At 29.0% G+C, this 57,671-nt stretch carries 42 protein-coding genes and 4 tRNA genes (2 of these 46 running past the window's edge); 23 read left to right on the forward strand and 23 right to left on the reverse strand.

Going from position 1 to position 57,671, the window contains the following annotated elements; translation table 11 throughout:
• Positions 1-281, forward strand: partial view of a tRNA lysidine(34) synthetase TilS gene (gene tilS, locus BPEN_RS01455; protein ID WP_011282834.1) — the end only. Its footprint begins 1,252 nt before the window's first position; 281 of the gene's 1,533 nt are visible here — the last part of the coding sequence; its start codon lies off the left edge, out of view; the stop codon is at positions 279-281.
• 201 nt (positions 282-482) lie between these two features.
• Here tilS and BPEN_RS01460 read toward each other — a convergent pair whose 3' ends face one another.
• Positions 483-2,228: a proline--tRNA ligase gene (locus BPEN_RS01460; RefSeq protein WP_011282835.1), complete on the reverse strand. Its 1,746-nt coding sequence runs from the start codon at positions 2,226-2,228 to the stop codon at positions 483-485.
• Positions 2,229-2,597: 369 nt separating this feature from the next.
• Between BPEN_RS01460 and gmhB the strand changes: the two genes are divergently transcribed.
• Positions 2,598-3,182, forward strand: a complete 585-nt coding sequence (gmhB, locus tag BPEN_RS01465) for a D-glycero-beta-D-manno-heptose 1,7-bisphosphate 7-phosphatase (protein ID WP_011282836.1) — start codon at positions 2,598-2,600, stop codon at positions 3,180-3,182.
• A 134-nt stretch (positions 3,183-3,316) separates the two neighbouring features.
• On the opposite strand, the gene accC is transcribed toward gmhB, so the two are convergent.
• From accC to aroQ, 3 genes are read right to left on the reverse strand one after another with little or no spacing between them, the layout of a single operon-like run.
• A complete protein-coding gene (gene accC, locus BPEN_RS01470) occupies positions 3,317-4,672 on the reverse strand; it encodes an acetyl-CoA carboxylase biotin carboxylase subunit (RefSeq protein WP_011282837.1) in 1,356 nt (451 codons plus the stop codon).
• 10 nt (positions 4,673-4,682) lie between these two features.
• A complete protein-coding gene (accB, locus tag BPEN_RS01475; RefSeq protein ID WP_011282838.1) occupies positions 4,683-5,135 on the reverse strand; it encodes an acetyl-CoA carboxylase biotin carboxyl carrier protein in 453 nt (150 codons plus the stop codon).
• 21 nt (positions 5,136-5,156) lie between these two features.
• A complete protein-coding gene (gene aroQ / locus BPEN_RS01480) occupies positions 5,157-5,615 on the reverse strand; it encodes a type II 3-dehydroquinate dehydratase (RefSeq protein WP_011282839.1) in 459 nt (152 codons plus the stop codon).
• A gap of 688 nt (positions 5,616-6,303) precedes the next feature.
• Here aroQ and BPEN_RS01485 point away from each other — a divergent pair.
• From BPEN_RS01485 to adk, 9 genes are all read left to right on the forward strand, one after another.
• Positions 6,304-7,347, forward strand: coding sequence for a rod shape-determining protein (locus BPEN_RS01485; protein ID WP_011282840.1), 1,044 nt, complete (start codon positions 6,304-6,306; stop codon positions 7,345-7,347).
• Positions 7,348-7,467: 120 nt separating this feature from the next.
• The gene (gene mreC, locus BPEN_RS01490) at positions 7,468-8,283 is read left to right on the forward strand and encodes a rod shape-determining protein MreC (protein WP_011282841.1); all 816 of its coding nucleotides are present in this window, start codon (positions 7,468-7,470) and stop codon (positions 8,281-8,283) included.
• 110 nt (positions 8,284-8,393) lie between these two features.
• Positions 8,394-8,873 (forward strand): rod shape-determining protein MreD, encoded by a 480-nt coding sequence (gene mreD / locus BPEN_RS01495; protein ID WP_011282842.1) that lies wholly within the window; start codon positions 8,394-8,396, stop codon positions 8,871-8,873.
• A 409-nt stretch (positions 8,874-9,282) separates the two neighbouring features.
• Entirely contained in the window at positions 9,283-10,746 is a 1,464-nt protein-coding gene (gene tldD / locus BPEN_RS01500; RefSeq protein WP_011282843.1) for a metalloprotease TldD, read from the forward strand.
• A 443-nt stretch (positions 10,747-11,189) separates the two neighbouring features.
• On the forward strand, positions 11,190-12,530 hold the full coding sequence (pmbA, locus tag BPEN_RS01505) for a metalloprotease PmbA (RefSeq protein WP_011282844.1): 1,341 nt from the start codon (positions 11,190-11,192) through the stop codon (positions 12,528-12,530).
• 1,334 nt (positions 12,531-13,864) lie between these two features.
• A complete protein-coding gene (lon, locus tag BPEN_RS01510) occupies positions 13,865-16,228 on the forward strand; it encodes an endopeptidase La (protein ID WP_011282845.1) in 2,364 nt (787 codons plus the stop codon).
• Between the two features lie 1,659 nt (positions 16,229-17,887).
• Positions 17,888-18,442 (forward strand): adenine phosphoribosyltransferase, encoded by a 555-nt coding sequence (gene apt, locus BPEN_RS01515; protein ID WP_011282846.1) that lies wholly within the window; start codon positions 17,888-17,890, stop codon positions 18,440-18,442.
• Between the two features lie 70 nt (positions 18,443-18,512).
• Entirely contained in the window at positions 18,513-20,609 is a 2,097-nt protein-coding gene (dnaX, locus tag BPEN_RS01520; protein ID WP_011282847.1) for a DNA polymerase III subunit gamma/tau, read from the forward strand.
• A 636-nt stretch (positions 20,610-21,245) separates the two neighbouring features.
• Positions 21,246-21,896, forward strand: coding sequence for an adenylate kinase (gene adk, locus BPEN_RS01525; protein WP_041567561.1), 651 nt, complete (start codon positions 21,246-21,248; stop codon positions 21,894-21,896).
• An 883-nt stretch (positions 21,897-22,779) separates the two neighbouring features.
• On the opposite strand, the gene BPEN_RS01530 is transcribed toward adk, so the two are convergent.
• A complete protein-coding gene (locus BPEN_RS01530) occupies positions 22,780-23,532 on the reverse strand; it encodes a UDP-2,3-diacylglucosamine diphosphatase (protein ID WP_011282849.1) in 753 nt (250 codons plus the stop codon).
• A 376-nt stretch (positions 23,533-23,908) separates the two neighbouring features.
• On the opposite strand from BPEN_RS01530, the gene cysS reads away from it, so the two are divergent.
• Entirely contained in the window at positions 23,909-25,330 is a 1,422-nt protein-coding gene (cysS, locus tag BPEN_RS01535) for a cysteine--tRNA ligase (RefSeq protein ID WP_011282850.1), read from the forward strand.
• A 43-nt stretch (positions 25,331-25,373) separates the two neighbouring features.
• Here the strand turns inward: cysS and folD are convergent, their stop codons facing one another.
• Positions 25,374-26,234: a bifunctional methylenetetrahydrofolate dehydrogenase/methenyltetrahydrofolate cyclohydrolase FolD gene (gene folD / locus BPEN_RS01540; protein ID WP_011282851.1), complete on the reverse strand. Its 861-nt coding sequence runs from the start codon at positions 26,232-26,234 to the stop codon at positions 25,374-25,376.
• 177 nt (positions 26,235-26,411) lie between these two features.
• Between folD and BPEN_RS01545 the strand changes: the two genes are divergently transcribed.
• Both BPEN_RS01545 and BPEN_RS01550 read left to right on the forward strand, forming a co-directional pair.
• Positions 26,412-26,485 (forward strand) — tRNA-Arg (locus BPEN_RS01545).
• 176 nt (positions 26,486-26,661) lie between these two features.
• A complete protein-coding gene (locus tag BPEN_RS01550) occupies positions 26,662-27,603 on the forward strand; it encodes a DMT family transporter (RefSeq protein ID WP_011282852.1) in 942 nt (313 codons plus the stop codon).
• A 454-nt stretch (positions 27,604-28,057) separates the two neighbouring features.
• Here the strand turns inward: BPEN_RS01550 and rodA are convergent, their stop codons facing one another.
• The 10 genes from rodA to BPEN_RS01600 all read right to left on the reverse strand — a co-directional run bounded on the left by rodA (position 28,058) and on the right by BPEN_RS01600 (position 40,718).
• A complete protein-coding gene (gene rodA / locus BPEN_RS01555; protein ID WP_011282853.1) occupies positions 28,058-29,170 on the reverse strand; it encodes a rod shape-determining protein RodA in 1,113 nt (370 codons plus the stop codon).
• A 64-nt stretch (positions 29,171-29,234) separates the two neighbouring features.
• Positions 29,235-31,085 (reverse strand): peptidoglycan DD-transpeptidase MrdA, encoded by a 1,851-nt coding sequence (gene mrdA, locus BPEN_RS01560; protein ID WP_011282854.1) that lies wholly within the window; start codon positions 31,083-31,085, stop codon positions 29,235-29,237.
• A gap of 121 nt (positions 31,086-31,206) precedes the next feature.
• Positions 31,207-31,524, reverse strand: coding sequence for a ribosome silencing factor (gene rsfS, locus BPEN_RS01565; RefSeq protein WP_011282855.1), 318 nt, complete (start codon positions 31,522-31,524; stop codon positions 31,207-31,209).
• 609 nt (positions 31,525-32,133) lie between these two features.
• Positions 32,134-33,162: a DNA polymerase III subunit delta gene (gene holA / locus BPEN_RS01570; RefSeq protein WP_011282856.1), complete on the reverse strand. Its 1,029-nt coding sequence runs from the start codon at positions 33,160-33,162 to the stop codon at positions 32,134-32,136.
• 65 nt (positions 33,163-33,227) lie between these two features.
• Entirely contained in the window at positions 33,228-33,791 is a 564-nt protein-coding gene (lptE, locus tag BPEN_RS01575) for an LPS assembly lipoprotein LptE (RefSeq protein ID WP_011282857.1), read from the reverse strand.
• Positions 33,792-33,795: 4 nt separating this feature from the next.
• Complete coding sequence (gene leuS / locus BPEN_RS01580) at positions 33,796-36,414, reverse strand: leucine--tRNA ligase (protein ID WP_011282858.1); 2,619 nt, start codon at positions 36,412-36,414, stop codon at positions 33,796-33,798.
• Positions 36,415-36,689: 275 nt separating this feature from the next.
• On the reverse strand, positions 36,690-38,222 hold the full coding sequence (gene lnt, locus BPEN_RS01585) for an apolipoprotein N-acyltransferase (protein ID WP_011282859.1): 1,533 nt from the start codon (positions 38,220-38,222) through the stop codon (positions 36,690-36,692).
• A 2-nt stretch (positions 38,223-38,224) separates the two neighbouring features.
• Positions 38,225-39,109: a CNNM family magnesium/cobalt transport protein CorC gene (gene corC / locus BPEN_RS01590; RefSeq protein ID WP_011282860.1), complete on the reverse strand. Its 885-nt coding sequence runs from the start codon at positions 39,107-39,109 to the stop codon at positions 38,225-38,227.
• A gap of 32 nt (positions 39,110-39,141) precedes the next feature.
• Positions 39,142-39,615 (reverse strand): rRNA maturation RNase YbeY, encoded by a 474-nt coding sequence (gene ybeY / locus BPEN_RS01595; protein ID WP_011282861.1) that lies wholly within the window; start codon positions 39,613-39,615, stop codon positions 39,142-39,144.
• Between the two features lie 110 nt (positions 39,616-39,725).
• Complete coding sequence (locus BPEN_RS01600; protein ID WP_011282862.1) at positions 39,726-40,718, reverse strand: PhoH family protein; 993 nt, start codon at positions 40,716-40,718, stop codon at positions 39,726-39,728.
• A 468-nt stretch (positions 40,719-41,186) separates the two neighbouring features.
• Between BPEN_RS01600 and BPEN_RS03365 the strand changes: the two genes are divergently transcribed.
• Positions 41,187-41,348 (forward strand): FAD-dependent oxidoreductase, encoded by a 162-nt coding sequence (locus BPEN_RS03365; protein WP_236608111.1) that lies wholly within the window; start codon positions 41,187-41,189, stop codon positions 41,346-41,348.
• A gap of 34 nt (positions 41,349-41,382) precedes the next feature.
• A complete protein-coding gene (locus tag BPEN_RS01605; protein ID WP_238374074.1) occupies positions 41,383-42,357 on the forward strand; it encodes an FAD-dependent monooxygenase in 975 nt (324 codons plus the stop codon).
• 243 nt (positions 42,358-42,600) lie between these two features.
• Here BPEN_RS01605 and BPEN_RS01610 read toward each other — a convergent pair.
• The 5 genes from BPEN_RS01610 to nagB all read right to left on the reverse strand — a co-directional run bounded on the left by BPEN_RS01610 (position 42,601) and on the right by nagB (position 45,356).
• Positions 42,601-42,672: transfer RNA gene (locus BPEN_RS01610), tRNA-Gln, on the reverse strand.
• 83 nt (positions 42,673-42,755) lie between these two features.
• Positions 42,756-42,837, reverse strand: a tRNA-Leu gene (locus BPEN_RS01615).
• 27 nt (positions 42,838-42,864) lie between these two features.
• Positions 42,865-42,938 (reverse strand) — tRNA-Met (locus BPEN_RS01620).
• Positions 42,939-43,381: 443 nt separating this feature from the next.
• Positions 43,382-44,542 carry an N-acetylglucosamine-6-phosphate deacetylase gene (gene nagA / locus BPEN_RS01625; RefSeq protein WP_011282864.1) on the reverse strand — a complete coding sequence of 387 codons (1,161 nt, stop codon included), beginning with the start codon at positions 44,540-44,542 and terminating at the stop codon, positions 43,382-43,384.
• Between the two features lie 10 nt (positions 44,543-44,552).
• A complete protein-coding gene (nagB, locus tag BPEN_RS01630) occupies positions 44,553-45,356 on the reverse strand; it encodes a glucosamine-6-phosphate deaminase (RefSeq protein WP_011282865.1) in 804 nt (267 codons plus the stop codon).
• Between the two features lie 915 nt (positions 45,357-46,271).
• Between nagB and glnS the strand changes: the two genes are divergently transcribed.
• Positions 46,272-47,930, forward strand: coding sequence for a glutamine--tRNA ligase (gene glnS, locus BPEN_RS01635; RefSeq protein ID WP_011282866.1), 1,659 nt, complete (start codon positions 46,272-46,274; stop codon positions 47,928-47,930).
• A gap of 157 nt (positions 47,931-48,087) precedes the next feature.
• Here the strand turns inward: glnS and fldA are convergent, their stop codons facing one another.
• Both fldA and BPEN_RS01645 read right to left on the reverse strand, forming a co-directional pair.
• Positions 48,088-48,615: a flavodoxin FldA gene (fldA, locus tag BPEN_RS01640; protein WP_011282867.1), complete on the reverse strand. Its 528-nt coding sequence runs from the start codon at positions 48,613-48,615 to the stop codon at positions 48,088-48,090.
• Positions 48,616-48,834: 219 nt separating this feature from the next.
• Entirely contained in the window at positions 48,835-49,599 is a 765-nt protein-coding gene (locus BPEN_RS01645) for an alpha/beta fold hydrolase (protein WP_011282868.1), read from the reverse strand.
• Between the two features lie 324 nt (positions 49,600-49,923).
• Here BPEN_RS01645 and BPEN_RS01650 point away from each other — a divergent pair, with 324 nt between their 5' ends.
• From BPEN_RS01650 to BPEN_RS01675, 6 genes are all read left to right on the forward strand, one after another.
• Positions 49,924-51,582 carry a phosphoglucomutase gene (locus BPEN_RS01650; protein WP_011282869.1) on the forward strand — a complete coding sequence of 553 codons (1,659 nt, stop codon included), beginning with the start codon at positions 49,924-49,926 and terminating at the stop codon, positions 51,580-51,582.
• A gap of 1,749 nt (positions 51,583-53,331) precedes the next feature.
• Complete coding sequence (gene sdhC, locus BPEN_RS01655; protein WP_011282871.1) at positions 53,332-53,739, forward strand: succinate dehydrogenase, cytochrome b556 subunit; 408 nt, start codon at positions 53,332-53,334, stop codon at positions 53,737-53,739.
• Positions 53,715-54,062 (forward strand): succinate dehydrogenase, hydrophobic membrane anchor protein, encoded by a 348-nt coding sequence (gene sdhD, locus BPEN_RS01660; protein WP_011282872.1) that lies wholly within the window; start codon positions 53,715-53,717, stop codon positions 54,060-54,062. The genes sdhC and sdhD overlap by 25 nt, the downstream gene beginning before the upstream one ends.
• The gene (sdhA, locus tag BPEN_RS01665) at positions 54,063-55,847 is read left to right on the forward strand and encodes a succinate dehydrogenase flavoprotein subunit (protein WP_011282873.1); all 1,785 of its coding nucleotides are present in this window, start codon (positions 54,063-54,065) and stop codon (positions 55,845-55,847) included.
• A 16-nt stretch (positions 55,848-55,863) separates the two neighbouring features.
• Complete coding sequence (locus tag BPEN_RS01670; protein WP_011282874.1) at positions 55,864-56,610, forward strand: succinate dehydrogenase iron-sulfur subunit; 747 nt, start codon at positions 55,864-55,866, stop codon at positions 56,608-56,610.
• Positions 56,611-56,810: 200 nt separating this feature from the next.
• A protein-coding gene (locus tag BPEN_RS01675; protein ID WP_011282875.1) for a 2-oxoglutarate dehydrogenase E1 component crosses the window boundary here: on the forward strand, positions 56,811-57,671 show its beginning. It continues 2,001 nt past the right edge of the window; the window shows 861 of its 2,862 coding nt (coding positions 1-861); the start codon lies at positions 56,811-56,813; its stop codon lies off the right edge, out of view.

The raw sequence follows: 57,671 nt of genomic DNA on the forward strand, positions 1-57,671 counted from the left end.
CAATTATTTTTGGAAATATAGATGGGTTATTATATATTTTAGGAAGAAATCATGGTCGACATTTAAAAAAAATTTGGCAGGAATTAGGCGTACCTCCATGGCTAAGAAGTCGTATTCCTTTGCTTTTTTACAATAAAACATTAATTACTGCCATAGGAGTATTCATTACTCACAATGGCAAAATTATAAGTAAAGAGAATACGTTATGGAAAATATCTTGGTTACAAGATATTATATCTTATAAAATATTTAAAAATAGCGTTCGTTATCATTTAGAATGATTTTTCATATCTATTAACTAATTAAATAAAATAATTAGCCCTAAAACTATAAGTTTTACAAATTGGTTTATTTATTTAATAAATAATAGCTATTTGATATAACTTCAATCAACATAACTATTACATATATATATTCTTTATATATCACTGAAATTTTTTAATATCAACATTATTTTATCAATCCAAATTGATTAAAAAATCTCATGAAGAAACAATTTTTTCAATCAAATAACGTATTAACATTTCAAGTTTAATTTTTTCTATTTTATTTTTTTTACGATATTTATATTCTACCTCTTGATTAGCTAAACTACGATCACTAATAATCAGAATATGTGGTATTCCGATCAAATCTATATCAGCAAACATTGTACCTGGGTATTCTTTACGATCATCAATTAATATATCTATTCCTATAACAGATAACAGTTGTGTGTAAATTTTTTCTGCAATATTTCTTACATTAACAGAACGATACATATCAATTGGTATGATCGCTAATTTGAATGGTGCGATTACATCCGGCCATAAAATACCATTTTTATCATAATTTTGTTCAATAATCACAGCAATAATACGAGTAATTCCTATACCGTAACAACCCATTTCCATTGATAAATTATGTTTATGCTCATTATTTTTTTGTGAATAATTAGTATGCAAGTTTAAGTATTTTTGTCCTAATTGAAATATGTGTCCTATTTCAATACAGTTATGAATGGATAAGATATTTTTTTTATTAGTATACGAATTATGATGCAACACTTCATGTAAATCCGCTACTTTTGAAAATAGTATATCACGATTCCAATTAACCCCAAAAAAATATTTGCCGCTCATATTAGATCCGGCGACAAAATCGTTCATTTTTGCTACATTATAATCTATAATTAATGGTATAGACAAGTTAATAGGACCCAACAAATTGGGCTGTGCTCCGGTAATTTTTTGGATTTCTTCTGGCTCGATACAAGATAAAGGGATATGTATTTGTGGAATCATCGCAATTTTTTTTAAACTAATTTGATGATCAGCTCGAATGACTAATCCTAACAAAGAATAATCATTATTGATATGTTTATTTTTAGCGCGAACAATTATCGTTTTTACAAATTGGTGTATAGGCAAATTAAACTGATTTATTAATTCTTCTACAGATCTAATATTAGGAGCTGCTATTAATTGCATTGTTTCTACAGCCGTTTTCGGTTGTATTTTGATAGGAATCACATCATTCGATAACTGGAAGTCAATTAAATTATTATCAGGTATCATAGGAACCGCGATACTATCTTCGCCATTTTCAGAATATGCTTGAAACTCATGAGACAATGCCCCCCCGATTTTACCAGGTTCAGCTTGAACAACACAAAAATTTAGTCCAATACGATTAAAAATAGTGTGATATGTTTGGTACATGTTATTATATGTATTCTGAAGAGATTTCTGATTGATATGAAAAGAATATCCATCTTTCATAATGAATTCTCTAGCGCGTATTACTCCAGATCGAGGACGGGCTTCATCACGGTATTTAGTATGAATTTGATACACAATTAATGGAAACTGTTTATAAAGCATTGTTTCTTTACAAATAATTTCTGACACCATTTCTTCATGAGTTGGTCCTAATACAAATTCCTGATTATTGCGATTTTTAAAACGCAATAATTCTGTTCCATATCCTGTCCAACGACCACTTTTTTTCCATAATCTCGCAGGTTGAACTATCGGCATAGCTATTTCAATAGCACCAATTTTACTCATTTCTTCTCGAATAATATTTTCTATTTTCCGTAATACACGTAATCCAGTGGGTAACCAAGTATAAAGACCAGATGATACTTGACGAATTAAGCCAGCTCGTAACATTAGTTGATGGCTAATTGCTTTGCAATTCTTAGGCGCCTCTTTAAGAGTAGCTAATAAATATTGACTGGTACGCATTATTTTTGCCTGATATGAAAAAGTTTATTAGTAATTATAAAAATAATAATAATAATCGTCGTTAAAGTATATTTATAATTAAAGAATTAAATTCTTGATTTAATACCACACTATTATAAGCATACATTTAGTAATTTTTTATAAAACAATACAGTTATATATTCTAATGTGGTCTTATATATAAATATAATATTGTTCAATAAATTTTCTTATTTTATAGAAAATATCGATACTTTGATAACAATAATATTGTTTTTCATTTGACACTAAACTAATGATTATGTGCTATAATGTAATATTAATTTTTATTGTTAATACTATTTAATAAAATAAACATTTACAATTATAACAATAAATACAAGGCTCATCGTGAATAATGCTATATTTATGGACCGAGATGGCACTATTAATATTGATAAAAACTATGTGCATAATATTAATAATTTTTTTTTCATTGATAATGTCATAGATGCAATGGTAACTTTGAAAGAAATGAATTTCTTTTTAATCATAGTTACTAATCAATCTGGAATAGCACGAGGTTTATTTACTCAAAATGACTTCCTATTGCTAACAAAATGGATGATTGCTTATTTGGGGATGTATTACCATGTGTATATAGATGCAATTTATTTTTGTCCACATCATACACAAGGAATAATGAAAAAATTTCAACGAGCTTGTTTGTGTCGCAAACCTAACCCGGGAATGTTATTAGATGCAAAAAAACGTTTTAACATTAACATGATTACTTCTTATATGGTAGGAGATACTGAAGATGATATGTTGGCAGGCCAATTAGCAGGCGTTGGAACTAAAGTGTTAGTATGTAGCGGTAAAAAAATAACAAAAAAAACCAAAAAAACAGCAAACTGGGTCATAGAAAGTTTAGCATTTTTACCAAATATGATAAGAACACAACATGGTTATACAAAATATACAAATGTTTTTTAATGTTTATTTTATTAAATTAGTAGTACAAATTACATGTTATAATTTTAATACTTAAGAAGCTATATTATTCCCTTAATTAAAGATCAACAATCACTTTTATGTGAAAATATATATATGTTTTATTTTCTAATTATTTAGATATTAAGTTTGTTTTCTAAATAATGAATATTAATTCCATTACCTTTTTGAAAGGTCTCATCGGTTACAATTTTTAATTGTAATTCGATATTGGTATTTATTCCATCAATAATTAACTCTGATAACGCGTTTTTCATACGAGCAATAGCTATATCACGTGTTTCCCCAAAACAAATTAATTTTCCTATCATTGCATCATAATAAGGAGGCACCGAGTAGCCAGAATAAATATGAGATTCCCAACGCACACCTAATCCTCCGGGAGCGTGGAACCTAGTAATACATCCTGAACTAGGTATAAAGTTATGAGGATCTTCAGCATTAATGCGGCATTCTATAGCGTGTCCTTCAGATTTAATTGAATCTTGTGTAATGTTTAACGTATATCCAGAAGCAATTTTTAGCTGCTCTCTAATGAGATCTATTCCGGTAATCATTTCTGTAATAGGATGTTCCACTTGAATACGAGTATTCATTTCAATGAAAAAGAATTCATTATTCTCATATAAAAATTCAAATGTACCGACCCCACGATATCCAATTTTATAACAAATTTTTACACAACTTTCTCCTATATGTTTCCACATTGCAGAGCTAATACCTAACGCAGGACTCTCCTCTACTATCTTTTGATGTTTTCTTTGTACAGAACAATCACGTTCTGTCAAATAAATTATATTGCCTTTTCCATCAGATAACACTTGTATTTCTATATGCCTAGGATGTGCCAAGTATTGTTCTGCATAAATAGTATCATCATTAAACGTGTTTTTTGCTTCTGCTCGTATCATGCGTATAGCATCTTGTAAATCTGATTCTTTTTTAACTACACACATGCCACGCCCTCCTCCTCCATGAGCAGATTTTATGATAATTGGATAATTAATGTGTAAATTTTGACATGAAAAATTATAAATTTTATTATTTATGTTTTTATTCAGTTTATAATCCCAACCAGGAACAGTCATTATTCCTGATTCTTTCATAATAGCTATAGCAGATATTTTATTTCCCATTAAACGAATAGTTTCTGACCGCGGTCCAATAAAAACAAAACCGGAACGTTCAACTTGTTCTGCAAAGTCAGCGTTTTCTGATAAAAATCCATAACCAGGATGAATTCCTGATGATCCAGTAATTTCTGCAGCTGAAATAATAGCTGGAATATTTAAATAACTATGTATTGCAGGGGGAGGTCCTATACAAACAGTTTCATCGGCCAACAACACGTGTTTCAGATCACGATCTATGGTTGAATGCACAGCCACTGTTTGTATCCCTAATTCTTTACATGCGCGCAAAATGCGCAAAGCTATCTCTCCTCTATTTGCAATGACAATTTTTTCTAACATTCTGTTCTCGTTATTCGATGATAAGTAATGGCTCATTAAATTCGACCGGTTGACCGTTATCAATCAAAATTGCTTTGATTACACCTGATTTATCTGATTGAATTTGGTTCATCACTTTCATAGCTTCAACAATACATAAAGTATCGCCAACTTCAACCGTTTGACCTACTGATACAAATGGATTAGAATCTGAACTAGAAGCAATGTAAAAAATGCCTACCATTGGAGAACGTATAACATGCCCATTATCTATTAATTTAACATTTTCATAACGTGTTTCTGTATTTGAAATACAGACTGGTGTTTCCGATTCTTTCTTTGTAGGCAACCGGGTTGAGTCAGATGGTGTTTTAGATGTAGAACGAGTAATACGTACTATTTTATTTCCTTCAGAAATTTCTAATTTAGATATATTTGATTCTTCAATCAATGTAATTAATTTTTTTATTTTACGAATATCCATAACAAAACCTATGTGTATCTATCACTTATTAATCTTTTTGGATAAATATTTATGCGCCATATGTAAAGCACAATGATATCCGTATACTCCAAACCCACAAATAACACCAAGTGCAATATCAGACAAATACGAATGATATCGAAATTTTTCTCGAATATGTATATTAGAAAGATGAACTTCGATAAAAGCGATGTTCACGGATAAAAATGCATCTCGTAGCGCTATGCTAGTATGAGTAAAAGCTGCGGGGTTAATTATGATGAAATCCGAATTTTTGTAACTTTTATGTATACATTCAATCAATTCATGTTCTGCATTGGATTGAAAGTGATCCATATGTATACCTAAGGACTCAGAGGTTTTATACAAATTTGCAACAACATCAGATAAAGCCTCATATCCATATATATGTGGTTCACGTATGCCTAACAAATTTAAATTAGGTCCATTTATCAATAAAATACGAAATGTATTTACCATGATATTCAAATATCCTCATCAATTTAATATACAGTATACAACTGTAACTCATGCATATCGTCATATTTATTATTTAATACTTAACGAGTGTTCCTATATATTAGGAATGAGAAATTTTTTCTTATTCATAATATATTTCATAGAAAAATCATTATAATTACATAATGCATGTATTAACTATTTTATAATTAAAGACTAATGACACTAACATTACATTACTGTAATGTACATTTTAACTTTTTATTAATTATAATAACTATTATGCGCAGTATTAATGTAATAAACAATTTATTTTTTAATACCATTATTATAATATTGAGCTACAATTTTTTCAATAAAACAGGTAGTTGTAATCTTTCCATAAGTATAGAAAATATCTAAAATAATATTTTATGGTATTGTTTATATAGTATACATGTACTACATGTGTATTACACATATATAATTATGTTCGTCATGCAATACGGTTTATATTATGTATTATAATATAAACATTTTTTATGTAGTTAATATCTGAATTTTTATATTAAATAAATACAAAATATTACATAATATGTAACGTTTTCAACACAAAAACTTAAAACACGTTCAGGGATATTGCGTGATCATTTTATTTTATTGTTTTTCGAGAGGATTTAATAAAGAATGAATAATTTTAAAAAAAATTATAATACTATTTTAGATTATTATGTTTAAAAAATTCCGTGGTATATTTTCTAGCGATCTGTCTATTGATCTCGGAACTGCCAATACTTTGATTTATTTAAAAGGACAAGGTATTGTTTTAAACGAACCTTCTGTTGTAGCCATTAGACAGGACCGAGGAGGCATGCCTAAAAGCGTAGCTGCTGTAGGATATGCAGCAAAACAGATGCTAGGACGTACCCCCGGAAACATTGCGGCTATTCGTCCCATGAAAGACGGAGTAATCGCTGACTTTTTTATTACTGAAAAAATGTTGCAACATTTTATCAAACAAGTTCACAGTAATAGTTTCTTGAAACCAAGTCCTAGAGTGTTAGTGTGTGTTCCCGTAGGTGCTACACAAGTTGAACGTAGAGCTATACGTGAATCTGCGCAAGGAGCAGGCGCACGTGAGGTTTTTTTGATAGAAGAACCTATGGCAGCAGCTATCGGAGCTGGTTTACCAGTATCAGAAGCTACTGGTTCAATGGTAGTAGATATTGGAGGCGGCACTACCGAAGTCGCAGTAATTTCACTTAATGGAGTAGTGTATTCATCATCCGTTAGGATTGGGGGAGACCGTTTTGACGAAGCTATTATTAGCTATGTAAGACGTCATTATGGTTCCTTGATTGGAGAGGTAACTTCAGAAAGAATAAAACATACCATAGGTTCTGCATATTTAGATGATGAACTTCGTGAAATAAAAGTACGTGGACGAAATTTAGCAGAAGGAATACCACGGAGTTTCGTATTAAATAATAATGAAATTTTAGAAGCGTTACAGGAACCGTTAACTGGTATCGTCAGCGCAGTTATGGCGGCACTAGAGCAATGTCCACCAGAATTAGCATCTGATATCTCTGAATATGGAATGGTATTAACTGGGGGAGGAGCATTATTAAGAAATATCGATCGTTTATTAATAAAAGAAACTAGCATTCCTGTAGTAATCGCAGAGGATCCGCTGACTTGTGTTGCACGAGGTGGTGGTAAGGCGCTTGATATGATTGATGTACACGGTCGAGATTTATTTAGTGAAGAATAATTTTTTTAAAGCGCTATAGAATAATTTTTATAATTTTAAGTTGATAAAATCATATAAATTAAAATGAATTCCTTTTGTAATATATATTAATTAATATTTTTAAACTCAAGGTATCTTTCCATGTATAGCGCTGTAAGTAATAAATTTCCTTATTTAGAATTACGTTTGTTTTTGGCAATAATAATGTCTGTTGTTATTATTATTGCCGATGGAAAATTAAATATGTTTTTGAAATTAAGAAGTTACATAGATAATTCTGTTTATTTATTTTATTATTTATGTGATAAGTCGCGTAATATATACGATTATACTACAAAAGTGTTAGAAGGGTATAACGAATTAATATTGGAAAATAATACATTGCGTCAAGAGTTATTTTTAAAAAACAGTGAATTATTATTAATAGATCAGTATAAACGTGAAAATTGCAAGTTACATGCATTACTTAATTCTCCTTTTTGTTACGACAAACGAAAAATAATTGCTAGAATTCTTTTTTTTAACGCAGATTCATACGGTAATAAAGTTACAATAAATCAAGGAAAGAATAATAATATCTACATTGGTCAACCAGTTATTACCGATGCAGGAATAATAGGACAAGTCATTTCTACCAATGCACTTAGTAGTCGTGTCATGTTAATTTGTGATCCTGAACATGCTTTACCGGTACAAATAAAGCGTAATAATATGCGTTTTATTTTAATGGGTTGTGGATATGGTGCAGATTTGCGCGCAGAATATCCAGGATATCTGGATGTATGTGTTGGTGATATGTTGATAACATCTGGATTAGATGGTCGTTTTCCGGAAGGATATCCAGTAGCAATCATATCTAATATAATAGTAGATTCAGAACAAGATTCAACTATCATTCAAGCACATCCAATGGTTAAATTACAATCTTTATGTTATGTAGTATTAATTTGGGAATAGTTCTGAAATTAATATTCAAATATTTATCTATTAAATCCATCATTAATAATGATAATATATAAATATGTTGTTCAGTATAATTATATTTGCAATATAAACAACTTGACAAAATGTACAATAAATTCAACAATTATAAATTGTGGGTAGTATACAGTTCCTTTATAATTGCAATTTTTTTACAAACTATTCCCTTTTATCCTCGAATATGGAATGTGCATCCATCCTGGACAATGATATTGTTAATTCGTTGGATTACGATACTTCCAAATCAGGTAAACATCGGTACTGGATTTGCTTTAGGATTAATAATCGATATTATACTAGGCTCTACTTTAGGAATACACTCTTTATCTTTAAGCATACTTGCTTATTTAGTAAGCCGAAACATTTATTTTTTTAGGTATATGCCTATTTGGCAACAGTCTTTTATTATCATATTTTTTTCGTTCATTAATCAAAGTATTATATTTTTAGTAAAATTTTTGATAAACAAAGTTTTATGTACACCAGAAATATTTTGGAGCTGCCTATTAGATGGCGGAGTATGGCCATTTTTGGTTCTTTTAATGCATAAAATGCATCGAAACTAATCAATAATTGATGATTTATAAATACCAACAGTAATAATTAACATCGAATAATTATTTCAGTTAAATAAATATAAATCTTTGATTGCTTTAACGAATTATAAGCGCTATCTTACTAGGATCATTTAATTAAAAAATATGCATATATGTATATATGTGTATGAACGTGTGTAAAAAAAATAATAAGATTGATAAAATGTTTAATTTAGTATAAGTATATTTAAAAATCAGTATATTTTTAAACATAGTAAAGTATTTCAAAATAAAATAAAGCAAACATATATATTATATATTAACCAATATTAAATCACACTTAAATAAAAACATATAAAATTATTAAAAGTACATATTCTAAAAATTCTTGCCAAATTGGCGGGGTACATACTAATATCATATTTTAAATAGAGGTTATATGAACTTAGATTTTGTGATTGAAAGACTACTCGCACCTAATAATTTGCAATATAATGATCTTTTATATTTATTAGATATGACAGAAAAATTCCAAATAGATTACTCAGATCTATATTTTCAATCATACTGTCATGAAACATGGGCTCTTGAAGAGAGTATCATTAAATCTGGGTCCTACACAATAGATCAGGGCGCTGGTGCACGAGTAATCATAGGCGAACAAACTGGGTTTGCTTACACCGACCAATTAACTCTAGACGCATTAATGCGTAGCATGAAAGCTGCTACCAGCATTACAAACGAACGTCATTGCAATAACAATATTACTACTGTTGATTTAAAGGAACATAAAGATATTTATCCTACTGCATATTCCTATATGAATCCACTGTCTAATATATCTAAGGAAGAAAAAATTGAACTATTAATGAGGATAGATAAAATAGCACGTGCTACTGATTCTAGAGTACAAAAAGTTAATGCCAGTTTATCAGGTGTTTATGAACAAATTTTAGTAGCAGCTACAGATGGTACTTTATCCGCAGATGTTCGACCGTTAGTACGTTTATCTATATTAGTGCAATCAGAACAAGATGGGAAAAGAGAACAAGGAATAAGTGGTGGCGGCGGGAGATTTGGGTACGATTTTTTTTTAGATACTATCGCAGAAGGAGAAATTCGAGCCGATTGTTGGACCAAAGATGCTGTTCAAATGAGTTTAATTAATCTTGAAGCTGTAGCAGCTCCAGCAGGAACTATGACAGTAGTTTTGGGATCAGGTTGGCCTGGTATTTTATTGCATGAAGCGGTAGGGCATGGTCTAGAAGGAGATTTTAATAGAAGAGGTAGTTCGGTATTTTCTAACAAAATCGGAAAAATAGTAGCTTCAGAATTATGTACAATAGTAGATGATGCTACATTGAAGGGATCACGTGGATCATTAACTATTGATGATGAAGGAATACCTGGTCAATATAATATTTTGATTAAAAATGGTATCTTACAAGGATACATGCAGGATAAATTAAATGCTAAACTAATGGGATGCACCTCGACAGGAAACGGTAGAAGAGAATCATATGCTTCTTTACCTATGCCGCGTATGACTAACACCTATATGTTGCCAGGTCAATCGACTCCAGAAGAAATTATCGACAGTGTAGATTACGGAGTATATGCTACGAATTTTAGCGGAGGACAAGTAGATATTACATCGGGCAAGTTTGTTTTTTCTACATCTGAAGCTTTCCTAATAGAAAAAGGTCGCATCACTAAATCTATAAAAGGAGCTACTTTAATAGGATCAGGTATCGAAATCATGAAAAGTGTTTCCATGGTTGGCAACGATCTATCCTTAGATAAAGGAGTAGGAATATGTATAAAAAACGGACAAAACATACCTGTTAGCGTCGGTCAACCAACAATAAAATTAAATAATATCACTATTGGGGGTACTAATTAATTAAATTGTATGCATGATACATACCCATAGCATTAAATAACAACAATCAAATAATAATAATGTAATTATATTAAATATTATTAAATTATGTGTAACTTTTGACTATACAAAAATATACTACATATAGTCTATGTTACTAATAGTAATTAGTATATTTGGAATCAAGCATAGACATATAATTATACAATCATGTTTTCATCTAATTTCTCATATCTTAGGAAATATTAATTTTAATGATATTGCTTACATTCGTATTCTTGCTTAGCATTAAATGCTACATTTATAATAATTTTTTAATTAGTGAATTTTTCATTAATTAAAAACAAATTTTTATTTTTTATATCATGCTGTATAGTTATTAACATCAGTTACTGATGTTAATAACTCTGATATGGATTAGAGACATTTATATTAATTAGGAATTTTTATTACAGGAGGATAGTATGAATGATATAGATGACGTGATACAACAACGTAATTTTTTAGAAAATATAGTACATCAAACATTAAATTTAGCACATACATATTCAAATGAAGTGGCAGTTTCAGTAGTTAAAACCACAGGAATTACAGTCAGTACTCGTTACGGAAAACTTGAGAATGTGGAATTTAATAATCGTAGTATCTTAGATATAACTATATTTCGTCAACAACGAAAAGGCAGCGCTCTTTCGAATGATTTAAATAAGAAAGCAATAAATCGTACTGTAGCAGCTGCAGCAGATATAGCATCTTATACTTCTCCAGACCCATATGCTGGAATTGCCGATAAAGAACTATTAGCATTCAATTCTATGAATCTTGAATTATTTCATCCAATTAGTTTAGATACTAAATTAGGAGTGACTTTAGCATCTACAGCAGAAGAAACAGCATTAAAATATGATAAACGTATAATTTATACTGAAGGAGGTAGATTTAGCAGTTATTTTACCACTAAAGTTTTTGGGAATAGTCATGGTATGTTACAAAGTTACACCAGTAGCCGACATTCTTTATGTTGTGGTGTGATTGCTGCAAGCAATGATATTATGGAACAAAATTATGCATATACATTAAGTCGTTCATTTGATGATTTACGTTCAGCAGAATGGGTTGGACAAGAATGTGCTCAACGCGCTCTAAATCATTTAAATCCTAAAAAATTAAAAACAATGGAATCTCCAGTATTATTCTCTGCAGAAGTAGCTACAAGTTTATTCCACCATTTAGCAAGTGCTATTCATGGGGATAATGTATTTCGTAAATCTACTTTTTTATTAAATGATCTGAAGAAAAAAATTTTTCCTTCTTGGATATCAATCAAAGAACGCCCGCATGTATTAAAAGGATTAGGATCAGCTCCATTTGATAGCGAAGGAATACAAACTTTGAACCGCACTATTGTAGAAAATGGTATATTAAATAGTTGGATTTTAAACAGTTATTCTGCACGTAAAATGGGGATAAAAAACACTGGACATGCTGACGGTATCTATAATTGGTATATTAGTTATCAAAATTTAAGTTTTATGGAATTAATTAAGAATATGCAACGCGGCCTTGTTGTTACTAACATCATGGGGCAAGGAATTAATATTACTACCGGAGATTACTCACGTGGAGTAGCTGGTTTTTGGGTAGAAAACGGTGATATTCAGTATCCAGTAAATGAAATTGCTATTGCTGGCAATCTAAAAGATATGTTTTATAACATTGATGCTATTGGACACGATATTGAAACACGTAATCATATTCATTGTGGATCTGTTTTAATATCTTCTATGAAGATAGCAGGTATTTAAAATAATAATTATACATATACAGATATACATAATTAATAAAATTATTGTATCTATTGCATGATTTTTGTAGTTTTACAGCGTAAAGAATAACTCTTTAAAATTTTATTATATTTTTAGATGAAATTAATATTATTTTAAATTGAAATGAATATTATACGTTCATATAATACATAATTAATTATTATATAAATATTATCGAATTAATAAAATTATAACTTCTCTAATAATTTATGTCACCTAACTATATATAATTGTAATTAAAGCTTTAATAAATAACAAATAAAAAGTATTAAAATCGGAAATTGTTAAATAAATGAATTGATATCTAAATAATAATATCTAAACATTATCTAAAAATAAATAATGTTAATGGAACATAATTTCCATTTAAATAGTCATAAATAAAATAACATCAAAAAATTTAATTTTTAAAAAATAATTATTTTTTAATTATATAGATAATATAACTAAAGTGTTAATAAAACAATAATTTCTCCTAAGCAATTAGGAACATAATAAAAACACATCAAAACATTATAGAAAATAAAAATACTCTCGATCTATACAAATATTAATTGATTGAGATAATGTATAATTATATAATCGGAAATTTATGTATTTAAAACTATTAATAACCAAGAATTATTTATCAATATAGTCTGTTACTATTATGAAAAATAGTTTTACAAAAATAAATTTTTACCAAATTTTGATATATCATCATATTTACACACAAACTTAAACATTGTTGCATTGCTATTATTAAATAGAGTTAAAAACTTTGTAATTATCATTACTAATGACGGATAAAAATTGTCTGTTCATAATAATATATTGTTATACATGCACTTATTAGATAGAAATTTATTGTTCAAAAAACAATTAATTACTTAGCATCTAAAAATATGATTTTTAATGTTTTATCAAGTTAACATGATTAACTTGACATACATGTAAAACTGCATATATAAGAAATACTGATTACACTAATATACTTTCAATAAAATAAACGATTATATCTGAAAAATTGCAATAGTTAATAGGTTTATTGAAACATAATTATATATTTATTTTAATAAAAATTAGATTATTAAAAATACTAAGCGTGTTTTAATTACATAAAAATAATTTTTTACGTAATTAAAATCTAATAAATATTAGATGATAAAATAAATTCGGTATAAATAATTATTTATTTTTTGTTTTTCATCATGCTCGATGTTGAATATAATTGATTTATCCCCATATTTTTAGGTATTTGATTATTAAAATGGTGCAGCCGAATATTAAAAATGTTATAATATTAATAAGTTATAACCAAGAGAGATCGCTCTATGAATACTGATCAAACTGAGCGCATAGAAATACCTGTGTTACCTTTGCGTGATGTAGTGGTGTATCCACATATGGTGATTCCGTTATTCGTTGGTCGGGAAAAATCAATTAAATGTCTCGAATCTGCCATGAATGGCGACAAAAAAGTTATGTTAGTAGCTCAAAAAGAAGCATCAACCGATGAACCAAGTATTAATGACCTTTTTTCGGTTGGAACAATATCTATAATATTACAGATGCTTAAATTACCAGATGGTACAGTCAAAGTATTAGTAGAAGGAATAGAGCGTGCCCGTATCATTGAGTTAACTGATACTGGAAATCATTTTAAAGCTCAAGCAAGTGTTTTTCATTCTAATGAATTAAACGAACGTGAACAAGAAATTCTAATGCGCACTGTTATTAATCAATTTGAAGGATTTCTTAAACTTAATAAGAAAATACCTTCTGAAGTTTTAACATCCTTGAATAATATTGACAAGGCAGATCGTCTTGCTGATACCATCGCCGCGCATATGCCACTCAAATTAGATGATAAACAATCCATTTTAGAAATGTCAGATGTTACGGAAAGATTAGAATATTTAATAGCAATGATGGAATCAGAAATTGAATTATTACAAGTTGAAAAACGTATTCGTAATCGCGTAAAAAAACAAATGGAAAAAAGCCAACGTGAGTATTACTTAAATGAACAAATGAAAGCTATACAAAAAGAACTGGGAGAACTAGATGCTGTTATTGACGAAAACGAATCTCTTAGACGTAAAATAGAAGCAGCTAAAATGCCTAAAGAGGCACGAAACAAAGTAGAATCAGAGTGGCAAAAATTGAAAATGATGTCCCCTATGTCTGCTGAAGCTGCTGTAGTTCGCGGATATATTGATTGGATACTGTCAGTACCTTGGCATGCAAGAAGTAAAATGAAAAAAGATTTGCTTAAAGCTCAAGAAAGCCTGGACAAAGATCACTACGGATTAGAGCGTGTTAAAGATCGAATTTTAGAATATTTAGCAGTACAAAACAGAATCAATAAAATTAAAGGACCTATTTTATGTTTAGTAGGACCGCCCGGAGTAGGTAAAACATCACTTGGGCGATCTATTGCTAAAGCAACTGGACGTAAGTATATACGTATGGCTTTAGGTGGTATGCGCGATGAAGCCGAAATTAGAGGCCACCGTCGCACCTACATTGGATCTATGCCTGGTAAACTTATACAAAAGATGTCTAAAGTTGGAGTAAGGAATCCGTTATTCCTTTTAGATGAAATAGATAAAATGTCTTTAGATATGCGTGGAGATCCAGCGGCTGCTTTACTAGAAGTATTAGATCCCGAGCAAAATACTACTTTTAATGATCATTATTTAGAAATAGATTATGATTTATCTGATGTTATGTTTGTTGCTACTTCTAACTCAATGGATATTCCCAGTCCTTTGTTAGATCGTATGGAAGTAATACGTCTATCTGGTTATACCGAAGATGAAAAGTTAAATATAGCACGACAACATTTATTCACTAAACAAATAGAGCGCAACGCTTTAAAGATAGAAGAACTAACAATTCAAGACGATGCTTTAGTAAATATTATTAGACATTATACACGCGAAGCTGGAGTACGTAATTTAGAACGAGAAATTTCTAAATTATGTCGTAAAACAGTAAAAATGCTTTTAATGAATAAAAAAATAAGACATATAACCATTGATAAAAATAATTTAAAAGACTTTCTTGGTGTGCAACGCTATGATTGTATTCATGCAGATCAAGAAAATCGTGTAGGGCAAGTTACTGGATTAGCTTGGACTGAAGTAGGAGGAGATCTTTTAACTATTGAAACTGCTTGTGTTCCGGGAAAAGGAAAATTAACATATACTGGATCTTTAGGTGAAGTTATGCAAGAATCTATTCAAGCCGCATTAACTGTGGTAAGAGCGCGTGCGGATAAATTAGGTATTAATACTGATTTTTATGAAAAAAAAGACATTCATGTACATGTTCCAGAAGGAGCTACGCCAAAAGACGGACCAAGTGCTGGAATTGCTATGTGTACTGCTTTAGTTTCTTGCTTAACAGGAAATTCTGTTAAAGCTAGTGTAGCGATGACAGGAGAAATAACTTTAAGGGGACAAATATTACCTATTGGTGGATTGAAAGAAAAATTGTTAGCTGCGCATCGAGGAGGTATTAAAACAGTATTAATACCGTATGAAAACAAACGTGACTTAGAAGATATGCCAGCTATTGTAGTTAATAATTTGGATATTCATCCAGTCAAACAAATAGACGAAGTTTTAATATTAGCGCTACAAGATATCCCGTTTAATTCTGAAATAATACCTAAAGCACCATTAGTATGATGTATCGTGTAATTTTTAGAAACATAGAGATATATTAAAAATAAGGTGTATCATTTATTGTATTAAAATAATCACATATGAATGTATGTGAGAACTATAGTATGATATTCTGGTTAAATAGAAGTAATTTTTATTTTTTTAAACAAAAATTCGTAAAAAGTTAAATATTACTATTGATTTTAATTATTATAGATTAAATAATAAAACAGTTATTCTAATAAGATTAATATTTTTGTGTAGCACTTCCTATATTTTATATTATGGTTAGTGTGTTTTAATTATTTGAAAAATTTTCTGTATGCTATATGCATAACAGCTATGATATTTCCATTAAATTATATAGTAATCACTACTAAGCGCGCTGTATTTTTTATTCGGTGATAAGATCAACAATAATTAAACTATTTGATATAATTTTTTGAACAATAATATTAACTATTAGCATTCAATAGTAATTAATAAGAAATCTATGAAAATAATTAAAAAATCTTTTTTTACAGGTAAGGCATCTTCATTAAAGATTAAGATACAAAAATCCTGTCATCTATAGTTATAAAACTTCTAAAATCACATTATAGACATTTTAACCACCTAATTTCAAAATTAAAAACTATTTTTAAATCACATGATTACAAATACAAAATGTATTGTTAGTTAAAATCTTTATTTATATTTAAATGTTTAATTATTACTTGATAAATTCAAGATAATCGCAGATAATCTCCAGAGGGATGTTATCAAATTATTCATAATAATTTTTAAAAAATCGGTCAGATCTGGAAAGAAGCAGCCGTAATAAAAACTACGATGGGTATTTTTGTTTAGCATCCCGATAAAGTAGAGGTGACATGTTAATTTTTATGAGTCTTTCATATTAGTAAAAAAATAAAATAAAAATATTTGTTAGCATCTTTTTTTTGATCTACCAAATAGATATTTAGTCATATAAAATATCAAGCAATGAAATAGAAATGTTCAAGATATCGTTATTACAAATGTTGTGTTTATTTTTTTAAGAACATATTTATCATTATAGTTTTGTATCTTCTCAAACATATTAATGCTCAATTTTTTATGATTTTACTAAAAATAATAATTTTTAATCTTTAGAATGTACTCTGCTTCAGATACAAATAAACAATCAATCCAAAAGTATCTAAATTGGTTCGATACCAATATCACTAAAAATATATCTTTTACTAATAATTAAATATATTTAAACAAAAAATTTACAAATTTCTAATAATATTTGACAATTTATTCAAATTTAATAATTTTTTATCCTAAAATACATTTTTATATAACTATATCGCCATTTTACATATTATATTAAAAAATAAAATGTACTTATTTATTGTTAATAACTAAATAATTGAATGCATATTTCAATTATATATATTTATATTACTACTGTATTGAAAATATTCTTACAAAAAATGTTCATTTATTTAAAATAAACACTTGAAATTTTCACTAAAAATATATATAAGGCACATGTATCATATTTAAATTTTTTATTGAAAAACGATATTATAAATTATACAAATATATAATGTTCTTTTACGAATAAAATAATTTAATAAAATTTAGTGGCAAAATAAAATTTATGTATAAATGTATACAAATTCAAATAAATATTGTTTTTATTTTGGAAAAAATATGACAAATGTTACGGATCAACAATTAGAATTGATCAAAAAAAGTATCCAATTTGTACCTAATTATCCAAAAAAAGGCATTTTATTTCGAGACATCACTGAATTGTTAAAAAATCCTCAAGCATATTCAGCAAGCATTACTCTTTTGGCCTATTATTATAGAAATCATAAATTAACTAAAGTAGTAGGTATAGAAGCTAGAGGATTCTTATTCAGTGCTCCATTAGCACTAATACTGAAACTAGGTTTTATTCCAGCCCGTAAATCAGGAAGGTTACCCCGTGATACTATTAGAGAGCCATATATTTTAGAATATGATAATGGATTCTTAGAAATACACACCGATTCTATTACTCCAGGTGACCAAGTTTTAATCATAGATGATTTACTAGCAACGGGCGGAACAATTGCAGCAGCGGTAAAATTAATCAGACGGTTAGGAGGAGAAGTAAATCATGCTGGATTTATAATAGATTTAGAAAATCTAGGTGGAAAATCATTATTAAAGGAAATAGGAATAAATTCCTATAGTTTAGTGACGTTCTCTAATCATTAAAATATACCCCACTAAACCAATAAGTTTTAGTTCTTATATTTATAATAATTACTATATGAGTTATATTCTGATGAGTTATCAAGTACTCGCCCGTAAGTGGCGACCAAAAAAATTTTCTGATATTGTAGGGCAAGAACACATCATTCAAGCAATAACACATACTTTTTCATTAAATAAAATTCACCACGCTTATATATTATCTGGTACAAGAGGAGTAGGAAAAACTACTATTGCTCGATTATTCGCAAAAGGATTAAACTGTGAACAAGGAACAACATATACCATGTGTGGTCAATGTAATAATTGCAAAGATATTGAATTAGGTTGTTTTATTGATCTGATTGAAATAGACGCAGCATCACGCACTAAAGTAGAAGATACTAGGGAATTTCTAGATAATGTACAATACATGCCATCTCGAGGTCGCTTTAAAGTATATCTTATAGATGAAGTACATATGTTATCCCGTCACAGTTTCAATGCTTTATTAAAGACGTTAGAAGAACCACCTACACATGTTAAATTTATTTTGGTTACTACTGAATACCAAAAATTACCGGAGACTATCTTATCCCGGTGTTTACAGTTTTACTTGAAACCTCTAAACATTTCTCAAATTATAAATCAACTAACATATATCTTTCATAAAGAAAACATAAACATAGAAACTTCTGCTTTAGAATCGTTAGCATATGCATCAAAAGGAAGTATGCGTGATGCGCTTAGTTTGGCAGAACAAGCTATTGTCTTAGGAAATAATGAGATAACTAATAATGTTATTAATAATATGTTTGGTATATCGAATATCGAACATCCATTATGTTTAATCGAGAGCTTAATTGATGAAGATATACATAATATTATGCACCAAATTGAAAATTTGACTGTTTTAGGAGTTCATTGGGATTATGTTTTCAATGAAATTCTTACTATCTTGCAGAAAATAGCTATAGGTCAATTTCTGTCAAATTCTGTACAAAAAGAGGATAACAATGTAACACAACATATCAATCAACGTATGCGTAGATTAAGTAATCGTATTACTCCGGAAAATGTACAATTATATTATCAGATATTTCTATTAGGTCGTCGCGAATTGCCTTACGCTCCTAGTCATCGCATGGGAATAGAAATGACCATGTTACGAGCATTAGCTTTTCGTCCTGATGTAGACATAGCAAACAAAAAAAATGGTAATGGTGATGATAATGATCATATACTTAAAAAATCTGTATGCTCAAATAATAATGTCGAGATAAATACTAATGATACACAACATATTGCTACTGATCTTTTCCAAAAAAAAAATCATAATCAAGGTAGTAAGAATGTATTAAATACAGAAAAATTAAAAAAAACAAATAATATATTACTTTTAAATTTTAAAAAATCCGAATTAAATTCGGATAATACCAAACCTAAAATTTCAAAATCTGTCTCTAGTAGAGATACTAGGGATATTACTTCTACAATATTAGAAGCTCGATCAAAGCTATTACAATATAAAGAACGTGACAAGTTAAATGTCATAGAAAAAAAATCAAATTTAACTTTAGAATCTCAAAAAAAAATAAAAGATATATTAGAACGATTTGCCAGTATTAATACAATAATTTTAAAAAATAGTTCTGATCGTTTCGAAAAAATTAATAAAGATTTATCAGGATATTTAGAATTTAGTAATAACAGTAATAATAAAGAAAATTTACATAGAAACCATCAAAATATGCCCGATTTCATAAAAGAAATACTTCAAAAAGCAATAAACAATAATTTATGGATATCACAAATATATCGTTTGTCGTTACCAAAATTAGCAAAAAAATTAGTTATGAATTCGTGGAAAGAAAAAATTTCTTCAGATGAGATATGCTTACATGTTCGTTCTGATTACCAACATTTAAATTCTACAGAACTCCGTAATATCATACAAAAATCACTTAGCAATAATATAGGTATAGCAATAAAATTACATATAAAAAAAGATGACAATTATGCAATAAAAACACCAATGGAACATTTATATACTTTATATAAAGAAAAAATATCATTAATAAAGAAAGAATTTTCAAGTGATCCGTACGTTAAAATGATTAAATCTTTTTTTGATGCTGAAATAGATGAAAATGATATTCAAGTACTTTATGATCAGAATAAAAACTTATAAAAATTAATTAAATAAAATACACTATCTCTCAATTACATCGAAATTATAATGTAATATAGCAAATTAATATCAATTGCATATTTTTAAAAAATGTAATTTTTCATTAATTAATAGAACTACTACCGTGATTTTTATAATAATTAACTATTATTTTATGTATTTAATGATCAAAAAATTAAATTAAAAAATTATTAAGTAATAAAATTTATTTTTCATTAATCATTAAAGCGATACAATAACCAATTGAATCAAACCAATGCCCAACCTTCATGTATAACAAAATTTAAAAATTATTCATTAAACAACCACATGCAAAGAAATTAATTTAAAAATGTACATAAATATTCGCAATCCTATTAAATATATTAATTTGTTTTTAATTTAATTGTTGACTGGTTATTTATACAATATAAATAGAAACATTACTTTTATAATCTAAAGTAATCAATTAATAAAATATAATTTTATATTTTAGTTATGATACAATAACAATTGTTAAAATCTGATTAATATAAACTAAAATATATGTTTGAATAAAAGGCTGTTATTTATATCTAAGTATTAAGTAGATAATGTTTTAACATATCATAAGCATCGTTTACTAAATTTTTATAATTTTATTGAGAATTAAATTTGATACGTATTATATTTTTAGGTCCTCCTGGATCCGGAAAAGGAACACAAGCTCATCTTATTGCAAATAAGTATAACATTCCAAATATTTCTACAGGCACGATGTTGCGTCAAGCACTAACTAGAAGTACACATAAGTCCTATGAACTTCACAAAAATATTATGCATACTGGTGATTTAGTAAATGATGAATTTATGGTGCAATTAATTAGCACACGTATTAATCAAAATGACTGTCGTAATGGATTTTTATTGGATGGTTTTCCTAGAACAATTTTGCAAGCAAAATCTATGAAACAATGTAAAATTTTTGTAAATTACATCATAGAATTTTTTGCATCAGATTCTGTGATTATTGATCGTATTGCAGGCCGAAGAATACATGTAGGCTCTGGTAGAACTTATCATATTAAATTCAATCCGCCGAGAAATTATGGATTAGATGATATTACCGGAGAAATTTTGACTACTCGAAAAGATGACCACGAAGAAGCTATACGTAAACGATTAAGTAATTACTACCAACACACTGAACCAGTGTTAGATTATTATCGAGAAGAATCGAAATATAAAAAAATGAAATATTTTTCTGTTGATGGAAATCGTGATATTTCTAAAATCTATAAAGAGTTAATTAATATCATTAGTTCATGATACTTGTTATCATTTTTCATTTCGGTTCCTATTTATGAATATCAATATCATTATAGATAATAACAGCGTATAAAATCGTTCGTTATCTCATCAAAATTATACTTTTTGGTTTGATTCCTAAAAAAATATAACCATGTATTAATAATTAATTTAAATATATAAATGGACACTAAACACTAATTAATCAAAAACCATAAATATGGATATATTACTTGTATCATAATCAAATACTGAGATCCGGTCATCAAATAATTAATATTCAACACAATATTACGGATATATAAATTATTTTATAATTCACTATAAAAATATAATAGGAAATTTTATTCTAAGTATTGTATGTAGTATAATTAAATATATATAACAATTATAAAACACTGATTATATTGACTTCTTTAATATAATTTCTATATGTATTGTACCACGCACATTATGTATACCGTGGTATCTTAAAAAGAGCATATTATATTTTATTCTATTCTTTAAATAAGATAAATTTAAATTCTGTTAATTAATCAACTATCTTTTAACAACAAAAATGAGTAATCATATTACAGCGCTCACATTTATTTGATTAAATGTTTGTTAATAATTTTTGTATCATAAAACAACAAACACAAGTGCTGGAAGAAATCTTCAAACACAACCGTAGTTAAAATATTTATTCTTAACAAAAAAAAGGAAACCACACATATATTTAAATACTCTTAATGAGTACACGGAATAAACACTCCTATTTATATTTCATACGTATACTATAAAGACAGAGTATGTGCGTCTTAACATCATTTTAATATTACTTTAAATAATAATATTGTTATTTCCCATAAAAAATATATATAACATATATAGATATATTACGATTAATATAAAAATACTAAATTTAATACTTTGTTATTTCATATAATGGAAATTCTGTAAATAAGATATCATTATTTTTCTCATTTACTTCTATCATTGAACCGTATTTATTCCAACATCCTAGCACTATTATTCTAAAAACATTTTTTTTAGATCTGTAAATCTTATGAATCGCAGGTTGATGAGTATGCCCGTGAATCATAATATCCGCATTATTTTGAATTAACATATCTGTAGCTATTTTTAAATTAATATTTAATTTTTTTTTTGATTTATATTTTGTATGTTGTACACAACATGAACGTATAGCACTGAATATTCGTGAGCGTATAGATAATGGTAGCGATAAAAATAATCGCTGTACTATAATATGACGTAAATATTTTCTAAATAATTGATATGAATTATCATTAGCACAAAGAATATCTCCATGTAAAATGATTATTTTTTTTCCTGATGCTAATTTTAAAACTTGATTAGAAGATAATAACGTCATTCCGCATGCTCTAGCATACCTCTGTCCTAATAAAAAATCATGATTTCCATGAATAAAATAACATGAAATTCTTCTTTGATTTAACGCTTTCAAAGCTTTGGCGATGTTAATATGTAATAGATTATAATCATCATCTCCTAACCAAGTTTCAAACAAGTCTCCTAAAATATAAAGAGCTTTAGCACGCATTGCGCGATAACTTAAAAAACGTAAAAACCCATCAGTAATATATGGAGATTTAGTAGATAAATGAACATCTGAAATAAATAAAATAGACATGTACGCACATATTGAATAATAATGGTTATTATTAATATCACATGTTTAACATTCCAGATCAAGACTATTCGTTAAAAATTTAATAATTAAATAAAACACTTATATAAATAAACACCGCGCTATATACAAATATAGTGTACGGAATTAAATCGTGTCATATAATTATCAATGATAATTATACTGACTATGCAATAAACATTGTCATATACTTATGATTAAGATAGTATGTGTTATGTTTTGCATATGAAAGCGATGATTCCAAACACTCAACTAATTAGATTAAAGTATGATACTGATTAAAGATTCTAGTAAACCTATGAGGTTTATATACACTAAAGACCAATATATCGCCGCGTATATTGTAGAATAAATTAAAATGCTTAAAATTTTTAATACCTTAACAAAAAAAAAAGAAAAGTTTATACCTATTAATGCTGGTAAAATTAAAATATATGTTTGTGGTGTTACAGTCTATGATTTATGCCATCTCGGACATGCCAGAACATTTATAGTATTTGATAGTGTTATTCGCTATTTACGTCATTGCGGATATCAGGTGAGTTACGTCCGAAATATTACAGATATAGATGATAAAATTATAAAAAGAGCTTATGAAAATAATGAAACTACCCAACAATTAACGAATCGTATGATTCAAGAAATGCATTTAGATTTAGATGCATTAAATATATTACGCCCAAATTATGAACCAAAAGTAACTGAACATATTGATATAATCATTAAATTTATTTGTTTGTTAATTTCAAAAAAACACGCATATACCGCCCCTAATGGAGATATAATGTTTTCTGTGGAAACTATGCACAATTATGGCGTTTTATCTAACAAAGAAAATCCACCTAAAATACATGATAATATCTTAAAAATACCAAATATAAAAAAAAACCCTATGGATTTTGTATTGTGGAAAAAAACAACATATAATAATAAACTAGGTGAGCCGTGTTGGTCATCTCCATGGGGATTAGGACGTCCAGGATGGCACATTGAATGTTCAGCAATGAATTATTCCATTTTCGGGAATCAAATAGACATTCATGGTGGAGGATCAGATTTAATTTTTCCACATCATGACAACGAAATTGCTCAATCCGTATGTGCTCATGAGACTTCTTATGCAAATATATGGATGCATTCTGGTCTTCTGTTGTTAAACTATGAAAAAATGTCAAAATCATTAAATAATTTTTTTACCATACGCGATATTTTAAAACATTATGATCCTGAAACAATAAGATTTTTTTTAATGTCTGCTCATTATCGTAGTCAATTAAAGTATAATGACAATAATCTTAAAAATGCGCAAACATCTTTAAAACGGCTGTACATAGCTTTACGAGATACTAATCCTACAATCCAGCCTAATGGAGGTGATAATGAAGGAGAATATTTTATATCAAAATTTATTTCTAAAATGAATGACGACTTCAATACACCAGAGGCATACTCAGTATTATTTGATATAGCACATAGATTAAATAATTTAAAAATTAAAGGTCATTCACTACTTGCTCAAGGTATGGCAGCTACCTTAAAATACTTAGCAAATATTATCGGATTATTACATCAAAATCCAGAGATTTTTTTAAAAAAAATAACATTAAAACATAATAAAAATCGTCATTTTGAAAAAATTCAAAAATTAATTCAATGCCGCGAAGTTGCGCGAAAAAATAATCAATGGGAATTAGCTGATAGCATACGAAAAAAATTAACCGTTATGGGAATAACATTAGAAGATGGGCCTACAGGAATAACGAAATGGCATTTCAAATAATATAAATAGTAATAAAAATAATTAAAAATGGAATAAACAAAAATTATCTTACTAAATGATGGTCATCATAAGCTTGCAAGGTATTTTGAATAAGTGTTACTACTGTCATTGGACCTACTCCACCCGGAACAGGAGTAATGTATGCAGCTCGTTCGTAAGCGCTAGAAAAGTGAACATCACCCACTATATTTCCGTTATTTAATCGATTAATACCAACATCTATGACTATAGCCCCTTGTTTTATCCAACTACCGGGAATAAAATTTGCTTGACCTACCGCCACAATTAATAAATCAGCATTTTCAATGTATATTTTCAAATTTTGAGTAAAACGATGAGTAACAGATACCGTACAACCTGCCAATAATAATTCCATAGTCATAGGCCGACCAACGATATTTGATGCTCCAACTACAACCGCATGTAATACAAACATATCTATATTATACCATTCTAACAAAGTAATAATACCTCGAGAAGTGCAAGGACGTAATGTAGGAGATCGTTGACATAAACGCCCGACATTATATGGATGAAAACCATCTACATCCTTATCAGGAGCAATATGTTCTAAAACATTTATTTTATTTAACTTATTTGGTAATGGCAACTGAATTAAAATACCATCTATACGATTATCATTATTTAAAGTTTCAATTAATTGAAAAATCTCATTTTCTGTAGCCGTAATAGGTAAAGTATAAAGAAATGAAATCAAACCCACTTGTTCACATGCTTTTTTCTTATTAGTTACATATATCTGAGAAATTGGATTATGTCCTACTAGAATCATAGCCAAACCTGGGGCACGTTTTCCGGAATTCATATTTTTACGTACTTGTTTAGCTATTTCTTGTTTTATTTTTTCAGAAACATATTTACCATCAATTATCTTAGCGATCATTTTAAAATATATCCAATGAATTATATATTAACACGATGATATTATTTTCTGTAATATATATTACTATTAATTTTAAATTATATACTTTCTCTAAGCATATATTTCTTAAAAGAAAATATATGATCTAATAAGATATCTCGAAAAAAGAATAATTATTTAGTAAAATATACAAGTAACGCGCTCTTAACTCAATTGGATAGAGTAACAGCCTTCTAAGCTGTAAGTTATAGGTTCGAATCCTATAGGGCGCATATCATCATATGTAATTGATCACACCAATTACATAAATCAGTCTTAATTAAATAATTCATATAACATGATTTAATAAAAATGTGTATACTTGATAATATATGCTTTTGATTTAATAAAAATAGATTTTTAATAAATAATAGTATCAAGCATATTTCATTAGTATAGTAAAAATATCATGATATTAGGAATTGCTTTTGCTGTAATCTCAGGATTATTATGGGGATTGATTTTTATAGGTCCTTTATTAATACCAGAATACCCCAGCATATTACAAGCATCGGGTCGTTATATTGCGTTTGGATTAATTTCATTACCACTATCATGGTGTGATAGAGCGCGTTTACGCAAATTATTATTAAAAGATTGGTTAGAAGCAATAAAATTAGTTTTAACAGGTCATATAGTATATTATACTTGTTTAACAAGCGCTATTCAACGCATCGGTGTTCCAATTTCAACTGCTATTATCGGTACATTACCTCTAATGTTAACTGTAACAACACATATCATTTCTCCTAATGAACAAAAATTACCAAACCATACTTTACTAATATCATTGTTTTTAATGGGAACGGGATTATTATGTGTAAATATTTCTGAATTGCGAGCTGAGTTCTTTATACTTAATATATGGCAATATGTAAGCGGAATAATTTTGGCAATTGTTTCTGTTTTATGTTGGGCATGGTATGCATTAAGAAATGCACATTGGTTAAAAACACATCCACACAATAAGCCCATGACTTGGGCTAATGCACAAGGCATGGTTACGTTACCACTATCGTGTCTCGTTTATTTTTTTGTATGTATCTGGTGTTCGGATCTGATCCAAGATGAATTTGCATTACCCTTCGGGCCTAGACCGATTTTTTTTATTTTTTTGATGGTATTAATTGGATTCTGTTGTTCTTGGTTAGGGACATTCTTTTGGAATGAAGCTAGCCAAAGATTACCGACAACATTAATAGGACCATTAATTGTGGTAGAAACTGTAGCAGGTTTAATATATTCATGCATACATCAACAATTATGGCCATCTCCCTTAATTTTAATTGGAATGTTCTTACTAATTTCTGGAGTTACATGTATCATGCAAATTCGTAAGAACACACACTAAAATAATTTTTTAAAAATTATTGATCTTTAAATAAATAATTAGAAGAATTTTGTTAAAACAGAGCATGTCATTTTAATTTACAACAAATAAAACTCATGTACGCACCAAATCAACTATAATCAATAATAAATGGTGACAATACTCCTGCATACAATTATTTAATACATTTATTATTTATATAAGTTCAAATCTATTTATCTGTTGATAACGCATATTTATTTACCCATGTAATGTCATTACATATTAATTAGATTATGTACGCACGAATCTATTATATCATATCATTTCTTAATATTATTCATATTAAATTATTATATTTATATTAATTATTATTTTTATTTTTTGAAAAAAAATGTGGTGTATACACCTGTATTTTTTTTAGATTTTTAAATTTTTCACAAAATTAATGATATTTATAATAACGTTGATAACATATTATATAGAGTTTTCTAATTCATAAAATTTTAGAAATCATTTTTCTGTGCCCGTTTATTGACATAACAATGCCAAATCCTGCCATTAATACTAATAAAGATGAACCACCGTAACTTATTAATGGCAATGGAATGCCTACTATTGGTAGTAGACCGCTAACCATACCAACATTTACGAATATATACATAAACAATACTAACATAAAACTTCCAATAATTAATCGCCCAAACATATGCTGCGTGTTGATAGCGATAAAGAGTCCGCGCAGTATAATCCCTAAATATAACGACAATAATATTAATATCCCAAAAAATCCTAGTTCTTCTCCTATCACTGAAAAAATAAAGTCAGTATGACGTTCTGGTAAAAATTCTAACTGTGATTGTGTCCCATGTAGCCATCCTTTTCCAGTAAAACCACCTGAACCGATAGCAATTTTTGATTGAATAATATGATACCCGGCGCCTTGCGGATCGATTTCTGGATGTAATAGAATCTCTATTCTAGATCGCTGGTAATCGTGCATACAAAAAAACCAAAATATAGGAGCAAATAAAACCATGAGTAATAATGTAAATACAATTAATTTCCAGCTAATTCCAGATAAAAATAGTGCAAAAAATCCAGAACTAACTGTTAAAATTGCTGTGCCTAAATCTGGTTGTAACAACATAAATATGGTAGGAATCATAATTAATAATAGTACAATACCAACATTTTTTAAGGATGGAGGATGCTGCTCCCTATCAATATAACGCGCTACCATGAGCAAAACAGAAATCTTAACTATTTCTGATGGCTGAAATCTTATAATACCAAAATCTAACCAACGTTGAGCTCCTTTGCTAATTTGACCAATCATATTGACTGAGATTAATAATATAAGACATAAAAAATATATATACGGTGTCCAAAATTCATAAGTTCTGGGTGGAACTTGTGCTAAAAAAAACATCAACAATAACCCTCCTATAATTTGAAACACTTTGAGTCGCATCATTTCAAAATTTTGACCACACGCGCTCCACATTATGAAAATTCCGTATAATAATAAACAAATAATTAATAGAAATAATGTTAAATCAATATGGTACCTATTCCATAATGAATTTTTCCGAATAATTTGACTCATGATGCATTACGATAACTAGTTAGATTGACAAAATAAATAAAAAACAACTCAATTAAATGTTTATTTATTGCAATAAGACATAATCAAATATTTTTCTTGTAATTGATCCTATTGATACTCCAATTCTAGCGTTTTCTAAAATTACTACCACAGCTACCGTGGGATTTTCGTATGGAGCGAAAGCAGTCATTAATTTATGATCCCTAAGAGATTCAGAAATCTTACTTGGATCATAATTTTGGTTACTTTTTAAATTAAATAATTGTGCTGTACCAGATTTGGCTGCTGCTTTATATGAAGTGCCAGAAAAACTCCCACTTACTGTGCCATTTGGACGATTGGCTGCTCCAAACATTCCATCTTTAGCTATTTTCCATACATTTGATTTCGGGTCACCTACCTGGTCACATTCCGTTTGATGGTATGGAACACAATTTTTTTCCAATAAAACACTATCAAGTAAATGTGGAATGCGCACGTTACCGTCATTAATTAAAGTAATTAAAGCTTTAGACATTTGTATAGGAGTAGCGGTCCAATACCCTTGCCCGATTCCTACCGGTATCGTATCTCCTTGATACCATGGTTGATTAAAACGTTGTATTTTCCATGCCTTAGTCGGCATCACGCCAGTTAATTCTTCGAATAGATCGATACCAGTATATCTACCATACCCAAATTTATTCATCCATTCTGATAAATTATCTATTCCCATTTTGTAGGCTATTTGATAAAAAAAAGTATCAGAAGATTCTTCAAGAGCTTTCGTAATATTTAATTCTCCATGCCCCCAACGTTTCCAATCACGAAAACGTTTTTCTGAACCAGGTAATTGCCACCAACCAGGATCAGAAAATAAAAAATTCTGATTAATCACCCCCAATGTTAAAGCAGATACAGAAATATAAGGTTTTACTGTAGATGCAGGAGGGTATACCCCTTGGGTGGCACGATTAAGTAAAGGACAATTGTTATCCTTTAATAAAATACTATATTCTGTATTGGAGATACCGTCAACAAACAAGTTTGGATTATAACTAGGATGCGAAATTAAAGCTTGAATTCCTCCGTTGCGAGGGTCAACAACTATTACAGAAGACCGATTTCCTACTAATAATTTTATAATATACTGTTGTAAATTCAAATCTAATGTTAAAACAATATTTTTTCCTGGTATCGGAGATTTTTTATATAATTCTCTAATCACTTTCCCGCGATTATTTATTTCTACAGCTCCATATCCTGGCGTCCCATGTAAAATATTTTCGTAATAGCGTTCAATACCTAATTTTCCTATATTAGGAGCTGCAACATACTTACCCAAAATACCCTGCTTATTCAATCTTTTTATATCTTCCCCGTTAATTTTAGCGACGTATCCGATAACATGAGTTACATCGGATCCATAAGGATAGTAACGACGTTGATAACTTTTGATTGTTACCCCGGAAAACCTAAATCTATTAACAGCAAATCGAGCTTGTTGTTCTTCCGTTAAATCAATTTTAATAGGTAACGAAACAAATTGGGTAGAACGTTTCCGATTTTTTTCAAAACATTCTATATCATGATCACTTAAATTTAGTAATAATTTCAACTCATGAATCGTATGGCTTAAATCAATTGTATTCTCTGGAACTATTTCTAATTGGTAAATAGTACGATTTAATGCTAAAGCAATTCCATTGCGATCGTAAATAATTCCTCTTTTAGGTGGAATAGGAATAATCTTAATACGATTTTCATTAGAACGAGTAGTATACATATCAAAATGAATTATCTGTATCTGATATAGATGAATAAATAAAATGCCAATGATCAATAATACAAAAACAGATGCAATTGTTATACGACGCGCAAACAACAACGACTCAGCTGAATAATTATGAAAAATTTGATGACCATTGGACTTCATTGAATCAAAATTTATTTATATCTAATATTAATCATCGATATAAATAATTATACACTTATTTAATAGATACATTGCTATGTATGCGTAATACTGTGTCCTAAACAGACATTTATAATTTATGTTAGTTCCAAAGCTTCTCTAATTCATATAATTTACGAATTTCTTTCTGCATTACATGTATAACTAAATCACCTAAATCTACTAAAACCCATTCACCAATGCTCATACCTTCTGCGCCATAAGGCTGTAACCCTAAACTACGGGATTTACGCAATATCTCTTGAGATATAGAAATTACATGACGACGAGACATACCAGTACAAATAATCATAATATCTGTAATATTAGTTTTACCAGATATATCGAAGCACGCGATATCTTGTCCCTGTATATTATATATAACATTAACTATAAATTCTTTAAGAACATCGGATTGCACAATTTAATGCCTAAATATGTGTTTACGTGTGATTTTTCTATTGTTTTAATATACAGATAATGTATGGTATTTGATTAAATAATACAATAATTATCTTATCAATTCTTAATTTTTAAGATAAACGTGAAACTGTAACACATTTTTAATTCTAAAAAACAACATTATAAACCTACATTTACTGTAGAAATATAGTAAATAGCAAATTATTATTGTGTTTTGTTGTTTTTATACAGCCTAAATAAAAATGTTATTCCATTAAATATTCAATTATCACACGTATAATCGTACTAAATATACACGATGTCATTATTTTATTTCATAAGAATTATAAGTTTTTCAATATATACTTACATGTATTACAATATGTATGTGATACATGTACATATAACTATTTTTTAATAAAAAATTTAAAAATTATTTTAAACACATCAATATAATCAATCAAAATCATTAATATCTTTATTGTAAATTATTTTTGATAAAAAACACATGTATATATTTGTATATAAGCATTTATTTTTAAATAAATAATTATCTCAAATCATCTAATAAATAAGATTTATAAAAATTCTATTATAAAATATGGTTAATGTATTTGGATTAAAATAGCTATTTAAGCGAAACCTTCTTATCGTAACATAAGATGAGTGATAATAGTTCAAAACTTGATCGTGACAAAACAATATAATCCTTTTTATATATTAATTCTATTTGCGCTAATAATTCTATTGCTTGATATAATTGGTATAAACTTAACCGATTAACAGCTCTAGCTAACAACATACAATGATACTTTCTATATATTTTATATTTTTTTAACAAATTAAATAATGATTTTCCTTGCACCATATTGTATTTCATGTTAGTTATCATCAGTATTTCAGATTTAATCCTGCATAATAATAGTTCTAAATCGACACCTATATATTCCAATTTTTTTAGAATACGATCAGCACGTTGTTTGTTGCCCGTTAAAATCGATTCTATCCAATGATTCATATTAAAACATGCTGAATCAGTTACTATTTTTTTTACACGAATAAAATTTAAATTTCCATCAGGATAGATTAAAGACAGATTCCGCAACGTTTGATTTAATAATGTTAAATTACCTTCATAATAATAACATAATAATTGACAAGCTAAATTTTCTATAACAAGTTTCATATTTTTAGCTTGATTTTCTATCCACATTATCAAGCGTGTATGCGTAGGAGTGCTGCAATCAACGAATATTCCTATTTTTTTAAAACATTGTAACCAAATATTATTTTTATTAATTTGATTCGATTCATGAATATATAAAATTAATACTAAATCATCATGAAGAAATGAGAACAATAAAGGCACTTTTTTTTTTAAAATAGCAACAGGATAATTTTGAGGAAATTTCAGTGATAATATTCTGCGTTTTTCAAATAAACTTGATACTCTGAACAAATTACATATATTCTCCCAATCAGAATACATATCCAATGCTATATTAACAGATTCATTGAAATTTAGCATTCTGGCTGTATTAACAATATTTAGATAACTATCTCCTAAAAAATAAGAATCATTCCCTAATAATACATAAACAGATCTCAATTCCTTTTTCAATTCTATACACAATTGTTCTGGGTATATCCAAATCATAATATATTTTTGATGGTGAAATAAAAAATTTATATTAAATATAAAAAATGATTTTACAACATATCCTAACTAAAATCTTCACATCGCAGAAATAATTGATATATTAGCTGTTGAGCCGCATCTCGATATATTTCTTTACGAATATCATTTTCTTGCATGTCATTAAATAAAGCTTTTTCAGGATTTCTTATAAGTGAACGATACACGTAAACACTGATGGGGTAATAATTTCTGTTTGGAACGAACAAATGAGTTTGTATACTCAATGTCAATCGATATCCAGCTTCTTTTCCGTTCTGAAATACAGAAGTGGTTATATGTTTTTCTGAAGCATTGATGATATTTAAACGAGGAATTTGTGCCTCTCGTGTACACACATTACTACGTAAATCATTTAAATCATCAAAAATATCAATACGACTTGCGTGTAACTCAGTCATTATAGCTCGATTTATCGGACCAAATGGGTCATAACTACATAATATTATAGATCTTATATTATTTGTCCGTAATTTTTTTAAGGTTGTATCTGTATATAATTGATAACCACAACTTGTAAAGATAATCACAGTCAAAACACTTACAATCATTAAAAAAATTATTTTTTTTATATAAGCAATGTCCAGCATATTACTATTTTGCAATGATATTGATTACTCTATTTGGAACATAAATTATATTATTTATTTTTTTTCCAATAAGATATTTATTTAAAACTCCCTCTGTTTCTAATAATTTATAAACTACATTCTTATCACTATTTAATGGCGCAAAAACTTTATGTCGCATCTTTCCATTAATTTGTACTAGAACGAGCGTTCTGTCATTTTGTATCGCTTGTGTATCTACAATAGGCCATGTCGCATTATCGATATCTTCAGATCCTCCTAAAGCCTTCCATAAAATAAAACTAATATGTGGAGTAAATGGATATAGCAGCCTCACTATTACTAATAAAGCCTCTTGTAATACTGCTCTATCTTGCATGCTTGTTTTAGGAGCATTGTATAATTTTTTTACTAATTTCATAATAGCTGATAAAGCAGTATTAAATGATTGCCTACGATCAATATCGTCAGTAACTTTTTCTATGGTTTTATGTACATTGTATCGAATAAATTTTTGCGCATGATTCAGTATTACAACACTTAATGCATCTACAGGTCCATCTTGGATATGATGATATATTAAGTTCCAAATACGTTTAAGAAAACGCTGCGCGCCTTCTATGCCAGATTCTTTCCATTCCAACGGTGCTTCAATTGGAGCAGCAAACATTATAAAAAACCGCACCGCATCTGCTCCATATTTTTCAATAATTATATTTGGATCAATACCATTATTTTTTGATTTTGACATTTTACACATTCCATCATAAATTAAATCACGTCCATCTTTATCAATAGCTTTGACAATACCTCCTATTCTGTCTCGTTTTATTGTAACATGAGTTGGATCTACCCATATATGTTGGCCATTAGGAGACACATAATAAAAAGAGTCTGCTAATACCATACCTTGACATAATAAACGTATTGCAGGTTCGTCGGAATATACTAATCCTTCATCACGCATTAATTTGTGATAGAATCGAAAATATAATAAATGCATAATAGCATGTTCAATTCCACCTATATATTGATCAACTGGCAACCAATAATTAGCAGCATGCACATTTAACATAGCATCATTATAACGAGGACAAGTATAACGAGCATAATACCAAGATGACTCCATAAAAGTATCAAAAGTATCAGTATCACGAATGGCTGCTTGCCCTTTATAAGTAGTTTGAATCCAGTTAGGATACATTTTTAAAGAATTATCGACATATCCATCGTTACTTCTGTGTATAGTTGACATATTTTTTGGAAGAATTACTGGTAATCGATCCAACAGTACTGGCTTAACAACACCATTAGATAATGTTACCATAGGGATAGGAACCCCCCAATAACGTTGACGCGAAATACCCCAATCTTTTAAGCGATAATTAACTTTATATTGAGCGACACCACGCGCAATTAACGATTTGACAATCGCGTTAGACGCAGTACAAGAACTTAATCCATCAAATTCACCAGAATTAAATAATATCCCATCACAAGTCGTTTCTTGCGCTTGCATCGCAATATTTGGTTCAATTGCATCCAGATTCTTTATAACAGGTTTTATTGGTAGATTATATTTATAGGCAAATTCCCAATCTTGTTGATTATGAGCTGGAATTGATATAGCTGCTCCCATTCCATCACACTCCATAGGTATTACAAAATTGGCGACCCAAATTGGTAATTTACTATTAGTAATCGGATGTATCGCATAGATATGAGTAGGCATTCCCATTTTTTCAAAATAAAAAACATTTTTTTTGTTTAATTTAGTATAAAAATCGTCATTTTTTTGAATAAAATGAGCTACATTTAAATCAGTTTTTGCCACCTGCAATGCTATTGGATGATCTGTAGATATGACTAAATAAGTAATTCCCATGAAAATATCTAATCGAGTCATGTATATTGTTAACGTATCATTAGAATTTTCAATTCTAAAAGTAACATTTACGCCTTTTGAACGCCCAATCCAATTTCGTTGCATAATTTTTACTTGTTCAGGCCAATGCGTTAATTGATCTAATCCATGTAACAATTGATCCGCATAATTAGTAATTCTTATAAACCATTGCGGAATTCTTTTATATTTTACAGGGGTATGACAACGCCAACAGCAATTATTAGTAACTTGCTCATTAGCCAAAACCGTTTTATGATATGAGCACCAGTTTACTGATGCAGTTTTTTTATATACTAAACCTTTTTTATATAATACAGTAAAAAACCACTGTTCCCATCGATAATAGTCTGGGTGACAAGTTATAAGCTCTCTATTCCAATCATAAGCAAAACCTAATGATTGCAATTGGCTTTTCATATAATTAATATTAGAGTATGTCCAGATTGATGGGTCTGTATTATTTTTAATTGCAGCATGTTCTGCAGGTAATCCAAAAGCATCCCATCCTATAGGTTGTAATACATTTTTTCCAAGCATACGTTGATATCGAGAGATTACATCTCCAATTGTGTAATTGCGTACATGCCCCATATGTAAGTTTCCAGATGGATAAGGAATCATAGATAAACAATAATATTTTTCTTTATTACTGTCTTCTATGACTGCAAAAGTCTTGTTTTTATACCAATGTTTTTGAACAACACTTTCAATATCGCTTGGAGAATATGATTTACGCATAATAAATATCACAATAAATTAAAAAATGTTAATTAATTAATAATTGTAGTTAATTACAAATATTAATTTTTTCTAAATAAACATTGTTTTTATCCAATAAAAATAACGAAGTATATAATCATATATACGTAATTGATAATATTTAATCAATTTTATTTCTTATTTTATAATAAATGTTCATTTAATACCTAATAAAAAGTATAGCATATATCTCTTTGAGATCTCTATGTAATTAGATACTTCATTTTGAAGATTTGATAAAAATTTTTTTTAAATTATATATAATTTTTGCATTTAAAAATTAGAAATATATATATAATAATGCCCAGAAAAAAACCGGATCCAAATTTTGCATATGGTGTTAAACCTGTGGTTGGAATGACCTTGTCACTAAGCACCGCAGAAATGAACTGAGGCAGTTGTGCTTGCAGAGAACCATCTGCATTAACAATCGCTGTAATTCCATTATTTGTGCTACATAATAAAGGTCTGCCTAATTCTAGAGCACGCATACGAGCCATTTGGAAAAACTGCCACGGTCCAATAGACCGACCGAACCACGCATTATTTGCAACAGTTAATAAAAAATCAGTATCAGATTTAAAATTGTCACGTATTTGTTTACCAAGAATTATTTCATAACAAATAGCAGTAGTCATTTTTACGCACGACACACTCAATTGTGGTTGAAAATAACAACCTTCTTGCATAAAAGGCACAGGTATATTAAAAAGATTCAGTAATGGTTTAAAAAATCTCTGAAATGGAAACTTTTCAGACCATAACACTAAATGATGTTTATCATATCTATTGCGATTCGGATATTTATAGGATTCAGATTCTCCTAGTACTATAACACTATTATAGTAATGATAATAGTTTTGAATGTAACGTATTCCAATAATTCCGGTAATTAAATTCGTTTGAAATTGTCTACATTTATGATCTAATAATGTTAAAATTGTATTATGCTCAATTTCATTTCCCGGGATAGCTGATTCGGGCCAAATAACTATTTTTGTTTTGCCAAGTAAAGGTAAAGTATGGTTTATATATGTCTGCAGTATTTTTTCTACATAATTAGAATTCCATTTTATATGTTGATCAATATTACCTTGCACTAAAGAAACGTGAATAGCGCGTTGTGGCTGAAAATGATACCATTGTATCCTCGTTAAGGGTGATAACAATAATAATATTCCGAAAGATATGATTAATGACGATAATTGCGTTCTTTTGATAGAAACAGCTAATAATCCACTGATTAAAATAAGAGTAAATGTAATACCTTCTACACCAAAAATAGGAGCAATACCTTTTAGGGGGCCATCAATTTGACTATATCCAAATTGTAACCATGGAAAACCGGTGAACATATACCCCCTGATATATTCAACAATTGACCATATCACTGGAGCAGCGCTTACTGCATACCATATAGTTGTATATGATTGCATCAGCGACAATAAAACAGAAAATAATATAGGAAACAGTATCAGATATAACACCAAAAAAACAATTAATAAAATATTGATACAATTACACATATTACTAAATTGGTCTATACTTATATAGATCCATTGTAACCCGCTACCAAAAAATCCAATACCCCAAAAAAATGTATTCCATGCTGCTTTTTTCCATGTAGAATCTAAAATGGTTTTTAAAAAAACAGTTAAGGAAATAATACTAGCTGGCCAAAAATTATATGGAGAAAATCCTAAAATACCGAATGCTCCAAATAACAACACTGTAAAAAACACAAAATATTGTTTATATTTATAATATGTAGTAACAACAAAAATCATGTCTACAAATTATTTTCTTTAGGTGTATATAATGAGTTGTTGGGAATTTGTACAAGTAATTGTACAATACGATGACTGTCTATAAGTGTAACTTTAAATTTGTAGCCCAAAATATCAATAGATTCCCCATTTGTAGGTAAATGCCCGAAAGATTGCATAATAAAACCCCCAATAGTGTCTATTTCTTCATTATGAAAACAGGTGTTAAACATTTTATTAAAATCTGCAACAGGGGTTAATGCATTAATAATAAAAGTATGTTGGTTTATTTGACAAATATTAAAACTATCTTTATTATCGTATTCATCTTCAATCTCACCAACAATTAATTCTAATATGTCTTCGATGGTAATCAGTCCAGACATTCCTCCAAATTCATCTATTACAATAGCCATATGACAGTGTTGTAGACGAAATTCTTGTAACATTCTATCTACGCCTTTCTGTTCTGGCACTACCATTGCTGGACGTAAAATTTTATCAATACTACGTGGTTGTGATTGTTTTAGTATGAATGGTAATAAATCTTTAGCAATCAAAACACCCTTAATTTTATCCTGATTACCATACAACACTGGGAACCTAGAATGAGCAGATTCTATAATAATGTTAAGTTGTTCATCCCAAGACTGGGTATTTTTCAAAAAAATAATTTGCGCCCTAGGTACCATAACATCTCTAACTTTTTGTTCAACAATATCCATAACCCCTTCTAACATATCTCGAGTATCTGAATTTATCAAAGAATTTTGTTCAAAATCACGTATTAAATTTAATAAATCATTGCGATTTTTAGGACTACTATGAAAGAGATGATGTAATATAAAGGTGAAAAAACTTTTTTTACGAATAGAATTAACGTTCTCCTCTGAATTATTGTTATTCATAATATTATTTATTATATCTTATAAAAATTTTATTATCTATGTGCAACATGACAACACGTTCGATATCCACATTTCTGAAGTATATTTCTTTCTACTCGTTGCATTAATATAGCTTCTTTGTCCACAATATGATTGTACCCTAACAAATGTAGTGACCCATGAATTATCATATGCGCCCAATGTGATCTACCAGGTACATTTTTTTCTTTAGATTCGTATTCTATGATCTGGCGACAAAGCACTACATCACCAAGTAATGGGGATTTCATTCCCAATGGCGGCGTAAAAGGAAATGATAAAACATTAGTAGGGCAATCTTTTTTTAAATAATACCAATTTAAATAGTGCATCTCTTTTATATCTACTATACGTACAGTTAATTCTATTTTTTTTTTATATATAGAAAATATAGCAGATACCCACGACTGAAACATTTTCCGATTAGGTAATCCATGTAAATTTTTACATGCTAATTGTAAATCGATAATTACTTGGTTACTCGTCATCTATTATCCTTAGTCATAATAATAATTATTATTAATCGCTACTATTTGTTTTATTTATACTTTAATTTACAATTACTCTCATGTATATCTGTATATCTTATGATGTATATTTAAAATTGTTTTTTCTCATCCCATGCTTCGTAAGCATCTATTATGCGACTTACTATTGCATGACGTACCGAATCTTCTTTAGTAAAAAAATTAAAACTAATATCTTTAATTATGGATAAAACTTTAATGGCGTGTGTTAAACCAGATGATTGATTAGATGGTAAATCAATTTGAGTGATATCTCCAGTAATAATGACTGTAGAATGAAATCCAATTCGGGTTAAAAACATCTTCATTTGAGTAATAGTTGTATTTTGACTTTCATCAAGAATAATGACAGAATCATTTAATGTGCGTCCGCGCATATAAGCTAACGGAGCTACTTCTATTATATTCTTTTGTATCAATTGCTCTACTCTTTCACGCCCAATTATATTAAATAAAGCATCATATAATGGACGCACATAGGGATCAGATTTCTGATTAAGATCGCCCGGTAAAAAACCTAATTTTTCTCCTGCCTCAATAGCAGGACGAGTTAAAACAATATATTTGTTTTTTTTACGCTCTAATAAATCTACCGCAGCAGCTATAGCTAGATACGTTTTCCCAGTACCTGCAGGTCCTATTCCAAAAGTAATATCATGATTAAAAATATTATAAATATACTTTGATTGGTTTTTTGTACGAGGCTTTATTGTCCCATTTTTTGTTTCAATTTGTATCAAAGTATTATGATTTTTTTTTGTATATTTATATTGAGTTTGTAATATTTGGATTTGTTTAATAGTCAAATATACTTGCTCTGGATCAATGTCATGAATCACACCACATTCGGTCTCGGTATCCGAATATAAAGACACCAAAGCATTAGTGGCAGCATTAACTGATACTGATGTTCCTATTAATCTAAAAAAATTATCACGCCTATTGATAGTAATATTCAATTGAGATTCTAATTGTTTCAAATTATCATCAAAAGGTCCGCATAGACTGATCAAACGTTTATTATTTGCTGGTTGTAATCTAATCTCTTTAGTTTCTAAATTCAAAAATTACCCCTAAATTAATCATAATAAAAACAATTAATAGTAATACTTACATTGAATCAAGACATTAAATGTAATTTATAACATTATTTAGAAATAAAAAATCTATCATCATAAGCTATGAAAAAATTTTCAACATATACACGTTTTTAAATACATGCTTGAAATTTTAAAAATAAACAATAATAAGTATAACAACATATTAAAAATATAGATAAAAATTAACTTAATTTACTAATATAAATTAATAAATTAGTAATATAACTGAAAGTTAAAATAATTGCAATCATATGTCAAGGACATATGATTGCAATTAAATCTTTAAATTTTTAAGTATTTATTTAATTTGAAACTTCTATGTGTTATATGCCCGATTACTTACTTAAATTAATATTCGCTTGCATAAAATCTTAACATCATATAAAAATATACTTATATACAGTTTAACCTTTATGTAGATCATAAAATATTATGAATAAATTATTCTGTGATGTATTAATATTTGGTGCTGGTATTATAGGGGCATCTTTAGCATTACGTCTTTCTAAATCTGGTATTAAAGTAATCATAGTAGACCATACACATCCTGTTCCAATGAAAAAAAAAACCGCATATTCGAGTTGCTGCTATTAATTATGCTTCAATAGAATTTTTAAAACAAATTAATATATGGAAAAAAATTCCTTCTAATTTTTGCACGCCATATCACCGCCTAGAAGTATGGGAATGCCCATCATCAAAAGTAATTTTTCATTCCATGGCTGCAGGAGTATCCATGATGGGGTGCATTATTGAAAATAATCGGTTACAATTAGCACTTTGGGAAGATTTCGTAAACTTCAAAACAATAACATTATATTGCCCATCCATATTAGTATCCACACATTATGACGGATTTTGTTGGCGATGCATTCTTGATAATGGTGTCGTAGTTGTTAGTCGTTTATTAATAGGAGCTGATGGAATTTATTCTCAAGTTCGAAAAATATTGGGAATCGGGGTAATTGGTTGGAAATATCGTCAATTTTGTATGTTACTCACCATTAAAACAGACAAATGTAAAAATGGAACAATTTGGCAAATATTTACTCCTTGGGGTCCCATAGGATTTTTACCTCTGTATAATCATTGGGGATCATTAATGTGGTACAATACTCCTGAGCGTATTCAGGAGTTACAACAATTACCTGTAGCAATGTTGGAAAAAAAAATCGAAAATAATTTTCAAAAACAACTAGGTAACGTTAAGTTACACAATATGACTGTAGTTCCATTGATTCGTCAATGTGCATACAACTACATAACTTCAGGAGGTGCATTAGTTGGAGATGCGGCACATTCTCTGCACCCTTTAGCAGGGCAAGGAATAAATTTAGGACTTCGTGATGTCATGAGTTTATCCCGATTACTAATTAATTCACGTGTTTTTGACGAGTATTCGAGTATTTCAGAGGTGTTGATATCCTATCAAAAAAGCCGTAAATATGACTCTTTCCTTATGCAATCATGCATAGATTGGTTATACGTTGTTTTTCATAATAATTACTTGCCACTAAAAATAGCTAGGAACGTTGCATTTATGACAGTTGAGCGCTCCTTATATTTAAAAAGAAAAGTATTAAAATATGCTTTAGGTATATAAGAGTATATACAGTATTGCGACATATATATCAAATGTAGAGAGATTCTAAATCTATCTTGAATTTAATTATAAAAATAAATTTTTATACTTATATTACTACAATGCATTATACATGTAAAAATGATTCCTACTCAAATATATTTTGATTGTTCATTTTTAATAATCATTCATGAAACATGATATAGACTTTGAAAACGCAATATTTTTATATTTTTTATTTGAGTATAATAACATGAAAATCCACTGGGGCACCAGGATTCGAACCTGGGAATGGCGGGATCAAAACCCGCTGCCTTACCGCTTGGCTATACCCCATTTATCATAATATGCTTATTCATGTATATTTTTATATTTATTTATGTATTCCTTTTGTTGCATAGTCACTTAAATAAACAACATACGGGAGGCGAGATTTGAACTCGCATACTTCTCAGTATCAGATCCTAATTCTGACGCGTCTACCTATTTCGCCACTCCCGCTTTGTTGTACCTATCTGATTATATAAATAGCTACGACGGGACTTGAACCTGTGACCTCAGCATTATGAGTGCTGCGCTCTAACCTACTGAGCTACGTAGCCAATATTTTTAATTATCCTGTGTTATGGATCCCATTACGAACTGAAACACATAAATTTATACTACATTATGCAATAATTATAAAATATCCGTCAACTTTCTTTTATGGATATAAAATGGGTATATTTTTAGTTATTATGTAAACTTATAATTTTGTTAAAAAAATTATAAAATTATATGATTTACTTTATGAGCACGCTCATATAAAAATAACTATAATTTAAGTAATTTGAAAATAAAAATAAAATATTTCTGCATAGAAACATATATTACGAAGCTATTCCATATAATAGTTCAACTTTGTTCATATGTGAATATGGTAACACATAATTTGTAGTAATAAAAATTTAAAAATTGTTAGTTTAATACACAAGATCATTAATGAGATAAAAAATTCCATCATGGATGAACATTTATTTAAGCATATGTCTATATGTAGTCGAATTTATGGCAATGATGTATTCACTATTTTTCCGTTAACTATGGTTTTTTTTATTTGATAGTCTGTGTTAAAAACAGTTAAATTAGCAATCTTATTTATTTCTAAGCTACCTAAACAATGGTCCATTCCGATAGCTTTGGCTGGATATAAGGTAGCCATACGCACAGCTTCATCTAATGGTATTCCAGCATATTTAACACTGTTTTTTATTGCTTGAATCATGGTTAAAGTCGATCCACTAAGTGTGCCTTTACTATCCTCACATATGTTATTACGATGATATATGGTTTTATTAGAAAAAAGAAATCGGGATCTAATTTTATTAGATCCCGCAGGACTAGTGGCATCAGTTACTAAAATTAAACGATCTCCTTTAATTTTTTTAGCATATCTAATATTAGCCCAATGAACATGCAATCCATCTGCTATAACACTGCAATATATTTCTGGCACATCAAAAATAGCTCCGATAACACCAGGTTCACGAGCAATTAACGGTGGCATAGCATTAAATAAATGGGTTCCAAAACTAACACCGTATGAGAAACTAAATCGTGCTTGTTCATAAGTAGCGTTAGAATGTCCAATTGCAACACAAATACCCGATTTTTTTAATTTTTGAATAAATGTCATATCTAATTGTTCGGGAGCAAGAGTTATTTTTCTGATAACATCACTATTTTCACACAGATAATTTATCATCTCTTTTGTCGGACAACGAATCAATATCGGGTTATGTATACCTCTTTTTGTAGAGTTTAAGAATGGCCCTTCCAAATGTAATCCTAAAGCCTGATTTTTATTTTTAGATAAAAAAATACGCATGATCTCAATAGCTCGTTGCATCAGAACATTATTACTAGTAATCAACGTTGGAAGAAAACTAGTACACCCTGAAAATTGGTTAGTTTCCTGCATTTTTTCAAGTGTACATATTGATATTGCATTTATATGATCGTTGAATTGTACGCCGCCGCACCCGTTAATTTGTAAATCTATAAATCCAGGTGTCAATAAAGATCCTGATAAATCATGTACATCTATGTTTTTAGGCAACTCGCTACTCAAACAAATAGCTTTAATAACATTTTCAGAAACGATAAGCGCATGATTATCAATAATTTCCTTACCAGTGTATATCGTACTATTAATTAAAGCATACATATTTTAGAAATTACATTATGATTGTCTGATTATTTATTTCTAGTTCTCGAAAATACTTGACTGTTTTCATTTTTAATTCCATAGTTGATAGCTCATCGCATACTAATACTGATTTAGGATGTAACTGTAGACAACTAATAGTCCACATATGATTAACATTACCTTCAATTGCTGCTTGTACTGCCGCTGCTTTATTTATTCCAGTTGCTATTATTATTATTTCTCGTGACTCCATTAATGTAGCAATTCCAATAGTTAATGCAAATTTAGGGACAGAATCAATATTATTATTAAAAAACTTAGCATTTGATACACGAGTTTCTTTACTTAAGTTTTTAAGTCTGGTGCGCGATGTTAAAGAAGAGCCAGGTTCATTGAAAGCAAGATGTCCATCACTACCAACCCCCCCTATCAACAAATGAATACCCCCATATAATTTTATTTTTTCTTCATATCGTTGACATTCATCTTTAACATTATTGGTATTTCCATTTAAAACGTAGACATTTTCTTTAGGAATATCAACATGATCAATAAAATTTGTATGTATAAAAGTATAATAGCTTTTTAAATCTGTATGAGATAAACCAAGATATTCGTCCATAGTAAATATTACTACATATTTAAAACTTACTTGATTAGACCGATGCAGCGCTATAATATTTTTATAAGTCTTTATTGGAGTTCTTCCTGCAGGTAAACCTAATACAAACGGATTGTCGATGGTAGGATGAAAAGAATTAATACGGCAAACAACGTAGTGCGCAACCCATTGAGCAACGTGATCAGAGGTATCTAAAAATATAACTCTCATATAAAGATCCTTGTTTAATTGAGCTGATAATAAATCATCCTATATTATTTAAAAACTAATAAAACACTATATATACATATATGGTTAATTGCGGACCTGATGCGATTTCTTTTTTAAAATTAAAGATAATAATTTTATTAGCACAGTATTGTACTGATAATAAATTATAGAAATAAACACACCTCATGAGATAATTCGTTCCTTACGTGCTCCAGTAGCTGTCGAACAATTATGTATGTATATTAACATATAATCATTTGCACAATTGTTACAATACTTAAATACATGCGTTTATCTCCATTATGTACCCATTCCTGTATACTGATTAAAAAATTACATATTCCTGCGCATTACAACCGTCTTTAAATAAAGATTTACGATTAATTTATTTCAAAAAAACGTTATCTTTCTCATAATAAAGTTAACACAAATATATTCTATACAGAAGTATTAAAATTTACAACAGCAAAGTAACGTTTATATTATTCTCAATTTGAGTAACAATGCAGATCTACATAATTACCTACTTATTGATCTAAAAAAATAATTGCAAAGACCATAATGTCTTCACGAAAATATATAGATATCAATCTATATTGGCTTGGATACGTAAAATATGACATCTTAATTATAAAAACAGAATCTATTATTATTTGATTTGTATTGTAGCTATTCTAGGAATATATTTAGATTTAAGATAATAATTATAACGCTGTTAAATATTTCAAATATTAATTAATGTACTTGTCAATATATTGTATATATGCATATTATTATTGTCATATAGAATGATATTTTTTAAAAATTTTTATATTTTTATGTAATAATCTTCATTCGATATCGTCATTTAAATTAATGAAGATATGTTATCTACGGATTAGCAATGATAGTATATATTTAGAAAAGGATAAAAGAATGAAAATTCTTATGAATTATCGACCTAATTTTATTAACCATATTATTGATAAAGATTTGAAATCAAAGAAACATACTAATGTGCGCACACGATTTCCTCCAGAACCTAATGGATATTTACATATCGGACATGCTAAAGCTATTTGCCTCAATTTTGGTATTGCTCAATATTATCATGGTCAATGCAATTTACGATTTGATGATACCAATCCAGAAAAAGAACACAAAGAATATGTTGAAAGTATAAAATATGACATTCAATGGCTTGGATTTATGTGGCACGGAGATGTACATTATTCATCCGATTATATTGAAGAATTGTATGATTATGCTATCAAATTAATTAAAAAGGGTCTAGCATATGTAGACGAATTATCCATAGATGAAATTAAAAAATACCGGGGAACATTAACACGTTCTGGTAAAAATAGCCCATACCGATCTCGTAGTATTAAAGAAAATTTAATTTATTTTTCTAAAATGCGAAATGGGGATTTTCTAGAAGGTAAGGCCTGTTTACGTGCTAAAATTAATATGGCCTCTCCTTCTATGGTGATGCGAGATCCGGTATTATATCGTATTAAATACACTCCACATCATCGCATTGGAAAAAATTGGTGTATTTATCCAACATACGATTTTAGTCATTGTATTTCAGATGCAATAGAAGGTATTACTCATTCTTTATGTACTTTAGAATTCCAAGAGAATCGCATTCTATATAATTGGATATTAAATAATATTGATATAAATACACACCCCGCTCAATATGAATTTTCTCGGCTTAACTTAAAATATATAATCACATCTAAACGTAAACTTAATATATTAGTTACAAAAAACATAGTTGATGGATGGGATGATCCTCGAATGCCTACTATTTCTGGATTACGACGCAGAGGATATACAGCCAGATCAATTCGCGAATTTTGTCATCGTATCGGCATCAGTAAACAAGAAAGTCAAATAGAATTATCACTTTTAGAATCATGTATTCGTGCGGATTTAAACAAACATGCGCCACGACTTATGGCAGTAATCAATCCAATGAAAATTATTATTAATAATTTACCTGTAGGATATGAAGAAAAAATAGAAATGCCAAATCATCCTAATAACTCTGATATGGGGGTGCGTCATGTCATTTTTAGTCAAGAAATTTTTATTGATCGTTTTGATTTTTGCGAAATATTAAATAACAATGAATGTTATAAATTAACTTTTGGGCAGGAGATACGATTAAGATACGCTTATGTCATAAAAGCAGAGGGTGTCAAAAAAGATAAAAATGGAAATATCATTTGTATTTACTGCAGTTACGATCCATTTACTTTACATAAAAACCCAGTAGGTGGCAGAAAAATTACTAGAGTAATCCATTGGGTATCAGCAACAAGAAACATATCAGCTGAATTTCGTCTATATGATAAATTATTTATTCACCCCAATCCTGCTGTTGCAAGCAACTTGATTGCCAATATCAATCCTAATTCTTTAATAATTTCTCAAGGAGTTGTTGAAGAAAATATAATTCACTCTTATAGCTCTGGTCCATACCAAATTGAACGAGAAGGATATTTTATCCTGGACCACCATTATTCTAAAAAATCTTACCTAGTATTTAACAGAACCGTAACCTTAAAAGAATCTAAAAATTAGTAAAGAAATACACTCAAATTGTTACACAATTATATCTAGTTAATCTTTCTATTGATTAACAATCATACCGCAAACATAAAAATAGTATGTTGATACATGATGCTCAGAGGTAGTTTGTAATAATCCTAATAATATAATAGTACCAAATATAATAATTTTATTTGTTGTTAATATTCATCTCATTCCGAATTTGATTCACCCAATGTTGTACACGAATCTCGGTCATTTCAGGTTGGCGATCTTCATCAATAGCTAATCCCACAAAATTATTCGTATCAATTAAACTTTTTGAAGTGTCGAAATGATAACCAGACGCAGGCCATAATCCTGTAACAACAGCTCCGTTTTTCAAAATAATATCGTATAAAATGCTCATTGCATCACAAAAATATTCTGAATAATCTTCTTGATCTCCACATCCAAAAATTGCTACTTTTTTTCCAGAAAAATCAATATTTCTTAGTACAGGTAAAAAAATATCCCAATCACATTGGGGTTCTCCATAATACCAAGTAGGAATGCCAAATAATAAATTATCATAATTTTCTATATCTTCTTTAGAGCTCATAGCTATATCAAAAACATCTGCGATATCTTTTCCTAACTGTGCTCGAATCATTTTAGCAAGTTTTTCAGTATTACCTGTATCACTACTAAAAAAAATACCTACTAACGCTGCTTTCATAGTATTCCAATCCTTTATGTTACATAACATAAATTATATTTTTATAATCGATCAAAATGCATCCATCTTCGCAATATCACATCAAAATGTCAACACAACCACAATGCTCATAATACCATGTATTATCATGGCTAATCAATTTTAATTAATCATTAATATTATTTGTTTACGATTACATAAATTTTTACAAAAATACCAAATAAAATATATATTTAAAAATTAATGGATAATAAATTCATTAATCCTACTTAATACATATATAGCATTATCCCAATGCACCCAATGCCCTGCATTAGGTATCATGCAAATGTGCGCCTGGGGAAATTGATGGTAAACATCGTGCAAATAACGATCATCAAAATATGAAGATAATGCGCCCCTAATAAACAATGCTGGACCCCACCAAGTTTGGTATGTGTTCCAATCACTGATATGAATATAATTATTTCTAATAGACGAAAAATTAAAAACCCAAGATCCTTGATGGAAAGATTTTAGTAAAAATAATATTAATGTTTGGTCGATACAACACTGCCGCATAAGATGTGCAGCTTCGTTTCTATTTTTTACTCCAGATATATTAACGCGTTCAATTGCATGAAAAATATTATCATGATTATGTAGATTATATTTTATTGGAGCTATATCAATAACCACGATTTTGCTTATACGTTGGGGGGCCAACATACATAATGTCATAGCAACTTTACCACCCATTGAATGACCAATAACTATGCATTTGTTTATTAACAAATGATCTAGCAAATCTAAGATATCTTGTGCCATTACCAAATAATTCATAGATTGTTCATGAGGAGAACGACCATGATTACGTAAGTCAACTTGCACGACATAACAATATCGAGCTATGCTTTTTACAACAATCCCAAGATTACTAAGATCCCCGAAAAGTCCATGGAGTATTATGACTGGCGTTCTGCGGTATACGGTTTTAGGAATTCGTAATCGATAATTAAGTTGCATATCATAATTACTTATTAAGTATAACACTGAGATATTGTTTATCACGATCTAAACAATATTTTGTGTATTTAGTAGGTTGTATACATTAGATTATCTACTTAATAAACATAGCTGTTATTGTTGCGTAATATTTAAACATTGCTAATGCATACCTATGAATTATCAGTATTTTCGAAAATTAAATCTAGTGTGGTCATCAAAACGATGTTCTAATATTTCTTTATATATTAAAGACCACAAATTCAATACCCTGGTAGACCCTACGAAAATGATATCATAATATTTTTAAAATTTCATAAAATAATCAATTTAGGGGATTTTCGAATGAAGAATCATATCCATTCTGGACAACTAGCGTCACATAATGAAGTTATTAATACATCTCGATTAATAACACAATATTATACTTTATCTCCCGATCCAAGTAATGGCGCTCATAATGTTGTATTTGGTACTTCAGGTCATCGTGGTAGTTCTCAAAGATACAGTTTTAATGAAGCACACGTATTAGCAATTAGTCAATCGATTGTACAAGTACGCGCACAACAAGGTATATCTGGGCCATGTTACATTGGAAAAGATACGCACGCTCTTTCTGAACCAGCATTTATATCTGTACTTGAAGTATTAGCGGCTAATTTCGTCGATGTTATTGTTCAAAAAAATAATGGTTATACTCCAACCCCTGTTATTTCTCATGCTATCACTCAATATAATAAAAATCATCATAATAATCATTCAAAAAAAGCTGATGGTATCATCATTACATCTTCCCATAATCCACCTGAAGATGGTGGTATAAAATATAATTCAATATATGGAGGACCAGCTCCTACTAATATAACTCGCACAATTGAACAAATCGCTAATAAATTTTTAGTGAATAATCTACAACACGTACGCCGTATGACGTTGAAAAATGCTTGGAAAAGCGGTTATATACACACACAAGATTTCATTCAAAATTACGTAAAAAAACTATCTACAATAATTGATATGCAAGCCATAAAAACATCTGGTTTGAAACTGGGAGTACATCCCTTAAGTGGATCAAGTATAGATTATTGGCAAAACATTGCCCAATTTTATCAATTAGATTTAAATTTAATCAGTGAAAAAATTGATAAAACTTTTGGTTTTATACATCTTGATTATGATGGCTGTATTCGATTAGATTGCTCTTCTGAATTCGCAATGGCTGGAGTATTAAAGTCACATGATAATTTTGATTTGCTTTTAGTTAATGACCCAGATTGTGATAGACATGGAATTATTACTCCTATTGGTTTAATAAAACCTAATCATTATCTTATTATTGCAGCGCATTACCTTTTTAACAATCGTCCATTGTGGCGTAATCGTTCACTATTCATAGGAAAAACTTATGTATCTAGTATTATGATGAATCACGTAGCATACGATCTCTCTCGTCAATTGATAGAAGTACCAGTAGGTTTTAAATGGTTTGTACGAGGATTATTTAATAGCTTATTCGGTTTTGTAGGCGAGGAAAGCGCAGGAGCATCTTTCTTAGATTTTTATTGCTCTCCATGGTCTACTGATAAAGATGGGCTAATTATGTGTCTATTAGCGGCTGAAATGATTGCTATTAGTGATAAATCTTTACAAAAGTATTATGATCAATTGGTTCAAAATTTTGGTATATCTAATTATAATCGTATTCAATTACCTATTAATTACACACAAAAATCCATTATCTCTAACACATTATTTAATCAGATTAATATGACAGAATTAGCAGATGATCCTATTACTAAAATCATAAATATGAGTTCATTAAAAAATCAAATATCTATGGATGGTGTAAAAATCATCACTCACAATGGTTGGGTGGCGTGTCGATTATCAGGCACTGAATCAGTGTACAAAATTTATTGCGAAAGCTTTTTAAGTGTTTCTCATAGAAAAAAGATTGAAAAAGAAATAATAAGTATCATCGATACTATCATCAATCAATCTTAATATAAAAGACACACGATAATAAATTGAATGAATAGTATTGAATAATTACAGATTATTAGTCTTTATTGTTATTTAACAAGACCTTATAACAAGGATACAAAATAGATACAAATAAAAAAATTATATCTGCATTATATATAGAATATATGCAATGCACGTTATTATTATGAACACTTAGGATTTTAAGGCAAAATTTATGTTCATTATTTTTGCACAAAAATATAAACACATACAATTACCATCAACGTCATTAATTACTATATCGTTAAATATTATTAATATTAATGCGTATTTTCATAAAAATAAACACATTTTTTATGTTTATAACTCCTTATTATAAAATAAATCGCTATAAATATAAGCATTCGACATCATGTTTTTTGAAATAATTCTTAGATAAAGCTTTGCTTTTTAAACCAATACTGTATTCAATACAATACAAATCATCTGAAGAATGCATTGTAATATAATAGTTGTTTAAATGATTTTAAATTAAATATATGATTTGACTATTATCTTCGATACATTTGATGCGCAAACAACATAAACACATAATTCGAGTATGCGACTATCCAATTTATCATCACCTATGATAGTATAGTTATTGCTATTTTTAGATATTCATATATGTATATATCAATAATATTTTTCATATATAAATAGATTTTTTGGGGGGGGTTTGTTGAAATGATCACATATATGATCTAAATCATTACCCTAAGAATCAAGTATATATTTTATATAATTACATAGTAATCCCTTTATAATCACGCTAAAACATATGTAGATATAGAATATAGACTCGTTGCTAATGTTAAAATTAATTGTATAAATAATGCATTCATAAAAACCAAAGACCATACATACTAAACTCGATACAAAAAACAACTTATTTTGTATTTTAGTATTTTTATTTTGAAACACAGCACATTATTTAAAAGTAAAAACATCAATACTATTGACGCAAGGGATGCTGTTATTTCAACAATTATTTTATTGTAAAAAATAAGTTTTTAGATCCAAAAAAAAATAACATATAATATCAGCATCACAAATAACATATCCACACTTTCTTACTTATTTATCTTGTATTAAATAAAACGGATCAGTCTTTAATAAGACTAAAGCAGTGTAATTTTCGCAATAAAAATAATTGTTGAAATACAGCGTTCTTATTATCTAAATGCTATTATCGTTTGATCGCATGGTAATTATCGACACTATCTTTCGGAATAATAACATCTAATCCAACTAATAAATATTTAGTATATTCATTGTTCAACTTTAGGGTGCCATAAAAGATATTAAACACTAACACTCAAAATTTGAGTAAAGTGTTGTCAAATTTAAATTCTACTATTTTTGTCATTATCTTTTTTTGATCAGGATAAAAACAAATTTACAATCTACCTCATTTCATTATTACATATATACCCTTTTTGAAAATTAAAAACTGAGTTCAATTCTAAATTTTTTTAATATTATTAAATTGTTAATAATATACAGGATGTGATATTATGCTAATCAAATCATTTGTTATAATACTGAATCGATTAAAGTAATTTAGAGGTATCAAAACAAAAGATAATATATGTGTATATATTTATAATAATTGTATTTATAGAATAAAACTATAATAGTAATCCGTCTTTATATCATATATTATCTTTTGTTTTATGATGTTTTAAGGATGTATCGTGAGTCGCGTGCAAGCATATGTTTTACCGTGATATATTTAAGAGCGTTTATATGATCAAAAAAAACCAAAGACCAATATATTTAAATATCAGAACTATACGATTTCCCATTACTGCTATTACTTCTATTTTACACAGAATCTCCGGAATTCTGTTATTCATAATAATTGGTCCAATTCTTTGGATATTAAAATTATCTTTATCTTCTAATAATGAATTTTGCAAAATTCATCGGTTTCTATTAATGAATCATTACATTTTTCAGTTTGTATTTTGGACAGTTACGATCTTACTAAGTTATCATATAATTGCTGGTATCCGTCAAATATTAATGGATTTTGGGTGCTTAAATCAAACGTTACTAATAGGAAAAATTAGCGCAAAAGTTGTATTTGTATTAACCATTTTGTTATCTATTTTCATTGGAATTTTAATATGGTATCCATTAAATCAATTTTGAAATATCACGGAGTGTACGAATGGTTGCTAGTACGAATTTCAGCCGTCTGGATGTTGCTATACATCGTGTATATTTCTATTTTTATTATTTCAGCTAACAACTTATCTTATGATAAATGGTACGATTTTTTTAGCAAAAACACCACCAAAATATTTAGTATCATGGTTTTGTTATCTGCCCTAAATCATGCTTGGATTGGTATGCGCCACATACTAGAAGACTATATAACATTACCTGTGCTAAGGCAGTTAGGAGTATGGATAACCGGTTCTATATTGTTCGCATACTTATTTTTTGGGATGATTATCATTTGGAGTGTATAGATGCATCAGATACCAGTTAAAGAATTTTTTTCTATTGTCATAGGAGCTGGCGGCGCGGGTATGCGCGTTGCATTACAAGTTTCTAAAATGGGGTTTTCTTGTGCCTTAATATCTAAAGTCTTTCCTACACGTTCACATACAGTATCTGCTCAAGGAGGAATTACGGTTGCTCTCGGTAATAATCACGAAGATGATTGGCAGTGGCACATGTATGATACTGTAAAAGGATCTGATTACATAGGAGACCAAAATGCTATTGAATATATGTGTAAAACAGGACCGAAAGCAGTTCTGGAGTTAGAACATATGGGGTTACCATTTTCTAGACTAAAAAATGGTCGTATTTACCAACGTCCATTTGGAGGACAAACTTTATATTATGGAAAAAAACAAGCAGCACGTACTGCTGCAGCTGCTGATCGTACCGGACATGCGCTATTACATACATTGTATCAACAAAACTTGAAGAACAAAACAACCATATTTTCAGAATGGTACGCATTAGATTTAGTAAAAAATCAAGATGGAAGAATACTTGGTTGTGTTGCTTTTTCTATTGAAACAGGAGAATTAGCATATTTTAAAGCACGTGCTACAGTACTTGCAACTGGAGGAGGAGGACGTATTTATCAATCTACCACCAATGCCCATATCAACACAGGGGATGGAATTGGCATGGTGTTGCGAGCAGGTATTCCTGCTCAAGATATGGAAATGTGGCAATTTCATCCCACTGGTATAGCTGGTGTCGGGATCTTAGTAAGTGAAGGATGTCGTGGTGAAGGAGGATATCTTTTAAATATTGCAGGAGAAAGATTTATGGAGCGTTATGCTCCTAATGCAAAAGATTTAGCCGGACGCGACGTGGTAGCTCGGGCAATTATGTTGGAAATTCAAGAAGGTCGAGGTTATTCAGGTACATGCGGTCCTCATGTTAAATTAAAAATAGATCATTTGGGAAAAGAATTATTAGAATTACGTTTACCTGGTATCTTGGAATTAGTGCGTACTTTTTCTTATATAGATCCCGTAAAAGAATTAATTCCAGTATTTCCTACCTGTCATTATATGATGGGTGGTATTCCTACAACAGTGCGCGGAGAAGTAATTACTGTAAACAATGCGGGTACAGATACGATAGTACCAGGTTTATTTGCAGTTGGAGAAACTGCTTGTGTATCAGTACACGGGGCTAATCGACTAGGTGGAAATTCTTTATTAGATTTAATCGTATTCGGACATGCTACAGGAACATATATACAAGCGTATTTATCAGAAGAAGAATGGCCGGCTCGCGGACCTACCGATTCTGATATAGAACGATCATTAGCTCGTTATATTCGTTGGAATAATAATAATAATAAATCGGGTGCAACAGAAAATCCAGTAACAATACGCCAAGATTTGCAGTCGTGTATGCAAAACAATTTCTCTGTTTTCAGAGAAGAGCAAAAAATGCTGAAAGGATTACAAGAACTAAAAGAAATACGTAATCGATTAAACTGCGCGGTTTTATCAGATAAATCTTATACATTCAACACACAACGTGTTGAATGCTTAGAATTAGATAATTTATTAGAAACTGCTTATGTAACTGCTATGGCTGCTATTTTTAGAACCGAAAGCAGAGGAGCCCATAGTCGTTATGATTTTCCTATGCGCGATGATAAACATTGGTTGTGTCATACGTTATATTTACCAAAAAATGATATTATGATTCGTCGTAATGTGAATATGCAACCAAAATTTCGTTCTCCTTTTCCTCCGAAAACTCGTGTTTATTAAAAAATGGAGTTTAAATATGCAAATTAAATTTTCCATTTACCGTTATCATCCTGAAATTAGTAAAAATGCCTGCATGAAAAATTATACACTTAATTTATTACATGCAAAAAATATGACATTATTAGATGCCTTAATTAAATTGAAAGAACAAGATCCAACTTTAACATTTCGGCGTTCTTGCAGAGAAGGGGTATGTGGTTCTGATGGAATGAATATTAATGGCACAAATAATCTGGCATGCATTACTTCATTGAAGCAATTATATGATAGCAATCATCAAAATGCAATTGTAGTACGTCCATTATCTGGATTTCCAATAATTCGTGATTTAGTAGTAGATATGAGTCAATTCTTTCTTCAGTATGAAAGAGTACAACCATTTTTAATACATGAGCGTTCCAATCAACAACCTCAATTTCTTCACGAACATTTACAATCTCCAGAAGAACGTTCTAAATTAGATGGATCGTATGAATGCATATTATGCGCATGTTGTTCTAGTGCTTGCCCCTCTTTTTGGTGGAATCCAGATAAATTTATTGGCCCTGCTGGATTATTGACCTTATATCGCTTTTTGATGGACAGCCGCGATACTAACGATCAAGAACGCTTGGAACTCTTACAAGATTCTTTTAGTATTTTTCGTTGTCATAACATTATGAATTGCGTTAGTGTGTGTCCTAAAAAGTTAAATCCAGCCAAGGCTATAGGTCATATTAAACGAATATTAGCAAAAAATTTAATTGGCATACATAACATTTAAGAGAACAACAATAATTATAAAACACAATTTAACACAATACACAAACAACAGTCCAAATAAAATGAAATATATCTATGCATGATTATAGTAACTAATAAAATTAAAACCGATTATTTATAATATAGCAAATACTGTATTAAACTAATTACTTGATGTCGAGTGTTTTAAAAATAAATGTAATAAAATACAAGGATTTTAGAATGTATAGTGACACACTGAAAAATTGGTTAAACTCTTCTTATTTATCAAAAAATAATCAATCTTATATAGAACAAATTTATAAAGATTTTTTAAAAAATCCCAATTCCATAGATTCTAGTTGGATTGAAGTTTTTAAACAATTATCTGTTGAAAGCAATTATAACAATCAATATTCTGATAATTTAAAAAATAACACGTATTCTAAATTAGAATACAACATCGCATCTCGTGATTCACATGCACAAGATAATACTTGTAGTGATATTACTTATATACAGATATTACAATTAATAAATTCTTTCAGAATATATGGACACCAATGCGCCGCATTAGATCCTTTACAGTTACGGAACAGTGAATACAAAAACTATCTTTTAGACTTAGAGAGTTATAATTTCGTTTTACAAAATCTTCAAAGAAAATTCGATATAACCCATTTTGGAATACACAAAGAATCAATGACCTTATTAGAAATATATGAATTTCTTAAAAAAACTTATTGTGGTCCTATAGGCATTGAGTATATGCATATTCTTGATATAAATATAATACTGTGGATTCAAAATCACTTTGAATCCACAGAGGGAATGTTTAAGTTTCATAGTGAAGAGAAAAAACAATTTCTCGAAGAAATTGTTTCGGCAGAAGGAATAGAGCGTTATTTAGGAATAAAATTTCCAGGAGTTAAAAGATTTTCATTAGAGGGGGGGGATGTTTTAATCCCTATGCTAAAAGAAATTATACGTTACTCCGTTTGTCATCATAACATTAAAGAAATATTTTTAGGTATGGCTCACCGTGGTCGTCTAAATGTATTAGTTAATATTTTAGGTAAAAATCCTCAAGATTTATTTGACGAA

The sequence above is a fragment of the Candidatus Blochmanniella pennsylvanica str. BPEN genome (assembly GCF_000011745.1).
Taxonomy (GTDB): Bacteria; Pseudomonadota; Gammaproteobacteria; order Enterobacterales; family Enterobacteriaceae; genus Blochmanniella; species Blochmanniella pennsylvanica.

Excerpts from the sequence above, each read along its gene's own strand:
- ybeY (WP_011282861.1), bottom strand. The coding sequence starts at position 39,615 with ATGACGAGTAACCAAGTAATTATCGATTTACAATTAGCATGTAAAAAT.
- mrdA (WP_011282854.1), bottom strand. The coding sequence starts at position 31,085 with ATGAAGTCCAATGGTCATCAAATTTTTCATAATTATTCAGCTGAGTCG.
- aroQ (WP_011282839.1), bottom strand. The coding sequence starts at position 5,615 with ATGGTAAATACATTTCGTATTTTATTGATAAATGGACCTAATTTAAAT.
- nagB (WP_011282865.1), bottom strand. The coding sequence starts at position 45,356 with ATGAGAGTTATATTTTTAGATACCTCTGATCACGTTGCTCAATGGGTT.
- BPEN_RS01650 (WP_011282869.1), top strand. The coding sequence starts at position 49,924 with ATGAAGAATCATATCCATTCTGGACAACTAGCGTCACATAATGAAGTT.
- accB (WP_011282838.1), bottom strand. The coding sequence starts at position 5,135 with ATGGATATTCGTAAAATAAAAAAATTAATTACATTGATTGAAGAATCA.
- BPEN_RS01645 (WP_011282868.1), bottom strand. The coding sequence starts at position 49,599 with ATGCAACTTAATTATCGATTACGAATTCCTAAAACCGTATACCGCAGA.
- sdhA (WP_011282873.1), top strand. The coding sequence starts at position 54,063 with ATGCATCAGATACCAGTTAAAGAATTTTTTTCTATTGTCATAGGAGCT.
- holA (WP_011282856.1), bottom strand. The coding sequence starts at position 33,162 with ATGATTTGGATATACCCAGAACAATTGTGTATAGAATTGAAAAAGGAA.
- corC (WP_011282860.1), bottom strand. The coding sequence starts at position 39,109 with ATGAATAACAATAATTCAGAGGAGAACGTTAATTCTATTCGTAAAAAA.
- BPEN_RS01485 (WP_011282840.1), top strand. The coding sequence starts at position 6,304 with ATGTTTAAAAAATTCCGTGGTATATTTTCTAGCGATCTGTCTATTGAT.
- rodA (WP_011282853.1), bottom strand. The coding sequence starts at position 29,170 with ATGAGTCAAATTATTCGGAAAAATTCATTATGGAATAGGTACCATATT.
- apt (WP_011282846.1), top strand. The coding sequence starts at position 17,888 with ATGACAAATGTTACGGATCAACAATTAGAATTGATCAAAAAAAGTATC.
- lnt (WP_011282859.1), bottom strand. The coding sequence starts at position 38,222 with ATGATTTTTGTTGTTACTACATATTATAAATATAAACAATATTTTGTG.
- nagA (WP_011282864.1), bottom strand. The coding sequence starts at position 44,542 with ATGTATGCTTTAATTAATAGTACGATATACACTGGTAAGGAAATTATT.
- mreC (WP_011282841.1), top strand. The coding sequence starts at position 7,468 with ATGTATAGCGCTGTAAGTAATAAATTTCCTTATTTAGAATTACGTTTG.
- fldA (WP_011282867.1), bottom strand. The coding sequence starts at position 48,615 with ATGAAAGCAGCGTTAGTAGGTATTTTTTTTAGTAGTGATACAGGTAAT.
- folD (WP_011282851.1), bottom strand. The coding sequence starts at position 26,234 with ATGATCGCTAAGATAATTGATGGTAAATATGTTTCTGAAAAAATAAAA.
- BPEN_RS01670 (WP_011282874.1), top strand. The coding sequence starts at position 55,864 with ATGCAAATTAAATTTTCCATTTACCGTTATCATCCTGAAATTAGTAAA.
- tldD (WP_011282843.1), top strand. The coding sequence starts at position 9,283 with ATGAACTTAGATTTTGTGATTGAAAGACTACTCGCACCTAATAATTTG.
- lon (WP_011282845.1), top strand. The coding sequence starts at position 13,865 with ATGAATACTGATCAAACTGAGCGCATAGAAATACCTGTGTTACCTTTG.
- sdhD (WP_011282872.1), top strand. The coding sequence starts at position 53,715 with ATGGTATCCATTAAATCAATTTTGAAATATCACGGAGTGTACGAATGG.
- accC (WP_011282837.1), bottom strand. The coding sequence starts at position 4,672 with ATGTTAGAAAAAATTGTCATTGCAAATAGAGGAGAGATAGCTTTGCGC.
- leuS (WP_011282858.1), bottom strand. The coding sequence starts at position 36,414 with ATGCGTAAATCATATTCTCCAAGCGATATTGAAAGTGTTGTTCAAAAA.
- BPEN_RS01530 (WP_011282849.1), bottom strand. The coding sequence starts at position 23,532 with ATGTCTATTTTATTTATTTCAGATGTTCATTTATCTACTAAATCTCCA.
- mreD (WP_011282842.1), top strand. The coding sequence starts at position 8,394 with ATGTACAATAAATTCAACAATTATAAATTGTGGGTAGTATACAGTTCC.
- dnaX (WP_011282847.1), top strand. The coding sequence starts at position 18,513 with ATGAGTTATCAAGTACTCGCCCGTAAGTGGCGACCAAAAAAATTTTCT.
- lptE (WP_011282857.1), bottom strand. The coding sequence starts at position 33,791 with ATGCTGGACATTGCTTATATAAAAAAAATAATTTTTTTAATGATTGTA.
- pmbA (WP_011282844.1), top strand. The coding sequence starts at position 11,190 with ATGAATGATATAGATGACGTGATACAACAACGTAATTTTTTAGAAAAT.
- BPEN_RS03365 (WP_236608111.1), top strand. The coding sequence starts at position 41,187 with ATGAATAAATTATTCTGTGATGTATTAATATTTGGTGCTGGTATTATA.
- BPEN_RS01460 (WP_011282835.1), bottom strand. The coding sequence starts at position 2,228 with ATGCGTACCAGTCAATATTTATTAGCTACTCTTAAAGAGGCGCCTAAG.
- BPEN_RS01550 (WP_011282852.1), top strand. The coding sequence starts at position 26,662 with ATGATATTAGGAATTGCTTTTGCTGTAATCTCAGGATTATTATGGGGA.
- glnS (WP_011282866.1), top strand. The coding sequence starts at position 46,272 with ATGAAAATTCTTATGAATTATCGACCTAATTTTATTAACCATATTATT.
- cysS (WP_011282850.1), top strand. The coding sequence starts at position 23,909 with ATGCTTAAAATTTTTAATACCTTAACAAAAAAAAAAGAAAAGTTTATA.
- sdhC (WP_011282871.1), top strand. The coding sequence starts at position 53,332 with ATGATCAAAAAAAACCAAAGACCAATATATTTAAATATCAGAACTATA.